Annotated in this window: 52 protein-coding genes (1 of these 52 only partly in view); 29 read left to right on the top strand and 23 right to left on the bottom strand. The window is 50.9% G+C overall.

Annotated elements, in window-relative coordinates; genetic code table 11:
• Window positions 1-426 carry the 3' portion of a GNAT family N-acetyltransferase gene (locus tag AC1RVX_RS07965; RefSeq protein WP_493216032.1) on the top strand. Its footprint begins 243 nt before the window's first position, so only the last 426 of its 669 coding nucleotides appear in the window; its start codon lies beyond the left edge, outside the window; it ends in the stop codon at window positions 424-426.
• Between the two features lie 11 nt (window positions 427-437).
• Here AC1RVX_RS07965 and AC1RVX_RS07960 read toward each other — a convergent pair whose 3' ends face one another.
• A complete protein-coding gene (locus tag AC1RVX_RS07960) occupies window positions 438-1,397 on the bottom strand; it encodes an AraC family transcriptional regulator (protein WP_493216031.1) in 960 nt (319 codons plus the stop codon).
• Between the two features lie 202 nt (window positions 1,398-1,599).
• Here AC1RVX_RS07960 and AC1RVX_RS07955 point away from each other — a divergent pair, with 202 nt between their 5' ends.
• Window positions 1,600-2,442: an oxidoreductase gene (locus AC1RVX_RS07955; RefSeq protein WP_493216030.1), complete on the top strand. Its 843-nt coding sequence runs from the start codon at window positions 1,600-1,602 to the stop codon at window positions 2,440-2,442.
• A gap of 54 nt (window positions 2,443-2,496) precedes the next feature.
• Here AC1RVX_RS07955 and AC1RVX_RS07950 read toward each other — a convergent pair whose 3' ends face one another.
• On the bottom strand, window positions 2,497-3,447 hold the full coding sequence (locus AC1RVX_RS07950) for a LysR substrate-binding domain-containing protein (protein WP_493216029.1): 951 nt from the start codon (window positions 3,445-3,447) through the stop codon (window positions 2,497-2,499).
• Window positions 3,448-3,556: 109 nt separating this feature from the next.
• Here AC1RVX_RS07950 and AC1RVX_RS07945 point away from each other — a divergent pair, with 109 nt between their 5' ends.
• From AC1RVX_RS07945 to AC1RVX_RS07925, 5 genes are all read left to right on the top strand, one after another.
• Entirely contained in the window at window positions 3,557-4,531 is a 975-nt protein-coding gene (locus AC1RVX_RS07945) for an NAD-dependent epimerase/dehydratase family protein (protein WP_493216028.1), read from the top strand.
• Entirely contained in the window at window positions 4,524-5,153 is a 630-nt protein-coding gene (locus AC1RVX_RS07940; protein ID WP_493216027.1) for a LysE family translocator, read from the top strand. The genes AC1RVX_RS07945 and AC1RVX_RS07940 overlap by 8 nt, the downstream gene beginning before the upstream one ends.
• A gap of 520 nt (window positions 5,154-5,673) precedes the next feature.
• Window positions 5,674-6,834 carry an Acg family FMN-binding oxidoreductase gene (locus tag AC1RVX_RS07935; RefSeq protein ID WP_493216026.1) on the top strand — a complete coding sequence of 387 codons (1,161 nt, stop codon included), beginning with the start codon at window positions 5,674-5,676 and terminating at the stop codon, window positions 6,832-6,834.
• A gap of 162 nt (window positions 6,835-6,996) precedes the next feature.
• Window positions 6,997-8,814, top strand: a complete 1,818-nt coding sequence (locus tag AC1RVX_RS07930) for an eCIS core domain-containing protein (RefSeq protein WP_493216025.1) — start codon at window positions 6,997-6,999, stop codon at window positions 8,812-8,814.
• Window positions 8,815-8,912: 98 nt separating this feature from the next.
• Window positions 8,913-10,085 (top strand): hypothetical protein, encoded by a 1,173-nt coding sequence (locus tag AC1RVX_RS07925; protein ID WP_493216024.1) that lies wholly within the window; start codon window positions 8,913-8,915, stop codon window positions 10,083-10,085.
• A 128-nt stretch (window positions 10,086-10,213) separates the two neighbouring features.
• On the opposite strand, the gene AC1RVX_RS07920 is transcribed toward AC1RVX_RS07925, so the two are convergent.
• Window positions 10,214-11,008 carry a zinc metalloprotease gene (locus AC1RVX_RS07920; protein WP_493216023.1) on the bottom strand — a complete coding sequence of 265 codons (795 nt, stop codon included), beginning with the start codon at window positions 11,006-11,008 and terminating at the stop codon, window positions 10,214-10,216.
• A gap of 370 nt (window positions 11,009-11,378) precedes the next feature.
• Between AC1RVX_RS07920 and AC1RVX_RS07915 the strand changes: the two genes are divergently transcribed.
• From AC1RVX_RS07915 to AC1RVX_RS07905, 3 genes are all read left to right on the top strand, one after another.
• On the top strand, window positions 11,379-12,527 hold the full coding sequence (locus AC1RVX_RS07915; RefSeq protein WP_493216022.1) for a CHRD domain-containing protein: 1,149 nt from the start codon (window positions 11,379-11,381) through the stop codon (window positions 12,525-12,527).
• 144 nt (window positions 12,528-12,671) lie between these two features.
• Window positions 12,672-13,391, top strand: a complete 720-nt coding sequence (locus tag AC1RVX_RS07910) for a hypothetical protein (protein WP_493216021.1) — start codon at window positions 12,672-12,674, stop codon at window positions 13,389-13,391.
• 136 nt (window positions 13,392-13,527) lie between these two features.
• Window positions 13,528-15,081 (top strand): eCIS core domain-containing protein, encoded by a 1,554-nt coding sequence (locus AC1RVX_RS07905; RefSeq protein ID WP_493216020.1) that lies wholly within the window; start codon window positions 13,528-13,530, stop codon window positions 15,079-15,081.
• Window positions 15,082-15,150: 69 nt separating this feature from the next.
• Here the strand turns inward: AC1RVX_RS07905 and AC1RVX_RS07900 are convergent, their stop codons facing one another.
• The 3 genes from AC1RVX_RS07900 to AC1RVX_RS07890 all read right to left on the bottom strand — a co-directional run bounded on the left by AC1RVX_RS07900 (window position 15,151) and on the right by AC1RVX_RS07890 (window position 17,601).
• Window positions 15,151-16,170, bottom strand: coding sequence for an alpha/beta hydrolase (locus AC1RVX_RS07900; protein ID WP_493216019.1), 1,020 nt, complete (start codon window positions 16,168-16,170; stop codon window positions 15,151-15,153).
• A 47-nt stretch (window positions 16,171-16,217) separates the two neighbouring features.
• Complete coding sequence (locus tag AC1RVX_RS07895) at window positions 16,218-16,643, bottom strand: organic hydroperoxide resistance protein (RefSeq protein WP_493216018.1); 426 nt, start codon at window positions 16,641-16,643, stop codon at window positions 16,218-16,220.
• A 502-nt stretch (window positions 16,644-17,145) separates the two neighbouring features.
• Window positions 17,146-17,601: a MarR family winged helix-turn-helix transcriptional regulator gene (locus AC1RVX_RS07890; RefSeq protein ID WP_493216017.1), complete on the bottom strand. Its 456-nt coding sequence runs from the start codon at window positions 17,599-17,601 to the stop codon at window positions 17,146-17,148.
• Between the two features lie 370 nt (window positions 17,602-17,971).
• Here AC1RVX_RS07890 and AC1RVX_RS07885 point away from each other — a divergent pair, with 370 nt between their 5' ends.
• A complete protein-coding gene (locus tag AC1RVX_RS07885; RefSeq protein ID WP_493216016.1) occupies window positions 17,972-19,624 on the top strand; it encodes a methyl-accepting chemotaxis protein in 1,653 nt (550 codons plus the stop codon).
• Window positions 19,625-19,660: 36 nt separating this feature from the next.
• On the opposite strand, the gene AC1RVX_RS07880 is transcribed toward AC1RVX_RS07885, so the two are convergent.
• Window positions 19,661-22,267: a glycosyl hydrolase 115 family protein gene (locus tag AC1RVX_RS07880; RefSeq protein WP_493216015.1), complete on the bottom strand. Its 2,607-nt coding sequence runs from the start codon at window positions 22,265-22,267 to the stop codon at window positions 19,661-19,663.
• Between the two features lie 481 nt (window positions 22,268-22,748).
• Here AC1RVX_RS07880 and AC1RVX_RS07875 point away from each other — a divergent pair, with 481 nt between their 5' ends.
• The 6 genes from AC1RVX_RS07875 (at window position 22,749) to AC1RVX_RS07850 (ending at window position 30,872) form a co-directional block, all read left to right on the top strand.
• Window positions 22,749-24,950 carry a TonB-dependent receptor gene (locus AC1RVX_RS07875; protein WP_493216014.1) on the top strand — a complete coding sequence of 734 codons (2,202 nt, stop codon included), beginning with the start codon at window positions 22,749-22,751 and terminating at the stop codon, window positions 24,948-24,950.
• 156 nt (window positions 24,951-25,106) lie between these two features.
• On the top strand, window positions 25,107-26,843 hold the full coding sequence (locus AC1RVX_RS07870) for an alkaline phosphatase family protein (RefSeq protein ID WP_493216013.1): 1,737 nt from the start codon (window positions 25,107-25,109) through the stop codon (window positions 26,841-26,843).
• Between the two features lie 84 nt (window positions 26,844-26,927).
• Window positions 26,928-27,995, top strand: a complete 1,068-nt coding sequence (locus AC1RVX_RS07865) for an extracellular solute-binding protein (protein WP_493216012.1) — start codon at window positions 26,928-26,930, stop codon at window positions 27,993-27,995.
• Window positions 27,996-28,032: 37 nt separating this feature from the next.
• The gene (locus tag AC1RVX_RS07860; RefSeq protein WP_493216011.1) at window positions 28,033-29,139 is read left to right on the top strand and encodes an ABC transporter ATP-binding protein; all 1,107 of its coding nucleotides are present in this window, start codon (window positions 28,033-28,035) and stop codon (window positions 29,137-29,139) included.
• Window positions 29,136-30,005 (top strand): ABC transporter permease, encoded by an 870-nt coding sequence (locus AC1RVX_RS07855; RefSeq protein WP_493216010.1) that lies wholly within the window; start codon window positions 29,136-29,138, stop codon window positions 30,003-30,005. Before AC1RVX_RS07860 ends, AC1RVX_RS07855 begins: the two co-directional genes overlap by 4 nt.
• 9 nt (window positions 30,006-30,014) lie before the next feature.
• Window positions 30,015-30,872 carry an ABC transporter permease gene (locus AC1RVX_RS07850; RefSeq protein WP_493216009.1) on the top strand — a complete coding sequence of 286 codons (858 nt, stop codon included), beginning with the start codon at window positions 30,015-30,017 and terminating at the stop codon, window positions 30,870-30,872.
• Window positions 30,873-30,969: 97 nt separating this feature from the next.
• On the opposite strand, the gene AC1RVX_RS07845 is transcribed toward AC1RVX_RS07850, so the two are convergent.
• The 10 genes from AC1RVX_RS07845 to AC1RVX_RS07800 all read right to left on the bottom strand — a co-directional run bounded on the left by AC1RVX_RS07845 (window position 30,970) and on the right by AC1RVX_RS07800 (window position 39,550).
• Window positions 30,970-32,283, bottom strand: a complete 1,314-nt coding sequence (locus AC1RVX_RS07845; RefSeq protein ID WP_493216008.1) for a M20/M25/M40 family metallo-hydrolase — start codon at window positions 32,281-32,283, stop codon at window positions 30,970-30,972.
• A 235-nt stretch (window positions 32,284-32,518) separates the two neighbouring features.
• Window positions 32,519-34,072 carry an ankyrin repeat domain-containing protein gene (locus AC1RVX_RS07840; protein WP_493216007.1) on the bottom strand — a complete coding sequence of 518 codons (1,554 nt, stop codon included), beginning with the start codon at window positions 34,070-34,072 and terminating at the stop codon, window positions 32,519-32,521.
• Window positions 34,073-34,162: 90 nt separating this feature from the next.
• A complete protein-coding gene (locus AC1RVX_RS07835; RefSeq protein WP_493216235.1) occupies window positions 34,163-35,089 on the bottom strand; it encodes a DMT family transporter in 927 nt (308 codons plus the stop codon).
• 82 nt (window positions 35,090-35,171) lie between these two features.
• Window positions 35,172-35,591 carry a DUF1801 domain-containing protein gene (locus AC1RVX_RS07830; protein ID WP_493216006.1) on the bottom strand — a complete coding sequence of 140 codons (420 nt, stop codon included), beginning with the start codon at window positions 35,589-35,591 and terminating at the stop codon, window positions 35,172-35,174.
• A 43-nt stretch (window positions 35,592-35,634) separates the two neighbouring features.
• A complete protein-coding gene (locus tag AC1RVX_RS07825) occupies window positions 35,635-36,189 on the bottom strand; it encodes a cytochrome b (protein ID WP_493216005.1) in 555 nt (184 codons plus the stop codon).
• Window positions 36,186-36,617 carry an SRPBCC family protein gene (locus AC1RVX_RS07820; RefSeq protein ID WP_493216004.1) on the bottom strand — a complete coding sequence of 144 codons (432 nt, stop codon included), beginning with the start codon at window positions 36,615-36,617 and terminating at the stop codon, window positions 36,186-36,188. Before AC1RVX_RS07820 ends, AC1RVX_RS07825 begins: the two co-directional genes overlap by 4 nt.
• Window positions 36,617-36,940: an ArsR/SmtB family transcription factor gene (locus AC1RVX_RS07815; RefSeq protein WP_493216003.1), complete on the bottom strand. Its 324-nt coding sequence runs from the start codon at window positions 36,938-36,940 to the stop codon at window positions 36,617-36,619. Before AC1RVX_RS07815 ends, AC1RVX_RS07820 begins: the two co-directional genes overlap by 1 nt.
• A gap of 215 nt (window positions 36,941-37,155) precedes the next feature.
• A complete protein-coding gene (locus AC1RVX_RS07810) occupies window positions 37,156-37,977 on the bottom strand; it encodes an AraC family transcriptional regulator (protein ID WP_493216002.1) in 822 nt (273 codons plus the stop codon).
• 82 nt (window positions 37,978-38,059) lie between these two features.
• Window positions 38,060-38,818 carry a hypothetical protein gene (locus AC1RVX_RS07805; protein ID WP_493216001.1) on the bottom strand — a complete coding sequence of 253 codons (759 nt, stop codon included), beginning with the start codon at window positions 38,816-38,818 and terminating at the stop codon, window positions 38,060-38,062.
• Between the two features lie 270 nt (window positions 38,819-39,088).
• Entirely contained in the window at window positions 39,089-39,550 is a 462-nt protein-coding gene (locus AC1RVX_RS07800) for a cache domain-containing protein (protein ID WP_493216000.1), read from the bottom strand.
• A gap of 371 nt (window positions 39,551-39,921) precedes the next feature.
• On the opposite strand from AC1RVX_RS07800, the gene AC1RVX_RS07795 reads away from it, so the two are divergent.
• A complete protein-coding gene (locus AC1RVX_RS07795; protein WP_493215999.1) occupies window positions 39,922-41,046 on the top strand; it encodes a DegT/DnrJ/EryC1/StrS family aminotransferase in 1,125 nt (374 codons plus the stop codon).
• Between the two features lie 91 nt (window positions 41,047-41,137).
• Here AC1RVX_RS07795 and AC1RVX_RS07790 read toward each other — a convergent pair whose 3' ends face one another.
• Both AC1RVX_RS07790 and AC1RVX_RS07785 read right to left on the bottom strand, forming a co-directional pair.
• Window positions 41,138-41,656: a hypothetical protein gene (locus tag AC1RVX_RS07790; RefSeq protein ID WP_493215998.1), complete on the bottom strand. Its 519-nt coding sequence runs from the start codon at window positions 41,654-41,656 to the stop codon at window positions 41,138-41,140.
• 51 nt (window positions 41,657-41,707) lie between these two features.
• Window positions 41,708-42,283, bottom strand: a complete 576-nt coding sequence (locus tag AC1RVX_RS07785) for a hypothetical protein (RefSeq protein WP_493215997.1) — start codon at window positions 42,281-42,283, stop codon at window positions 41,708-41,710.
• 160 nt (window positions 42,284-42,443) lie between these two features.
• On the opposite strand from AC1RVX_RS07785, the gene AC1RVX_RS07780 reads away from it, so the two are divergent.
• Window positions 42,444-43,292 (top strand): helix-turn-helix domain-containing protein, encoded by an 849-nt coding sequence (locus AC1RVX_RS07780; protein ID WP_493215996.1) that lies wholly within the window; start codon window positions 42,444-42,446, stop codon window positions 43,290-43,292.
• A 70-nt stretch (window positions 43,293-43,362) separates the two neighbouring features.
• Here AC1RVX_RS07780 and AC1RVX_RS07775 read toward each other — a convergent pair whose 3' ends face one another.
• The gene (locus tag AC1RVX_RS07775) at window positions 43,363-43,617 is read right to left on the bottom strand and encodes a GlpM family protein (RefSeq protein ID WP_493215995.1); all 255 of its coding nucleotides are present in this window, start codon (window positions 43,615-43,617) and stop codon (window positions 43,363-43,365) included.
• Window positions 43,618-43,928: 311 nt separating this feature from the next.
• Between AC1RVX_RS07775 and AC1RVX_RS07770 the strand changes: the two genes are divergently transcribed.
• Window positions 43,929-44,321, top strand: a complete 393-nt coding sequence (locus tag AC1RVX_RS07770) for a DUF3224 domain-containing protein (protein WP_493215994.1) — start codon at window positions 43,929-43,931, stop codon at window positions 44,319-44,321.
• A gap of 10 nt (window positions 44,322-44,331) precedes the next feature.
• On the opposite strand, the gene AC1RVX_RS07765 is transcribed toward AC1RVX_RS07770, so the two are convergent.
• Window positions 44,332-45,174: a lipase family protein gene (locus AC1RVX_RS07765; protein WP_493215993.1), complete on the bottom strand. Its 843-nt coding sequence runs from the start codon at window positions 45,172-45,174 to the stop codon at window positions 44,332-44,334.
• Between the two features lie 274 nt (window positions 45,175-45,448).
• On the opposite strand from AC1RVX_RS07765, the gene AC1RVX_RS07760 reads away from it, so the two are divergent.
• On the top strand, window positions 45,449-45,892 hold the full coding sequence (locus AC1RVX_RS07760; protein ID WP_493215992.1) for a hypothetical protein: 444 nt from the start codon (window positions 45,449-45,451) through the stop codon (window positions 45,890-45,892).
• Between the two features lie 145 nt (window positions 45,893-46,037).
• Window positions 46,038-46,793: a hypothetical protein gene (locus AC1RVX_RS07755; protein WP_493215991.1), complete on the top strand. Its 756-nt coding sequence runs from the start codon at window positions 46,038-46,040 to the stop codon at window positions 46,791-46,793.
• A 28-nt stretch (window positions 46,794-46,821) separates the two neighbouring features.
• Here AC1RVX_RS07755 and AC1RVX_RS07750 read toward each other — a convergent pair whose 3' ends face one another.
• Window positions 46,822-47,766 (bottom strand): hypothetical protein, encoded by a 945-nt coding sequence (locus AC1RVX_RS07750; protein ID WP_493215990.1) that lies wholly within the window; start codon window positions 47,764-47,766, stop codon window positions 46,822-46,824.
• Between the two features lie 608 nt (window positions 47,767-48,374).
• Between AC1RVX_RS07750 and AC1RVX_RS07745 the strand changes: the two genes are divergently transcribed.
• The 7 genes from AC1RVX_RS07745 (at window position 48,375) to AC1RVX_RS07715 (ending at window position 56,960) form a co-directional block, all read left to right on the top strand.
• Window positions 48,375-48,500 (top strand): hypothetical protein, encoded by a 126-nt coding sequence (locus AC1RVX_RS07745; protein WP_493215989.1) that lies wholly within the window; start codon window positions 48,375-48,377, stop codon window positions 48,498-48,500.
• Between the two features lie 92 nt (window positions 48,501-48,592).
• Window positions 48,593-49,096, top strand: a complete 504-nt coding sequence (locus AC1RVX_RS07740) for a restriction endonuclease subunit S domain-containing protein (protein ID WP_493215988.1) — start codon at window positions 48,593-48,595, stop codon at window positions 49,094-49,096.
• 2 nt (window positions 49,097-49,098) lie between these two features.
• Window positions 49,099-50,625, top strand: coding sequence for a type I restriction-modification system subunit M (locus tag AC1RVX_RS07735; RefSeq protein ID WP_493215987.1), 1,527 nt, complete (start codon window positions 49,099-49,101; stop codon window positions 50,623-50,625).
• Window positions 50,615-51,829, top strand: coding sequence for a restriction endonuclease subunit S (locus AC1RVX_RS07730; RefSeq protein WP_493215986.1), 1,215 nt, complete (start codon window positions 50,615-50,617; stop codon window positions 51,827-51,829). Before AC1RVX_RS07735 ends, AC1RVX_RS07730 begins: the two co-directional genes overlap by 11 nt.
• A gap of 187 nt (window positions 51,830-52,016) precedes the next feature.
• Entirely contained in the window at window positions 52,017-52,928 is a 912-nt protein-coding gene (locus AC1RVX_RS07725) for an Abi family protein (RefSeq protein ID WP_493215985.1), read from the top strand.
• Complete coding sequence (locus AC1RVX_RS07720; protein ID WP_493215984.1) at window positions 52,925-56,206, top strand: type I restriction endonuclease subunit R; 3,282 nt, start codon at window positions 52,925-52,927, stop codon at window positions 56,204-56,206. Before AC1RVX_RS07725 ends, AC1RVX_RS07720 begins: the two co-directional genes overlap by 4 nt.
• A 13-nt stretch (window positions 56,207-56,219) precedes the next feature.
• Window positions 56,220-56,960, top strand: coding sequence for a M48 family metallopeptidase (locus AC1RVX_RS07715; protein ID WP_493215983.1), 741 nt, complete (start codon window positions 56,220-56,222; stop codon window positions 56,958-56,960).
• 301 nt (window positions 56,961-57,261) lie between these two features.
• Here AC1RVX_RS07715 and AC1RVX_RS07710 read toward each other — a convergent pair whose 3' ends face one another.
• A complete protein-coding gene (locus AC1RVX_RS07710) occupies window positions 57,262-57,543 on the bottom strand; it encodes a DUF4148 domain-containing protein (protein WP_493215982.1) in 282 nt (93 codons plus the stop codon).
• Window positions 57,544-57,671 lie beyond the last annotated feature (128 nt).

The following is a 57,671-nucleotide window of genomic DNA, read 5'->3' as shown; positions in this document are numbered from 1 at the left end:
GAGCAGTTGCTGGCGCTGGTGCCGCCACACTGGCGACTCCAGCGCGTTGGTTATTTGATGACCCATACTGGCATACACGACACGGTGCCAGTACTGCCTGCCGGATATCAGCTTGACATCAGCGTCGCCCATCCGCACCCAGCCACAGTGGTCCGCATTGTTGCCGGGGATGGCAGTCTTGCCGCCAGCGGCTACGCAATGGAATACGGCGGATTCTTTATCTTTGACCGTATCGCTGTCGATGCTGCCCACCAGCGGCGTGGCCTGGGCAGGGCCATCATGACCGCATTGGGTTCAACCCAGCAGTCAAATGCCGCCCGTCGGGTGCTTGTGGCGACTGACGCCGGGTGCGCCTTGTATTCAACGCTGGGCTGGACTGTTAGTTCGCTTTATTCGACGGTGGAGATTGTTGCGGGTAAGGGGTAACAAGCAATCAATCACCCAGCCGCTGGCTGCATGCGTAATACCGAGCGCATTTGCTGTACTTCTTCCAGCGGGCTGCGGCCAAACAGGCGTTTGAATTCGCGACTGAATTGCGAGCTGCTTTCATAGCCGACGCTGGTGGAGGCGGTATAAGCGCTCATGCCAGAACGTATCATCAGCAGCCTGGCCTTGTGCAGGCGCATGGCCTTGATGTATTGAATGGGCGTGGTTGCCGTTACCTGTTTGAAATGGTTGTGAAAGGCAGGCACGCTCATGCCGGATTCTTTAGCCAGGGTATCGACATCCAGTTTCTGGTTAAAGCCTTCATGTATTTTGCGCAATGCTCGCGTAATTTTCTGGAAATGGCTGCCCTGGCTTAAGGCGGCGCGCATCGCCATACCCTGTTCCCCCATCAGTATGCGGAAATAGATTTCTTTCACGATAGCCGGTGCCAGGATTTTTGCTTCCAGCGGTGATGACAATGCCGTTAGCAGGCGCATGACGGCATCAGCAAGATTGCCTTCGACCCGGGTCGAATACATGAAGCCCGGCTGCGTCGATGGCTTGATAGCGGCAAAGTCTTCACCTTCCACTGCCAGTGCCAGCTCTGCCGCCAAAGTTTGCTGTATGCCGACATGGATGCCCAGCAATGGATGGTCTGGCGAGGCTTCCGTATCTGCTTCAAACGGCATGGGGGCTGACACCACCAGATATTGCTGCGCATCGTAGGTAAACATCGCGTCACCCAGATAAGCGCGCTTGCGGCCCTGCACGATGATGCAGATGCAAGGTTCGTACATAACAGGCGTGCGGCTGAAAGCGTGGTTACTGCGCATGAAATGCACATAATCCAGCGCTGAGGCGGTAAAGCCTTCTTCGGGCGCCATGCGCGCCACAGCAACTGCCATATTGCTGTCTTGGGCGATGTTGGCGGCAGGGGGCAGGGCCTGCTCAATAATAGAGAAATTAGTCATGGAATAGATGTCTGGGGCACTTGATTTGATTGTACACCCTGATATGAAAAGGCAAGCATCATAGCTATGTTTAGCTTATCCGGTGCTTGGATTATAGGATTAGGCAAATCTTGTACAGTTTCCGGCATTCTGGTTTTGGCGTACTGCTTTTAAGATGACATCCTGCTCGCAATTTGTGGGCCATTATTTTAAAAGGTGCATCATGACGCAAAAAACATGGTTAATTACAGGCGCAACCCGTGGCATAGGTGCAGCTATTGCCACTGCCGTGCTTGATAGCGGTGACAAGGTGGTTGTTACCGGACGTGCTGTCGATCAGTTGCAGGCCCGCTTTGGCGGCTATGGCGAGCGGGTACTGGTGCAGGCGCTGGATGTGAACAATGACGTGCAGATACAGGCCGTGGTCAAGGCTGCCTGTATGCATTTTGGTGGTATCGATGTGCTGGTCAATAATGCTGGTTATGGCCAGCTGGGTTTGTTTGAAGAGATTGATGCAGCCGACATTCGTCAGCAATTTGAAACCAATGTCTTTGGCAGCATGAACATGGCGCGTGCTGTCTTGCCTGTCATGCGTGAGCAAAGGCGCGGACATATCTTCAACCTGTCTTCGATAGGTGGAGTGGTCGGGTTTGATGGGGCGTCGGTGTATTGCGCCAGCAAATTTGCGATTGAAGGTTTTTCTGAAGCACTGGCGCTGGAAGTGGCATACTTTGGCATTCACGTCACGATAGTGGAACCGGGCTTTTTCCGTACCGACTTTCTGGATCAGAGTTCGGTACGTTACGGCCAGCAAAGCATTGCTGATTATGCCGATAAGAACGCCAGCGCACGTGCAACCTATGACAGCTACAACCACCGTCAGGCTGGTGACCCCGACAAGCTGGGGGTAGCCCTGCTGGCGATCAGCAAACTGCCTGCGCCACCACTGCACTTTGCTGCCGGAACAGACGCCATCACCCTGTTGCGTGACAATGCAGAAAAACGCCGCCAGGAACTGGAGCAATGGAGTGTGCTATCCACGTCGACCGATGGACAGTTTGAGTAACTGGTAACTTGCCAGGTACCGCAGAGATGCAACACCTGGCGACGATCACCGGTTTTATTCAGATTGTTCCATTTTTTTCAGATAGGTCTGCATGGCAGCCATCTCGCTATGCAGCCAGGTGATGAAGTCGCTGACTTTGCCTGGAGCTGGTTTGCCTTTTGCCGTGACGATGCGATAGCAATAGCGGGATGCCGTTCGCAAGGTGGATGGCGAGGTCAGTGTATGCAGATGCCCTTGGCGCAGGTCTTCATACGCGATGGCGGCAGGCAGCATGGCGACGCCCTGGGCGGCTACGGCAGCCTGGACCAGCAAGCCGGCATGGCTATAGTTTTGTGCAAAATCGTGTTGCTGGTCCAGCAGGGCATGGCTGTGCAAGAGACGTATCCAGTTTTCTGATGTGTTTTCATACAGCAGCGGGTAGCGCAACAGGCGTTTCAGGTTGGGTGGCTGGCGTGCTTGCCTGTCCTTGTCATTTAACATGGCCGGGCTATAGGCAAGCAGCAATTGCTCGCGCCACAGCAGGCTGTCGGCATCGTCTTCGGTATAAAGTAGATGACGGATGGCGATATCGCATTGTCCCTGCGCAGGGTCGACGACGGCATCATTTGAATCCACGCGGATATCGATGTCAGGGTGCAGGCGGGTATATTGATGCAGGCGCGGCACCAGCCATTTCATGGCGAAAGAATGGGTGCAGGAAATGCGCAGGCTGTCATTGCTGCTGCCATTGTCGCTGTCTTGGCGCAGGGCGGTGATCTTAAGCTGTAAATCATGCAGCAACTGACGCACGGTGTCGGCCAGTTCTGCCCCTTTTTCGGTGATCGATAAATGGCGCGCATGGCGTTCAAACAGGGCAAAGCCCAGCTGGTTTTCCAACTGCTTGATATTCTGGCTGACGGCTGCCGGGGTCTTGTGCAATTCATGCGCGGCCAGTTTGAAACTGCACCAGCGTGCGGCACATTCAAAATCCAGCAATACTGACAGGTTGCGTAGTTGTCCGTTCATTTATGCATAAGTGTAACTTACTCATGAGCTTAGTAATGCTCGTTTGCTGATTCGTTTGTCATGGGAGATTATTCTACTCATTCAATTCAGATGAGAAGGATGAAAAGCCATGCATAAGAATATCTTGATTATAGGCGGTACGCGCTTTTTTGGGAAACAACTGGTCAAACGCCTGCTGGCAGAGGGCCACAAGGTCACTATCGCCACCCGTGGCCGCAACCCGGATGACTTTGGCGATGCCGTGCAGCGCCTGCGTGTGGACAGGCGTGATGCACAAGCCATGCAGGCCGCATTTGAGCATGCCAGTTATGACCTGGTGTTTGACCAGATGTGCTACAGCCCGCTGGATGCAGCAATTGCGCTGGATGTGTTTGGCGGCAAGGTAGGGCGCTACATGATGTCGTCCACCATGGAAACCTACAATCATTTACTGGGCACGGTCACCAGGCCAATGCGTGAGGATGATCTGGACCTGGCCCAGGTCGCTATCGACTGGCAATATCCCTGGCATGACCCAGCGCTGGCAGGTGCCAGTTATGCTGCCGGCAAATTGCAGGCAGAAGCCGTACTGATGCAAGATGGCCGCCTGCCTGTTGCCACATTGCGTATAGCCCATGTGTTGTCAGCGCAGGACGATTTTACCGGCAGGCTGGCCACCTATATCCAGCAGGTAATGCAAGAACAGCCGATGTTGCATCTGGCGGGGGCGGGCAGCACTTCATTCCTGAATGTGGCGGCAGTTGTCGATGCCATGTTGTGGGCTGGCATGGCAGATTTTTTGGGGCCGGTGAATCTTGCCTGCCAGGGCAGTCTGTCAGCTCCGCAACTGGTTCAGCGCATTGCCCGCCTGCTGGGTAAGCCTGCCCTGTTGCAAGCCGCAGCAGATGGTACGGACAGTACAGTCAGCGCAGTAGCGTACAGCCCTTTTGATTATGCGCATGATTATGCACTGGATACCACACGTGCAGGCAGCCTGGGTCACCAGTTTTCCAAAGTGGATGACTGGTTGGATAAGCTGATACGCGATCTGCATCAACAGATATTGCTGAAGGAGCAGAGGGCGCAAGGTGAGCAGCATGCCTGAACTATCCACACTCTTGAGTTTTATGCTGGCGGCAAGCCTGGTCATCATCATACCCGGCCCGGCTACCTTGCTGGTGGCCGGGCAGGCAAAACAGTCAGGGCGGCGCGCCGCTGTGGCGGTGGCTGGCATTGTCGCTGGTGATATGGTGCTGATCACGCTGTCGGCGGCGGGTTTTGCGGTGCTGATGCAAAGCCTGCCCTGGTTATTGCCAGCGATGCGCCTGCTGGGGGCGGCTTACCTGCTGTACCTGGGTGTGGCATTGTTGCGTAGTCATGCAGCGCAGGCGCAGCAGGCCAGGCCAGCACATGCAGGCTTTGCGCGTGGCTTGCTGATGACGATCAGTAACCCCAAGCCGGTCTTGTTTTTCAGCACCTTCTTTCCCTTGTTTATCCCTGCTGCACAAACCAGCGCTCTGTACGGGTTTGCCATGTTGGGGCTGGTGTTTGAAGGCATTAATGTGCTGTATTTTGTGTTGTTGTGCAGTTTGCTCACCTGGGTCAATAAGCGGCTGGCGCAGCAGGCTTCATCAGGCTGGTTGCACAGATTGCGAGCTGGTGGTGTGCAAAAAATATGTGGTTGCGGGCTGGTGCTGTGTGCTGTGGTGTTGGGGCTGAATTTATAATTGATGCTGTTGAACAGCCTGTTTGCCGGAAGGCGGGCAGTAATGGCCCGCATGGTCCGTGCGTCAACGCACAGAGTCAGCGGTCAGCAGCGCGCACTATCGTTGGAGGCAGGACTTACGCAAAACCGCCTCAGCTGCGTTGCAGCTCCTCTCCTAGGAGCCGCGTACTAAAGCACTGTCTTCGTCGCTGACGGTGTAGTTGGGGTTTCAGACAACATGTTGTCTGCCAACGTAACGAACCTCCCCTGCAAGGGAGGTTTCCTAAAGCGATAGGTGTAGTTGGGGTTTCAGACAACATGTTGTCTGCCAACGAAACGAACCTCCCCTGCAAGGGAGGTTTCCTAAAGCGATAGGTGTAGTTGGGGTTTCAGACAACATGTTGTCTGCCAACGTAACGAACCTCCCCTGCAAGGGAGGTTTCCTAAAGCGATAGCCTTGCTGGGACAATTTTTCGTAAGTCCTGGAGGGAATGAAGCAAAAGTATCATCGCTGAAGCACATGCACCGCAGAGGAGTAGGAAATGGATCGTCGTAAGTTCATTCGTGTCACCGGTGGCGGCTTTATCGTTTCTGCCGTCATGACATCTTCCGGATGCATGCAACACATGCCTGCCGCTGCCGTCGCGCCATGGAATGGTCCCGGCCAGGAAGCCGATGTCAGGCGCTGGATACTTGGCTACGCGATCCTGGCACCACACTCGCACAATCTGCAATCGTGGCTGGTGGATTTGCGCACGCCAAACGAAATACTGCTGCGCTGTGATCTCACGCGTTTGCTGCCAGAAACCGACCCGCTTTCGCGGCAGATCATGATGAGTCACGGCACCTTTCTGGAATTGCTGGACCTGGCTGCGCGTGAGCGCGGCCTGAGGGCCGATATTGCATTGTTTCCAGAGGGTGCGTTTGGTCCATCTGCGCTTGATCAACGGCCTGTAGCGCGTATCCGCCTGACGCCTGATTCCACGGTAAACAGGGACCCACTGTTCGCCCAGATACTGAAGCGCCGTACCAACCGCAGTGCTTATGACCTGACCCGCCCGGTGCCGCCAGAGGCATGGCAGGCGATGTCGGATAGTGTAAAGCAAAATTCCTTGCGTTTTGGATTTGTCGGACTGGATCAGCCTGACGTACTCCGGCGCCACCGCGCCATTGCTGCCGATGCATGGCGCATAGAACTCAGCACGCCGCGCGTGGTCATGGAAACCTACAAAGTGCTGCGAGTGGGAGAGACAGAAATAGCGCAACACCGCGATGGCCTGTTCGTGCTGGATAGAATGCCGGTATTGTTGAGCCAGCTCGGGCTGTTCGACCGCAGCAAGCCACCTGCGCCAGATGACTATGCCACCACCAGCCAGATCAAGAATTTCAATGCCAGGCTCGCCTCAACGCCGGGCTTTCTATGGATGATCACCGATAACAATGATCGCCTGAGCCAGGTCAATGCAGGCCGCGCCTATGCCCGTGTGCAGCTTGCCGCCACCGCTGCCGGTATCGCGCTGCAGCCACTTTCACAGGCCCTGCAAGAATACCCCGAACAGGCCAAGCCCTATGCGGATATCCGCAGCCAGTTGAACGTGTCGCAGCCGGGCAGCAACGTACAGATGTGGGCGCGCGTTGGATTTGCGCCACCTGTCGGCCCGGCACCACGCCGGGGCGTGGACGCGCTATTGACAGGGGCATGAACGGATCATGGAACCGGCAAACCACGGTTGATATGATTTTCTGGAATATTCTTCGGCTTCTCCAGTCATGGTGCATATTTTTTCAGATAGAATGGTTGAAAAATCATCTTTTCTGATTTGCAAGTTATCTGAATCGGATGAATCTACTGAAAATGGGATGCCATGCCTGAGCATATTCATCAAACACGCAAACATACCGGTAGCGCTGTGCGCAACACGTTCAATGCCCATGAAGCCCAAGAGTCGAATATGGCTGATCAGGAGCAACGAAACACAGCACAATTATCGCGGGAAGTTGCTGTCGGCATCGCCTCCAGACTGATCGATCATCGCCCGCAGAACGTCGCGCAAAGACAACTTCAAGACATTAGAAATAATAGCCAGCAAGCCCGGCAGCTTCAAGCCTATAGCCACATGATGCAAAACAGCCCGCGAGCAACGCAGCTCAAGGCGATGCAGGCGATGATGGATAAACCGACGCTACAAAAAGTAGAAGACGGAGAGCCGCTGCAAAAAATATCTGCGGGCCGGGGTACTACCCAATTAGTCGCACAACCTGCACCCCAACCGAATAATACTGGCTTGCCGAATCAACTCAAGACCGGCATAGAGTCCCTGTCCGGCATGAGCATGGATCATGTCAAGGTCAACTACAACTCCGACAAGCCAGCACAGCTGAATGCCCATGCTTATGCGCAGGGCAGCGAGATTCACGTGGCACCAGGGCAGGAACAGCATTTGCCACATGAAGCCTGGCATGTCGTGCAGCAGGCACAGGGGCGGGTCAGGCCAACCATGCAGATGAAGCAGGGCTTGGCCGTGAATGACGATGTGGGGCTGGAGGCAGAGGCCGATGTGATGGGGGCGAAAGCCCTGTGTGCTGGAGCCAGCTTGTCTGCCGGACAGGGTGAGCCGGGCGGACAGTATTCCGACAAAGGCATGGATACAGTTGATTCCACCAGCGCAGCCGGTGCTTCACGCCAGTTGGTGACGATCAATGCGGCGCAGGCTAGTTCTGCGCCAGTGCAAATGTATGGGGAAACGCTGCAACGACTGGCCTTGTATTTCGGTGTGGAAGCGAACTTTGCCAGCGTTGCCGCTGCCCTGGGTATGGCACCAACCACGCTGTATTTTGCGCTGACTGCCATTGCAACGGTAGCTGCGATCTGGAGTGTTTCTAAAATCATCAGATACTTGATGGGCGCGAGCCCTTTGACTACGGGCAAGTTGAATGTTGTCGGTGAAAACCATGATGAATCAAATCCGCAGAGACTTGCTGAAATCAATTACACCAAGCGTATTCTGGGTGGAGAAGCCGGGTATTGGGAAGAACATCAATTTGCGCTGGACACTGATGACGATTGGGGCGATGACAAATATTTGAGAATGGCAGACCTTGTATACCGGCTCAAGAATTATTATGAGAACTTGTCAATATCGGCCTTGGATTTTGCTTTGATGGAGAATCTGACGACTACAAAGAAAAGTGAAATTGTAGCCACGCTGATCGCAGCTATGAAGGTAGGTGAAAATCGTTTCGTGAATGGAATGAAATCAGAAATTTCTTCAATTACCGCTCTGTTCAAGAAGAAAAAATCCCCCTTTTCTGGCAAACTCAATAAGACGGAATACGTCGTATGGGCAAAATTGCTGCCTCCGTTGATAAGGAGACATAATGCAGCTCTACTGGGGCTGGAGGCGCACGATGCAGTAAGTAGATATGACGATGTTGTATATGATGTTATGGCGGTAGCGGACGATATTAGAAAATTTGGAAACCAATCGATAACGTCCCACTTCCTCGACGAAACAGATATTACTCAGCAGAGGTCAGAACATATGCATGAAGCTGCAAACGCTGCCACTGGCGTAGGGGTATGGAAAGTCGGTGAAAGACATGTCGATGATATGGACAAGATAAAAGAAAACAAGAAATATCGTCTTGTTCATCAGGATAGTTTCATTAAAGCCTTATCGTGAAACCTGTGTGGCACCTTGGTGACTCCATCATCCAGCTATGAAATGAGTTGTGCCCACAATGTTATTATCTCTCTGATGAGATGATCAAAGGGACTACCATGCACTTCTTTAAACACGCCTTCACCACCTTACTACTGAGCGCTGCATACAGTACCACCAGCCTGGCGGCTGATGCCGACAATGCCCAGACCTGGCAGCGCGTACATCTGACGGGCTATGATTTCCCCGTGTATGCCAATCATGACCTGGCTACCGACGGCAGCAAAGATAACAGTAAAATTCGCGAAGTGATTTTTGTCCAGCATGGCATACAGCGTAATGGTGATGACTATTATGCCGCCGCCATGAAACTGCTGAAAGCATCAGGCAGGTCAGGGCAGGATGTGTTGATTATTGCCCCCAATTTTCCTGGCACGCCAGATGCAGACAAAGGCTTTACCGGCATGCCGGTATGGACCGTGCAGGGCTGGACCGGTGGTGACGCGGCCCAGCCAGCAGCAGGTGTACCGGCCGATTTAAGTTCCTTACGCGTGCTGGATGACCTGGCCCTGATGGTGGCTGACAAAAAACGTTTTCCACTGGTCAGCAAGATTATCTTTGCTGGCCATTCTGGCGGTGCGCAATTGATACACCGTTATGCCGTTCTCAACCATGTCGATGACCGCCTGCGCAGCCAGGGGCTGGATGTGCAGTATGTGGTGGCCAATCCTTCTTCCTATCTGTATTTCACGCCAGATCGCCCCAGTGCCAATGGCTTTGCGCCATATGACACAGCCCTGTGCGCCAACTATGATGATTACCGCTACGGCATGCAGCACATGGTGGCCTATGCCAACAAGATGAGTGGTGATGACTTGTACCGTCGCTACCAGAAACGCCAGGTCACTTACCTGGCTGGCACCAGCGACAATGACCCCAATCACCGGGTGCTGGATAAATCCTGCGGTGCCGAGGCAGAAGGCCCCAACCGCCTGGAACGTGCACGCGGATACTGGCGTTATGAAGCCATGCTCGATACGCAAATAGCCTCACAGGTGAGCAATAAAGTGCAGGCAAAAGTAGAATCTAAAGGTGGAGCAGCGACGAATCCGGCTTTGTCATTACCGGTGGGTATGCCGCCAGTGATGTCCATGCACCAGTATCTGGAAGTGATCGGCGTTGGCCATGACCAGGAACACATGTTTGGTTCCCAGTGTGGCATGCAGGCGGTGTTTGGTGTGGTGGTTGGCGATGTGGGTAAAGGGGCGACGTGTAAGGTCGTCAATCCTTGAAAGCCGTTTCGCCATGACGGGTTTTCGATGAGGATATTGGGTGATCGCTGCGCGCAGCGCACCCTACGAAAAACGTAAAATTGCTACGGTGTAGGGTGCGCCACGCGCACCGATTTGCATAACTCTAATCAATGGCATGCACTGACCGGATCAAGCACTCCACCAAAACGTTGCAATGCCATCACCCGCATGATCAAGGCTTGTTCAGGTGTGATGTCGAGAGCGTTTTTCGGTGATGTGCCTTGCGTCATCAATAATGCCTTGTCCTCTGTATGTGCCAGGCCAAGCACATGGCCCAGCTCATGCCCGAGTGGCTTGCCCATCGAGAAATAGCGGTTGGCGTGCCTGTCTGGACGGTTCATCAGCACGTCATTGAATACCGCTTTACCTGCTGGCAAATTGCCAAAGGCATCGACAATTTTGCCCCCGGGATTAGGCGTGGCTGCTGCAAAAATAACCGAGATCTGGTTGATGTTGTCAGTCCATGCCGGTATCTCATTCGCAGGCTTGAACCTGAAATGGAAGACGATACGCGCCTGTTGATAATAACGGTTGACCAGTTCCATATACGGCAGCAATTGCGCAGGCTGGTTCCAGATAGCAGAGTCTTTGAAATACACATCCACATTCACGCCTATCAGCTTGTTGCCTTCTGCTGCGGCACATATCGTGGCATTCGCCTCGCAGCCTGGCTGCTGATTCGGGAAAATGCGTAATTCACGCGGCAGGCTGGCAGCATGCAATGGCGACCAGTCCAGCGCTTGCCATTGGTATTGAGCCAGGATGAGTTTGCTGCACTCTGTTGCCGGGGCTGCTGTGTCGCTTGCAAGGGCGTAAGCGGCAGTGCCGGTGAGCAGGGTGGACAGGGCGACAAACTGCAAGACACGGGCGCATGGTGCCAATCGGTGGTGAGACATAGACATGAATTTCATATTGGTGTCATCACTATGAGGTGGAATTAGCGACCAGTTTACCTCTTCAGTACGTTCAAAAGTAAATTGTTGGCGGCTATCTGCAATCATGCGTCAATTAATACCCTTGCAGGGCCTGTACATTAAAAAAACCTTGTTTCAGATGCCTATAGGCAAAAAGCGACGCTTTCACTCCATCAAAAAAAATTTGCCGGGTATTGAACCTTTTGGCATCCATTCCGTATTAACGCTGGTAACACTTGCCCTTTCGCTATTTTCGTTCCTTGCCACAGGGCGGGTTGCACTGTGCTTGCTATCTGCGCGTAACTGATTGCGCCTTTCGCCAGCGCCTTTCAAGAACACATAACCTGAAGGAGACATCATGATACGAAAACTATTCAAGCAGTCGCACTGCGCCAGCATCCTGGTACTGAGCGGAGTGCTGAGCGCCTGTGGTGGCAGCAATCCCGTCGCACCCATCAGCAAAGTAGCGACTTTATCGGCAACACAAGAGGTCAGTGATGTCGGTTCCCTGGCGAAAGGCAGTGGCACGGTCAGTGTCAACACGGTAACCGGCGAGATCAGTGGGGCAATCACCGTGGTTGATATGGTCGCCACGGCGGCACACATCCACGCTGGCGCCGCAGGGGAAAATGGCCCGGTGATTGTACCGATGACGCAAGACGCGACTACCCCGACTAAATGGAACATCCCTGCCGGTGCGACGCTGACGCAGGACCAGATCGCAAGTTTTCAAGCGGGTGCCCTGTATTTCAACGCCCACTCTGCCAAATTCCCTGCGGGCGAAATTCGTGGCCAGATCGGCCGTGAAGTGGCGCTTGCCCACCTTTCTGGTGTGCAACAAAGTCCGCAAAACACTTCCGCCGGTACTGGCCTTGGCGTGATCTCGCTGGACCCGGCAACCAAGACGGCTGATATTACACTGACTTACGCCAACATTGTGCCAGTGGCCGCTCATGTACATACCGGGGCGCTGACTGTCAGCGGCCCGGTCACTTTCCAGATCGGGGCACCTACGGCCAATAAATACGCAGTCAGTGCCGTGCCATTTACCGATGCGCAGATAGCCGATTTCCGTAACAAGGCCATGTATTTCAATATTCACACGGCAGACCTGCCAGCGGGTGAAATTCGTGGGCAGATTGGGTACCAGGTCCGTATTGCTTCAATGAGCGGCGCACAGGAAAATCCGCCAATTACGCGTCCATCAAGCGGCGTCGGGTTTGCTGCCTATGATCCGGATACCAAGATGGTGTTCGGCATGCTGACGGTCGCTGGCTTCACGCCAACTAATGCCCACATACACCGTGGCGCTGCGGGTACCAATGGCGGGGTCCTGATTCCTTTCACCGTATCGACGACATCCCCATTGACATGGGCATCGAGCGGCCTGGTGCCACTGGCTGATGCCGATGCGGTCTTGTTGTTTGAACAGGGCCTGTACATGAATGCCCACAGCGCGCTTTCACCTGCCGGTGAAATACGGGGGCAGTTGGTAAGCAATAAATAAGCTGACTGTATCAACACGGGGCTGGAGGATGCAATGTCCGCCGCACCGTGTTGATGATGACTTGTGCAAAACCAGGCAGGCTAAGCAATCGCACTTAGTCATGTTAAAGTGTGGCCTTCGCCGCTACACCCTGTTGGTGCAATTTTGCGCAAGCCCTGTCTGATATTTCTACTGCTTATCGCTTTGGTCGGTTGTCAAAAACCTGCTGCACCTGAAGCCGGTGTAAGCACCGCCCACGCATCTGCCGTGCCTGTCTCATTACCTGCGGTATCACCTGAAAACCAAATACCAGCATCGCAGACGGCAGCCAAGCTCTCTTACAGCGGCCCTTTGGGCCTCGCCATGGGGATCACCGAAGCTGAATTGACTAACAAACTGGCTTATAGCGCATCAGATAAAGTGAGGCATCTGTACACCGGCACGCCACCACAGCCTGTGGCCGACTTTTCTGATTATTTTGCCCTGGCCACGCCCTTGAGCGGGGTGTGCAAGATAGGTGGGTATGCCCGCTTTGATACGGTCAATGGTAATGGTGAGCAAATCAGGGCGGCGGTAGACCGAATCGCTGCCAGCCTGGAAGAAAAATACGGTCAACCCAGCAAGAAAAAAGAAGCCATCAGCGCCGATGTGTATCGCAGAAGGCCGCAATACTGGATGGTGGGCCTGAAAGAAGGCTCTGTCAGCTATGGCTATCGGTGGGCCGCCGGTAAAACGGTGAAAGACTTGCCCGACGATATCATGAATATCATCATCTATGCCCAGGCTGAAACCATGCATCAGGGTGGAGTAGGTGTGATCTATGAATTTTCCAATTATGCGGATTGCCAGAAAGAATTGAAGAAAGAAAAGCTCAAAAAGCAGTAATGTGGCAATGACCTGCTTCCTGGCTTTTATCATTCATTTCTCATCTCTCCCGAGCTAATTAGCGCTTGTTGCCTTATTGATCATGCTGTAATCTTCTGTTTAATCGCGGCCATTTGGCCTATTTCCCAGAGCCACCATGAAAGCACCTCTTTTTGCCAAAGCTGAGCTCCGTCAACCAAGAGCAATGGCAAGTGTTGACATGCAGCAAAGGCAAGCCGGGGTCGCCAGCATGAATGATCAGCGACCCGCTGCCGTTGCCCAGAGGAAGTTGCAGCAGATGGCCAACCAGAGCCCGCAAGCGCTACGGTTGCAAGCCTGTGCCCAGTTGATGGAGCAGGTCAAGCCCAAACAAACAACATCTGCTGCTGTTGGCGTTAGCGCCAGTGGCTTGCCCGTCCAGTTAAAAGCAGGCATAGAAGCCTTGTCCGGCATGCGTATGGACCATGTACGCGTCCATTACAATTCACCCAAACCAGCCCAGTTAAAGGCGCATGCCTTTGCACAGGGTAATGCCATCCATCTGGCGCCGGGGCAAGAACAGCATTTGCCACATGAAGCATGGCATGTGGTGCAGCAGGCACAGGGCAGGGTTCGCCCCACGTTGAATATCAGGCAGGGTGTTGCCGTCAATGACGATGCCGGGCTGGAGCACGAAGCCGATGTCATGGGTGCCAGGGCCTTGGGCCAGGGCGGGGCGATGCAGCAAAAGCGAATGACACAAAGTCAGGTCAGCGCGCAGCCAGCTTCATCCCCCGAAGCCTGCCAGCTACATGAGCACCTGCCCGTGCAGCGTATTGTCTACAAAGGGAAAACCGTCAATTCACAGCCTTATCGGCGGGTGACTGATCTGGATGGCGTCGATAAAGGTGACATGCGCAAAAAAATGCGGGACCCAGACAAGCATTATGTCTACGACGAGGACAATAAGACCTTGAAGGAAGTTCCAGCGCCAAGCGATAAAAAGAAAAAAGCAAAATCCGCCTTTGTTCTTGAACATGAACGGAAATCCCGGTTGGTCAAAAATCAAGGCCTTCAGGTCAATTCAAAAAAACGCAAACGTGTCGAAGAGATTTTCAAAGTGTCTGAAAAGATTTTAAAAAAGGCAAAAACCCAAAAAGGCAACAAGGTCAATGATCTGCACCTGAAAATAAAAAACATATTTGATCACGTGATTGACAGAAACAGCAATGCTTTGTTCACCACTCATTTTAATATAGGAAAAGTACATTTTTCCATCAAGGTAAGTAACCCCAGCAATCTGCGTACGTACAAGGATTTGCTGGCGGTCACCCATGTTTCCCTGGCAGGAACGAAGGGCAAAAGCAGCTATGCCAGCCTGACCGAAAATAAACTCTATCCCACCGTAGGTGGTGGAAGTGAACACTTCAAATACCTGTACGCTTTGGAAGCACTGCGCAACCATGAATTTATTCCATCACTGGTGTTGAAGAGTGAACAAGTGGAAAGTATGAATATCGTGCCGGAAGACGCCATCAATCCTGAGAAATTTGGGGTACATGAATTAAGCGGTGCCGCTGGCAAAGACAGCGATCTGTTTAAAGAACAGCGTATCAACAATACCGACAGATTGCTTGATGAAATCGACGATAGTGATGAGTTGAAAAAGAAAATACTGACAGACCCGGATGGCTATGAAGAGTCATGTGAAGACATGTGCGCCATTCAATGATGCGACTTGGGATTCGCAAAAAACCACCCAGGCTGTATTGTAGCCGGGGAGGCTTTTTGGAAGTTTTTCTTATTTCAAGCGCAATTGCAACTCCGTCCCTGCCTGCAGCATGGCAGAACGTACTGCTGGCACCGTGCTCAACACATTCAATAAGCCAAAGTCATGAATCATGCCTTTGTAGCGGACGGTAGTCACTGTGACACCCGCACCCGCCAGTTTCTGACCATAAGCTTCACCTTCATCACGCAGGACATCAAATTCTGCTGTCTGTATCAGCGTTGGTGGCAGGCCCTTTAACTGCTCGGTTGTGGCTTGCAACGGTGATGCGTGGATTTCCTTACGTTTCGCCAGGTCAGTGGTGTAGCTGTCCCAGAACCATTTCATCATATTGCGGGTCAGGAAATGGCCGTCGGCAAATTGCTGGTAAGAGGCATTGTCGAAATTGGCATCGGTCACGGGCCACAGCAAGACTTGTGAACGCAGTTTTGGTTCGCCTTTTTCTTTCGCCATCAGGCTGACCACGGCTGCCATATTGCCGCCAACACTATTGCCTGCCACTGCCAGACGGCTGCCATCAATCTGGATTTCCTTGCCATGTTCAGCCACCCATTTGGTCGCTGCATACGCTTGCTGGATGGCGACGCCATAGCCTGCTTCTGGTGATGGCGTGTAATTCACAAACACCGCCACTGCGCCAGACTGCGCCACCAGGTCACGTACCAGGCGTTCATGGGTGGGGTAATCACCCAGCACCCAGCCACCACCGTGGAAGAACATGAAAGCAGGCAAGGTTTTCTTGACACCGGCCGGGCGCACGATCGTCAGCTTGACATCGCTGCCATCGAGCTTGACGATTTTTTCAGAGACATCGGCTTTGGGCAAAGTCAGCTTGACGCCTGCCTGCGCGCCGACCAGCACGGCACGCGCATCGGCTACCGGCAATTGTTCCAGCGGCTTGCCACCACCAGCCTGCAAGGCTTCCAGGAATGCCTGGGTAGTTGGTTCCACGCCCGGGCTGCCAGCGGCAAAGGCGTTGGTGATGGATACGCTGATGGCAGTCGCTGCCAGGATGGTTTTCAAGTGTTTCATGGTATGTCCTGTGATGATGGATGGGTTTGCTATGTGATATGTCAGGCTTACACCAGGGTCAATGTGACATCGATGTTGTTGCGCGTTGCATTGGAATACGGGCAGACGATATGGGCGCGGGCGATCAGGTCTTCGGCCACGGTTTTGTCCATGCCGGGCAGGCTGATCTTGAGTTCAACTTCTATCCCGAAGCCCTGTGGTATCGCACCGATGCCGACACTGCCATTGACTTCAACATCTGCCGGGATGACGATCTTGTCACGCTGGCCGACAAATTTCATCGCACCTAAAAAGCAGGCGGAATAGCCGGCGGCAAACAATTGCTCGGGATTGGTCGCCTCACCCCCAGCACCGCCTAATTCTTTTGGCGTAGACAGCTTGATATCCAGAACGCCGTCTGATGAAACGGCGCGACCATCACGGCCACCGGTGGCTTTGGCATAGGCACGATAGAGAACTTGAGCGATAGACATATAACTTCCTTTCAGGTTGTGCAGCCGGTATGGCTGCGGAAAATAAAACACAATAGGTTTATGACGATGTTGCACTTGCTGTTACTTTTGTTGCCGGGCTTGCTTTGGCGTTTGCTTCTGCGGTTACCACCTGTTCAGGCAGTAAATTAAATAGCCTTCAAATAAATAGTGCACTATATAAATAAGATGAAGCAGATAGAAATGACTGATGTTGTACTTGTCTGTCGTTACAGCCACTATTTTGCAGGCTCCTTTAATTATTGCTTGCTATTAAATAGCGAGATATTTAATAGTTATTTCAGAAAAATTGTCCTAGCTGTGTTTCACACTTATGCTGCTACAAGGTGCGATTAGTGAAACGTAATCGCACGCATGTCGTGCCTGAAAATCACGAAGATATTTCAAATCAGCTGTTAAAGATTGCAAGCCGTGACTCACATTCGTACGACTCGTACGATTACGCTCCGCTAATCGTATCTACAGCATCTATATCTGCTACCCGTCATGCATTCTTCAATATCGCTTTCCGCAGGGCCAGGATTTCTTCTTTCAAGCCTTTAATCTGGTCTGACGAACATTCCGTTGCACACATCACCGACACCGGCAGGGCAGATGCCGTCTTGCGCATGTCATTGCCAGCTTTGGTCAGCGAAATGATGACCTGTCTTTCATCACTGGCAGCCCGGACCCTGGTAATCAGTTCCTGTGCTTCCATGCGTTTCAGCAAAGGTGTCAGGGTGGCTGAATCGAGTATCAGGCGGGCACCAATGTCGTTCACGGTTTGTTCATCCTGCTCCCACAACACCATCAGCACCAGGTACTGCGAATAGGTGATACCCATGCCTTTCAACAGCTTGCGATACAGTTTGTTCATTGCCAGTGAGGTTGAATACAAGGCAAAGCACAACTGATCACCGAGCTGCGGTACTGGCAGGGATTTGGTGTTGGTCGTTTTCATGCTTCACATAATATATAGTGCACTATCTAATAGCAAGTTATTTTTAAAAATATTTTTAAATGACAAAATCCAAACTATCAGGCTTTCCAGCCATGCCAGCAAGGCAATTTTCGTCCATCCTGCAAATGTTAAATCGCACTGTAATTCGTCAAGAATTGATAAATCAAGTATTTCCTATGGGGAATTGTGGCTTTAGTGGGATAGTATGAATTGCCTAAAAAATGCAAAGTAGATTTTTTGTTTTACGTCAAACCCGTCGTCTCACATATTCCTGGACTATGAATAGAACGACTAAGTTTGTACTCAAATAAATAAATGCCGCAAGCGTATCCGCGAAGCGTCATGACCTGCTCTGCCTAAAGGAGGCAAAATGAAAACCACATTAAAAGCAAGATTGCTGGCAATTATCGGTTTGATGATCACCCTGATTATTTGTGTCGGCATCATTGGCTTGTATGGAATGAATTCCTCCAACAACAGCCTGAAGACGGTCTATGAAGATCGTACTGTCGCACTAGAGCAAGTATCAGATATAGACCGCCAGTTATTGAACAACCGTTTCCTGATGTTACTGGCAATCGTCAATGCCACTCCAGAGAGCATGAAAAAAAATGCGGACGATATGGTCGCTGATAATGCTGTGATCGACAAAATCTGGGCCGAATACATTGCCACCTATCTGACACCGGAAGAAAAAATCCTGGCTGACCAATTTGTCAAGAACCGTGTTGCTTACGACAAAAATTTTATTGAACCTGTCATCAAAGCCCTGCGTGACGGTAATGCCGACCAAGCGAAAGAACTGGCTCTGGTAGCAGATAAAAACAAAGGTGAAATCGACAAGTCAATTTCTGCCTTGCGCAAATTGCAGGTAGATGTCGCCAAGTCTGAATATGAAGGTGCCAGTGTCAGCTATGCTGTCGTCAGAAATGCTGTGATCTTGTCTATCTTGCTGGGTGCAGGCATTGCCTTGACCACAGGCATGCTGGTGATTCGTAATATTTATCGTCAACTGGGTGGTGAGCCAGCCTATGCCGCTGATGTGGTGCGTCAGATTGCCGCAGGTAATCTGGCATTGGAAGTGAGGCTCAATGCCAACGATGACAGCAGCTTGTTGTCCGCCATGAATGGCATGAAGGATACGCTGGCGCATACCGTATCTAACATACGAGAATCTACTGATGCCATTGCTACGGCATCGGGCCAGATTGCAGCGGGTAACCTGGACTTGTCTTCGCGTACCGAGCAGCAAGCAAGTTCGCTGGAAGAGACGGCATCGTCGATGGAAGAATTGACTTCCACCGTCCAGCATAACGGTGACAATGCACGCCAGGCCAGTCAACTGGCTGTGACAGCATCTGCTGTGGCGGTGCAGGGCGGGCAAGTGGTGACGCAAGTGGTGCAGACGATGGCACAAATTCATGAATCGTCGAAAAAGATAGTTGATATCATCAGCGTGATTGATGGCATCGCTTTCCAGACCAATATCCTGGCATTGAATGCTGCGGTTGAGGCAGCCCGTGCCGGTGAACAGGGACGTGGTTTTGCGGTTGTGGCATCCGAAGTACGTAACCTGGCACAAAGAGCAGGCAGTGCTGCTAATGAAATCAAGACCCTGATCAATGACACGGTAGAAAAAGTGGGTAACGGCAGTATCCTGGTCAACCAGGCCGGTAGCACCATGGGTGAAGTTGTCTCCAGTATCAAGCGTGTGACTGACCTGATGGCAGAAATTACTGCCGCTGGCACAGAGCAGGTAAGTGGTATCCAGCAAATCAATCAGGCTGTGTCTGAAATGGATAATGTGACACAACAAAATGCGGCACTGGTGGAAGAAGCGGCTGCCGCTGCCAGTTCAATGGAAGAGCAGGCCAAGCACCTGGTGGAACTGGTGAGTGTCTTCAAACTAGGCGAACAACATAGCGCGCCAGTTGTAGCGATCAAAGCGGTTGCAGCCAAACGGGCAGGGCGTAATGATCATACGCTGCGCCTTGGCACGCACAACGGCAGGCTTGCGAGCTGATTAATCTGGCTGCGCTGATTACGCTAATTATGCTGGCTATGGCGTCCTGACCGTCACCGCATCTGGTCCCAGATAGGTGCGTGACGGTTTGTCATTACCATTGCCATGGTCCAGCACGATCTTGTCCAGCACAACACTGGGGCGTATGCCATATACATGCAGTTGATGCTTGCCTGCCGCCAGCTTGCCCACAGGTGCACTGACGATGCGGGTGGCATTCAATACCCCTTGTGCCCAATCTGCACTTCCATCTTTGACATCCAGTTGCACCAACTGCGGCGCGCCGTCATCGATGGCGATGGCCAGTTCCAGCACCGTGCCGCTCAAGGCATGGGTGGGGATGAGGTAGGCGGAAAACTGGTAGCTGTCTGCTCTATTTGCACTATCAGTCTTATTCAGCGTAAATTCATAATCCAGGCGCGGTGCCGTGCTTGCTGCCTGCGCCAAAGGTATGGCATCGGCAGTGGTGGGGAATAAGGCCATCGATCCGATACCAGTGCGGCCCAGGCCGGGTATCAGTTCCCAGCGCATGGCAGCACCGGCACGCTGATATTGGAATTGTTCAGCCTCAATGGCAATAGCAGCCGATGTCGGAGGTGTTGTTGACACGATTGCGGCTGCAACCGCATCGGTGGCAGGCGGCTGCCATTTGGCAATTCGCATGGATTTCCACTGATCATCCGCCGGTTCTGCCGCCATGATGCCGCGCCATTTACCGCCTGCCAGTTGGCCGTTCCAGTGGGCGTTGATGGCTTGCAATTGCTGGTCGGCGCTGATGGCGGCAGTGCGGTTACCGCGTTCGGTTTCGAAATAACGCTGATTTGCCAGGGCCGATGCCTGTACGGGGTAGGTCACCAGTTCAAAGTAGGCATCTTGCTGATCTGGCCGCAACTGCTGACGCACTTTGTCGCTACGGCTTTGCAATTGGGCGAATGCGGCCAGTCTTTGGCTGATTTCAGCAGGGCTTAGCGCACTGGGGCGCGGGGTTTCTTTGGGTAGCCACCATTGCAGGTGTTCTGGCTTGCGCTGGTAATTCAACTGGTAATACTCGGCCATGATGGCGGCAATCTCTGCTGACTGCGCTGCACCAAATTCACGCCTGGCCCATTGTTGCAAGTAGCTGGGCAGTTGCGCCAGTGGCCAGCGCTGCATGTCCCAGGCCATCTGCAAAAAGAATTCCGTGCCTATCTCTGCCGGTTTCAGGTCACCGACATTGGCTATCCATATGTTGCGGGCACCGGCATCATAAGACTTGCTCATTTCTTCCCAGATCAGGGCAGGGGGTGTGGTACCCAGCCACAGGTAAGACAAGGGTGCACCCAGGTAAGACAGGTGGTAATACACGCCAAAACCACCGGCACGCTTGCTTTCTTCTGCGGTGGCAAAGCTGCGCACATAACCAAAATTGTCGTCCGGCCAGATGATGGTGACATCATCCGGCACCTGCAAGCCCTGGCGGTACAGGGGCAGCACTTCTTTATACGCACAAAATACCTGTGGCACTTGCGTGATGTCGGTGTTCACGTATTTGTTCAGCAAACGGCGCTGGTCGCTGAAGATGGTTTCCAGCACCTGCCTGCGTTCTGCATCGGTCTTTGGCCCCTGCATTTTTGAATCATGAATGCCGCGCATACCCAGGGTATAAATGTTTTCATAGCCGCCATTGCTACGCAGGCGTTCTTCCCAATAGGCACGCACGCCGTCGGCATTGCTGACGTAGTTATAGCTTTCTGGTGCGGCCTTCCATTCGCCCACATTATTGCGCAGCATGGGTTCAGCATGTGATGAACCCATGACGATGCTGTAATCATTGGCCAGCGCCGCATTGTCGGCAAATTGGTTAAATGGCGGGCTGACTGCATGCATGGCGGGCCACAGGGTATTCGCCTTCAAGCGCAACAACAGTTCAAATACCTTCGCATAAGTCTTGGGGCCTATGCCCTTGTGTTCTGGCTCAAAGTTGTTTGCCGCCCATACATGCAGGCCCCAGTCTTCGTCATTGATGAAAATACCGCGATACTTGACCGAAGGCGGACCAAAGCGTCGTGTGCCTGCTGCCATGTACAAGGCCGCTTTTTTATCCGGCACCACGTCAGCCCACCAGTGCCAGGGCGACACACCGATGGCTTGCGACAATTCATAAATGCCAAAGGCCGTGCCACGCGCATCACTGCCCACGATGACGATCGCATTATCCACACCCGGCATGGGTGCGGTGACGCTGGCGATAATAAAACTTTCCCATGCACCATGCAGCTTGCCAATATCCAGTTTTCCTGCCGCTACCAGCTTGTCCAGCATAGGGGATTTACCCAGCGTGCCGACCAATATCAGCGAAGCGGGTTTGCTGGCAGGGGAGGTGGTAACCATTGCGGGCCGCCCGGTGACACTCCCCAGATCAACTGCCAGGTCACGCGCTGCCAGTTGCACGACTTTGGCATCGCCATCAGCAAGCACGATCTGGGTGGGTTTGCTGGCGTCAGAAATGGTGACTGAACCTGGTTGGGCGATAGTGCCTATCCAGGCATCAAGGGGATAGGTTTGTGCCTGTGCCAGCTCAGAACCACAGACCAGCAAAGGCAAGACCACAATTGTGGACAATGCGGTGGCAAATAAGTGACGCAATTTGGCTGCTGCATGCATGGAGGGTTGTCCTGTAGACGGTCATATCTAAAGCATTGTAGGAGAACAGTGCCAGGCGGGGCTGCAGGTAATCCCTTTATACCAAAAAAATCGAAAAAATGATTAGAACTCACAGGCATGTATCGTATCCATCTGCATCATCAGCGTGACGTGCGTATGACTTATGCAAAAATCCAACACCAGTGCTTGTCATAGAGTCGTAACCTCGTCTCGTTATTCTCCTTGGGCAACGCGTTCCTACCCAGTTTTAATTTGAGCTCCGTTTGAAAAAGTCATGTGCGATTGCATGACCATTTTTACCGCGTTCTCATAAAAAATAATTCTGCAGCTTGAGTAAATTCATTACGCGCCACGCAAACGCGAGGACGTGGTGTGAGTTTTTATATCAATCATGGTAGGCGCTGATTCTGGAAACAGAAAACCTTTGATTTCAATTTACGATTTCAACTTACGATTTCAACTTAAAATTAAGAGAAAGTTTATGTCACGCCATTTTCCATTAAAGCCAGCTTGCGTCCTGATTTTGCAGGCATTCGCGCTGATTGCAAATGCAGCAGAAAGCACTCCAGAAGTAGAAACAGTCACTGTTCTCGGTACTGGACAAAGTCGTCAAGTGCAAAATATCACACGTACCGATATGACAGAAGTCGCCCCAGGAACCAGTCCGCTGAAAACCCTGGACAAGTTGCCAGGTGTGAGTTTTCAGTCAGCCGACCCGTTTGGTGCTTATGAATGGTCAACCCGTTTCAGCATACGCGGTTTTAGTCAAAATCAACTTGGCTTCACACTGGACAATGTACCTTTAGGTGACATGAGCTATGGTAACAACAATGGCTTGCATATCAGCCGTGCCATCTCTTCAGAAAATATTGGCCGCGTAACCTTGTCGCAAGGTGCAGGCTCGCTGTCCACCGCATCGACCAGCAATCTGGGCGGTACAGTGCAGTTCTTTTCCAGCGACCCGACAGCCAATTTTGGTTTCACTGGTGAACAAACCATAGGCAGCGACAATACTTCCCGTACTTTTGCACGCATTGATTCTGGTGTCTTATCAACTGGCACCAAATTCTACATTAGTGCGACACGTCAGCGCACTGACAAGACCAAGGGTATTGGTGGCCAGGATCAGGATCAGTTCAACTCTAAACTGGTGCATGAATTTGGTGAAAATCGCATCAGCGCATTTTTCAACTATTCTGATCGTAAAGAAGTTGATTATCAGGACATGTCGCTGGATATGACACGTCGCCTGGGTTATAACTGGGATAATTATGCTCCCGACTGGCAGCGTGCAGTGAATGCCGCCAAGGGTGTCTTCACGGGTGGTGTCAATAATCTGGATGACGCCTATTATCTGGGTCGTGGTTTGCGCAAAGACAGCCTGGCTGGTGCAACTTTGCTGATGAAATTGAGTAACTCTGCAGATTTGAAAACCACGGTCTACCATCATAGCAATGAAGGCCAGGGTCATTGGTATACACCATACAATGCCAGCTCTGCTACCGTGCCAATCTCTATCCGTACAACAGAATACGCTATTTCGCGCGACGGCCTGATCAGTGACCTGAACTGGGATATTGGTCAGCATGAAGTCAATGCTGGCTTTTGGACAGAACGCAGCAACCATACGCTGACGCGTAACTTTTACGCTGTAACCGGGCCTGACGACACCAATTTCTTCTTGAGCAATCCGGCCAGCACAGTATTCAAGCAACAATTTTACACAGCGACGACACAAATGTATTTGCAAGATACAGTGTCCATGATGAATGGTGCCATGAAACTGAATTTCGGTTTCAAGACACCAAAAGTGACCATTGATGCAACCAGCCTGGTAGGTAGCCGCGCTGCTGGTTCGCTGACTGCCAAGAAAAGTATTTTGCCGCAGATTGGCCTGAACTATAGCCTTAGCAAAGAGGATGAGTTGTTCGCCTCTTTGTCGCAAAACATGCGTGCATACCAACCTGGTGTCAACGGCCCTTTTTCACAAAGTCAAGCCTCGTTCAATATTAGTGCCGCAACGATCAAACCTGAAACTTCGGTCACGCTGGATCTTGGTTACCGCTTCAAGCGCGGTGCCATACAAGGCTCTGTCGCGGTTTACCATGCTGACTTCGATGATCGCTTGCTCAACGTCGCCAGTTGCCCAGGTATTGTGGGTTGCCCAAGCACCTTCGCCAACGTAGGTAAGGTTGCCACCAATGGTCTGGAAGCTGTTGCTATCTGGAGCATCACACCTGAAGTGTCATGGTTCAATTCCTTCACTTACAACGATTCCAAATACAAATCGAATTACCTCGATGGTGGCGTTGTTGCCGTGGATGGCAAGCAAGTGGTCGATACACCAAAAGTCATGTTCAATACTGAACTTTCCTATGAAACTGAAAGCTGGTTTACCCGTGTTGGTGGCAAGTTCACTGACAAGCGCTATTACACTTATCTGAATGACGCGCAAGTGCCATCGTACTGGATAGGTAATTTGTCCATGGGGTATAAACAGAAGTCTTTAGGTGCACTGAAAGACGTAAAAATTCAGCTCAACGTGACAAATCTGTTAAACAAACAGTATTACAGCACCATAGGTTCAAATGGCTTTACCGCCTCTGACCCTACTGGTACTTTCGCGACTTTGCTGACTGGCGCGCCACGTCAAATGTTCTTGAGTTTCAGCGGCAAGCTGTAAGACTCAACGATAAAAAAACAGCCGGGGTAAAGCCCGGCTGTTTCCGTATCAAACAACATTAGGACTTACGAAAATTGCCCCAGCTGCGTTGCAGCTCCTTGCTGGGGCAATTTTCGTAAGTCTTGAACATCAATACCTGAATAGTTTTTTACACTGATGAACACCAACAAATACCTCCCCATAATCAGCCTGTTACTGTGTCTGCCGTGCAAGATCGTACACGCACAAGTTGCCACTACCACTCCTATTGAACACGTGATTGTCGTGGTTGGAGAAAACCGTACTTTTGATAATTTGTTTGGTGTCTATCAGCCAAAAAAAGGTCAGACTATCGCCAATCTTTTGTCCAAAGGTATCGTCAAAAAAGATGGTAGCCCAGGCCCCAATTTTTCTGCCGCCAAACAAAGCCTGGCGAATAATTTTGGTGCCTATACGCCGACACCTGAAGTTAAAGGTATTTACAATCACCTGCCGCAACCATACGCGGCGGGTGCGTTTGGGCAACGCCGCGATATTCCTGACAATCGCTTCCCTGTCGATTTGGCAAATGGACCATTTCAAATCACCAGTCATGTCAGCTATGGCGCACACACAGGTGACCCTATCCACCGCTTTTTCCAGATGTGGCAGCAAGTCAATGGCGGCCAGCAAGACTTATTTGTCTGGACTGCTGAAATGACGGGACCAGGCCCTAGCAACCAACCCGCCCCATTGGCAGCTGGCCGCACCTATCAGGGTGCGATTTCCATGGGTTTTTATAATATGCTGGCTGGTGACGCGGCTATTTTCAAGCAACTCGCTGATCACTTTGCCATTGCGGATAATTACCATCAGCCCATTATGGGCGGTACCACAGTCAATTATTTTGCCCTGGCGACGGGTGATGTGGCGCATTACAACGAAAACGGCAAGCCGGTGATGCCACCCGCCAAGCAGATCGAAAACCCCGATTCGCAACCAAATACAAATAACTGGTACACAGAAGATGGCTACCGTGGCGGCACCTATGTGAAATGTGCAGACAATTCCCAACCTGGTGTTGCAGGCATCAAACAATTTATACAAAGCTTGCCCTACAAAAGCTTCAACGATGGCAATTGCGCGCCGGACACGTATTACATGGTCAACAATATGGACCCTGGTTATTCTGCCAATGGCACGCCGCTGCCCTTGGGTGAAGATAAATTCATCATGCCTCCGCAGACCATGCCGCATATCGGCGATGCCATGACAGCCGGTGGTGTACCCTGGAAATGGTATAGCGGTGGCCGCAATGACGGCAAAAACGTCGATAAAGAATATTGTGGCATGTGTGATACGCCTACCTTCTTCACCTCTACCATGACAGGGCCGGATAAAGCGAAGCTGCAAGATTTAGGTCAGTTTTATCTTGACGTAAAAGATGCCAAAAGCTTCCCTGCAGTCGCCTTCATCGCGCCTTATGACAGTATTTCCGGCCACCCTGGTTACGCGATAGAACCCAGTTTTGATGAACTGGTCAGCGACATCGTGACACGTGTACGCAACAATCCAGACCTTTGGAAGAATACGGCCATTTTGGTCACTTTTGACGAAGGCGGTGGTTACTATGATTCTGGTTACATCCAGTTCATAGATTTTTTTGGTGATGGTACCCGCATTCCATTATTAGCGATTTCGCCGTATGCAAAGACTGGCTATGTCGATCACACTTATTACGACCATGTCTCTATCCTGAAGTTTATAGAGCGCAACTGGAACTTGCCTCCCTTGTCCAAGCGCAGTCGTGACAATTTGCCAAACCCTGTGTCCGACAAAGCCAACCCTTACATACCTTTAAATCGTCCTGCACTGGGCGACTTGATGGATATGTTCGATTTTGGAAAAAAAGCACCGGGAGCCTTGAAAAAATAAAGATATCCTTGGTTTTACGTAAGTCATCGTACAGTCACATTCTTATGAAAGACTGCGCCTTCATTTGAGCAATGGATAAATAATATGCGACATTTTCCACGTCTTGTTACCGTTCTGTCCGGAGCATTATTGCTATACGCAGGGGCAGCCGCTGCAACTGAAAAGCTGCGCCTGTTGACCTGGGCAGATTACGCACCCAAGGATGTCGTCGCCCAATTTACCAAAGAAACAGGTATTGTCGTTGAAGTCACCCTGTCCAACAATGAAGAAATGATTTCAAAATTGCGTGCGACCGGTGGGGCCGGTTTTGATCTGGCACAGCCCAGTCAGGACAGAATCACAGGGCCGGCCAAAGAATTTGGTATCTACAAGCCATTGGACTATAGCAAAATCCAGACTGCCAACTTCAAGCCAGAAATGTTGGAAGCCACACGCAAAGTCACGAGTATCAATGGCAAGCCGTATGGTGTAGCCTATTTTTGGGGAACCGATGGCCTGGTGGTCGGCAGCACCAAGTTGCAGATACTTGATTACACAGATTTATGTAAACCTGAGTTACCAGCAAAAGTGTCTGTTCGCCTCAAGCGGCCAACACTGATAGGCATGGCCTTCGCTTTGGGTAAAGACCCGTTTAAAGCTTACGACAATCCCGGTCAGTACGAACAAATCATGCAAGAGGCCGGTAATAAACTGATCGCCTGCAAAAATAACCTGAAGTATTTTTGGGAAGGAAAAGATCAGCTATTGAACGACTTGCGCAATGGCGATTTGGTTGCCGCCCAGATGTGGGATAGCGGCGGTTGGAAACTCAATGCAGAAAACCCCAGCATCAAATTCATCGCCCCCAGATCGGGTGCGCTTGGATGGATAGACAGCTTTGCCATTCCGTCCAAGGGAAAGAATGATGCCGCTGCCTACGCCTGGATCAACTTTGTTGCACGCCCGGAAATTGCAGCGAAGCTGGCAAAATCCGCAGGCAATTTTACTGCCATCAAAGGTGCGGAAGAATTCATGGATGCAAAGATGAAGGCACAATTGAATGAATCCTTCCCGCCAGTCGCCATGAAAAATATTAAATGGTATCCAGCCATACCACCAGGTTTGGAAGAAATCGAAGGCAAGATACTGGATCGTATCAAAGCCTCTCACTGATTTAATCAGCAAATCAGGAAATCACCAGCGGAGTCGCATGCAATACGATCTCGAAGTCAAAGCTGTTTCCAAACGTTACGTCTTGCATGGTCAAACCCACACGGCGGTTGAGCAACTCAGCCTGAATGTCCCCAAGGGCGCATTTTTTTCCATACTTGGCCCGTCTGGTTGTGGCAAAACCACGTTGCTGCGCATGATCGCAGGTTTTGTTGAACCCGACGAGGGGGAGATCTGGATAGGTGGCGAGAACATGAAACAGGTAGCACCCAATCGCCGTCCGGCCAATATGGTGTTTCAGCACCTGGCATTGTTCCCGATGATGAACGTCGGTGAAAATGTGGCCTATGGTCTGGCCAGGCGCGGCATGGCAAAAGCGGAAATTCAACGTAAGGTGGGCGAGATGCTGGAACGTGTTGGTCTGCCTGGCATTGCAGCCAAACAAGTGCATCAGCTATCTGGTGGCCAAAAGCAAAGGGTGGCCATTGCCCGCTCACTGGTATTGGAACCTACCTTATTGCTGCTCGACGAACCTCTTGGTGCACTCGACCTGAAGTTGCGTGAGCACATGAAGCTGGAGCTGAAGCAATTACAAGCGCAGATAGGCACAACCTTTGTGTATATCACACACGACCAGTCAGAAGCACTGGTGATGTCCGATACGATGGCAGTCATGAACCGTGGTCGCTTCGAGCAATGTGGCACACCACAGGATTTATATTACAGGCCGAAAACAACTTTCGTCGCTGACTTCGTTGGACAAAATAATCGCCTGCAAGGGGTGTGCCAAATCGATGCCAGCGGTCGCAAGCTGGCTGTTCTTGACAATGGATTCAGCCTGAGCTTGCCACCAGCATTGTCGTTCAACGCAGGCGACAATCTGGATATGTTTATCCGTCCAGAATCGATAATCTGGTCAACTCAAGCACTCATGCGTGATGAGCAAGAGAATCAGTTCCTTGCCTGCGTTGAAGATATGGTGTTTGACGGAGCAAACTCAACCGCGTTATTAAAATTAGACGGCAGCCAAATCCTGATACGTGCAAGCTTACGGCCAGAGATAATGGTTCAGGACTTACGCAAGGGTAAGCAAGTCAGTGTCAGCTTGCCTACCCAGCATTTGCAGGTATTTGCGCGCCAGCCATGACTAAGCAACAGCAAAACAAGATACTGCTTGGTCTGCTGCTGACACCTGCGCTGCTATGGTTAGGTTTGCTGATTGTGCTGCCGCATCTGGATATGTTGCTGCTGTCTTTTAGCAAGCGCGTTGCTACCGGTGAGTACAAGCCTTCTATCGCACAATATGCGACATTCTTTGAAGAACCGCTGTATTGGCATACCTTTATGCGAACGGCCAGCATGTCGGCACTGGCTACCGCGATAACCTTGGTATTGGCGTTCCCAGTCAGTTGGTATATCGCCAAAATCGCGCGTGCCCGTAGCAAAGCCATCACCCTGGCTGCGATATTGTTGCCGTTCTGGTCGGGTGAGATGGTGAGGACGCTGGGTTGGGTTATTCTGCTCAGAAGTCATGGTGTTATCCCACAATTTCTGTTCAGCATCGGCCTGATATCCGAGCCCGTCGAATTACTCTACAACGATGCCAGCATTATGCTGGGCCTGGTGTATGCATCATTATTGTTTATGGTCATTCCACTGACCAATGCGCTGGAAACTTTAGATGATAGCTTGATCGAAGCAGCCTATGATCTGGGTGGCAAGCCAGCAAATATTCTGCTTCATATCGTTTTACCGCATGCAGCCCCCGGCGTTGCCGCCGGAGCCATCATGGTTTTTATGCTGAGTCTGGGAAATTATCTGACTCCGGTACTCTTGGGTGGAAAAAATTCAATGTGGTTTACCGAACAGATTTACACGCAATTTATTACCCGCTTCAATTGGGAGCAGGGTGCCGCCTTTGCCTTCCTGTTACTGTTGCTGTCCAGTCTGATGGTCTGGGCGGGCCTGAAACTGAGCGGCCAAAGTTTTGCCAACACCATGAGACGCGTATAAAGTCAGCCTATGATAGCGAGTATCCCTTCATCAAGATCGAGTCAGTTCATACGTAAGGCTTATTTGCTGCTGTTCTTTCTGTTCCTGTTTTTACCACTGAGCATGGTGGTCGTGTTTGCATTCAATGATGCGCCATATCCGATGCCACCGTGGAAGGGTGTTACCCTGGACTGGCTGTTTGCCAACGGTGAACATGGGCGCACAGGTCTGTGGTTCGATACGGAATTACGCGACAGCTTGTGGAATAGCCTCATCATTGCCAGCACAGTCAGCACTTTTGCCGTCCTGGCAGGTACGGCTAACGCCTTCTTGCTGGAACGCTGTGACTTTCGCGGCAAGGGCATGTTATCTTCATTGATGCTGGTCCCGCTGGTCATTCCGGGTGTCATTCTTGGCATTTCCATACTTGCCTTCATGAGCCGCATAGCCCAGTTTGCTGATAATAATTTCGGCATGGAACTGGAGTTTTTACGACCTGGCCTGCCCCTGGTCATCTTTGGTCAATTTGCGTATATAGTGAGCATCACGACTTTGACAATTTCTGCCAGGTTAAAGCGGTTTGATGTCAGCCTGGAAGAAGCCGCACAAAATCTCGGCGCCAGCCGCAGCGCCATCTTCATGACCATTACCCTGCCTTATTTGCGACCAGCTTTGCTGGGTGCTGCGGCAATTGCCTTTTTACTTTCCTTCGAAAATTTCAATACAACGTATATGCTAACCGGCAGCGATGCACCGCTGACCATCTTGATGTATGGCCGCATGAAAGAAGGGGCAACACCTGTTATCAATGCAATCAGCCTGGCGCTGATGGTATTGTCTTTGCTGTTTGTCAGCGTTAGCCTGTTGCGGAAACCTGAGCAAGATTAATTGTAAAAACTGTCGGGTTCAATTGAAACTGGAACTCATCCCTATTGATGAAATGAGTTCCAGGGACTTCTTGATATCAGGTCAATAGTGAGCAAAGTTATCGTGTCAGCCTATACAAATAAATCGCTGTCCTGATGGTTGCGCGCTGTATGGAACTGATGTCCAGGTCTTCGTCTGGTGAATGGGCACCGTTGCCGGTGGCACCCAGGCCGTCCAGGCTATCGACGAATGGGGCGACGAACTGGATGTCACCTGCGCCGCGCGAGCCGGGTGGGAAGGGGCCTATGGCACCCAGCCCTGCATCTTTGCTGGCTTTGGAATAAATTTCCAGCAAGGCCATGTTGCCTATGGTTGGTGACATGGGTGGGTAGTTTTCATAGAAGCTGATGCTGGCGGTGGTGCCGGGCAGATTCTTGGCGACGATTTCGCGCATGCGTTCTGCGGCACGCTTGCCTTGTTCTGCGGTGAGATAGCGCAGGTCGCCATGTACCTGTGCACTTGGGGCGATGACATTGGTTTTGCCGAAGGCCGTGCCTTTGCTGCCCTGGTTGTCATAGCTGATTTCTGTACCGCCTACGATATTGCCTGGGTTGAAGGTAAGGTCGGGTTCGATCAATTGTTCACGGAAGCTGTTGAGGATGCGTGCAGCTTCATAGATCGCGCCATAGCCGCTGGTCTTGCCAAATACCCCGGCAGAATGGCCTTGTTTGGCTTTCACATCCAGCACAAAACCGCCAGACGCGCGGCGGCCTATGGTGCCGGTGGCATTGCCCTGGCTATCAAGGGACGTGCCTTCAAAGGCCAGTGCCAGGTCGCTGCGTTTGGCGGCATTGATCAAATCTGCACGTGAGGTGGAGATGGGGTGACCTGCGGCTTCTTCATCGCCACTAAAAATCACCTGGATGCGGGTATTGTCCAGCGCGCCGACGGCATGCAAGGCACGCAGGGCTTCGATGATGATGACATCGCCGCCTTTCATGTCATTGACGCCTTGCCCGCGTACCTTGTTGCCGCTTCTGTCCCACAATTGTACCGGGCTGTCTTTTTCAAATACGGTATCCAGATGGCCTATCAATAGTAGTCGCTTGCCCTGTGTGCCTTCGCGTTCTGCCAGCAAATGCCCGGCCCGGTTCATGGCAGCAGGCATGTCTGACCAGCTGGTTTTAAAACCCAGGCCATCCAGTTCGGCCCGGTACAGCTTGCCTACGGCGCGTACACCTTCATGGTTCAATGTGCCGCTATTGATGTTGACACTGCGTTCCAGCAATTGCAGGGCGGCGTCTGATCTGGCCTGCACGGCAGCGACGATTTTTTGCTCGGTTGGCGACAAATCATCTGCCTTTGCTGCGGTGTGCAGGCCCAGGGCGGCCAGCAGGGTCATGGTGAGGAGGGTTTGGCGGGGCAGGGACATGGATAGCCTTTTAGCTAGAGTTGTATATCTTGCTAATAATAAACGTATTTTTATGAACGTGAAGTATCGGCGTGTATGAAATTATTTCGTGTGCCTACATCTGCAGGCTATTGGGTTAAGGGTATCTCAACGATGATGTGCCACGCGCACCTTCTCAAAACACGTCACACCTATTTTACGGAAGGCGTTGCGCATGGCGCACCCTACGATTTTGCGACTGGCCAGGGCTGCTTGCTTATTCAAACTTCAGCTTGAAGCAGGCTGGATGATAATAATCAGCGCCTGCACCGATATTGGGCACCAGCCCCAATACGATGGCGAGCATGTTGCTCTTTAATTGCTGAATGGGTTGCGCTTCACTGTCTGACAGTGTTTCGTTGACGTGAAACACATATTCCGGGCCGTTCTTGCCAACGACCAGCTGGGTGCCAGTTTTAGCATCTGCGTTTTTTGTATACCCTAGTTCTTGCGCTGAACCGTCAAATTTCCATTCGCCGTCTTCCATGACAGGCATGCCCAGAAACAGCGCTTTGTTGTCGTCGCTGGCAGCGCCTATGTTATCGCTATGGATGGCTTTCGCCCGGAACGAAGCATGATGGGCTTGCATCAGCAGTGCCTGATCTTCAGAGGCAAGCAGCCTGAAGGCATTGACGGCATCAAATTGCATGACGATGTTGAATGGTGCTTTTTTCAGGGTGATCACGGCTTTGTCAGTCACTTTCTGTCGTTTTCCGTCTTGTTCTATCCATGCGGTCCACTTGTATTTACCCGTTTTTTCCAAAGCCAGATTGATCTTCCCTTGCAGCCAGTCATTGTAGGCAGTGTTTTTTGTCGTCGCAAAATACAGCAAGGACTTTGGGCTTGATTGATAAGACTCTGTCGCCATCCAGGGTTGTAAGGGGTCAGCACCTGCATTGAGCAATAGTTCAGTCGTTTTCCGGTCTGCAATTTTCGCTGCAGCCATGAGCGGGTTTAAATGACTTCTGTCGCCATTTGGATAGGCACCAAATTTCAATAATTGCTGAACAAATTGTTTGTTTTCGCCTGAAACAGCGAGGGTGAGAGGGCAATCCATAGCGCAGTGGCTGGGGTTTGCGCCATTTTTCAGCAAACTGGACAGCATATTGGCGTCATAGAGGGAAATTGCTCTCGTGAGCAATGTATCCCCTTTCGGAAGCCGTGTTTCCATATTGTCTTTGCGTAGTGTTTTGCTGGATAACGCAGTGTCAAGACTGGTGACATCGCTTATCTTATCGAGATCAAATTGGGTACGGATAGCTGGGTCATTTTTTAGTTCCTGCAAGCCAGGCAGCGCTGATGCAGCGTATTCTTTAAGCCAATCGCCAGGGGTGACGCCTTCTGGAAATGAAGAGCCAGAAATTTCATTCATGACGACAACTGCCCATTGATTATTCTTTGGGTCCCGTATGGGTTCACTGACGGCAAACTCGCCCAGGTCAAGAATGCTGGTTTTTAAAAAAAACGGCACGCTGGCGAGTGCTTGTTTGAATTGTTGGCGGTTGCTCTGAAAGTCTTTTTCACATTGCCATTTGTTTTTCGAGCACGCTTCTGCACTGTCACGATGTTCAAAATGGTACAAGTCATAATTGTAAGTACGCGCATTGAGATACGTCTTTGCCGTATTCCAAAGAAGCTGTTCGTCCTCTGGCGTCAGCTCGGCTTTTGTTTGTGCGACACTGCCTGTGCTGGCCGCTAGCGCGGTGATCAGGGAGACGATTAAGGCGGTGAAATGTCGGAACATGTGGGCGTTTGCCAAGTGTGAAAGCATGATGATAACCTAAAGACATGATTTTTCTGGCAATGGTGTCTGGCTTTCTTGCTTGCGCCTTATACCGTGGCAGATTTAGAAGACGACGCTTCATTTTCTCATCCCGGTCAGGCTCATGCCACTTATGGCGATCAGCACGCAGGCGATGCCGATCAACTGGTTGATGCTGACTGGCTCGCCCAGTACCGCCATGGCCAGCAGGACGGCAGATACCGGGGCCAGCGCGGTGAAGAGGGCTGCTTCGCTGCCGCTGACGCGGGCCGCACCGGCATACCACAACAGGAAGCCAGCGACGGTGGGTACCACGGCATAATACGCGGTGGCCAACACGGCATCGCTGCCTATGTGGGTGTTCCATGGCGCTTCAAACAATGCAGGGATGATGGCCAGACCCAAGCCTATGCCCGTCATGATGGTAGACAGGGCCAGTGGCGGGATGGCGGTTTTAAGACGTTTGTTAAGCAGGATAAACAAGCCTTCACACATGACGGCGCACAATATGAGGCCATTGCCGAGGATGGAGTGCTGGGCACCCGCATTGACTCCAGCATTGACTCCAACATTGACCCCGGCATTAGCACCAGCGTCAGTATGAAAAGCAATCGACAGTACACCTGCACCCGCCAAAACTACTGCCAGCAACAGAAAACGATGTGGCCTTTCACCCAATAGCACAATGGCGATAGCGGCAGAGACAATGGGCAAGGTACCGATGACGACACCGGCATCTGTTGCCGATGTCAGGTGCAGGCCGGTGATGAGCAGGGTGGTGTAACCCAGGCTACCGGCACCCGCCTGCAGCAGCAAGATGATCATGTCATGCTTGCCCATCCGCGGTAAGCGTGTGCCCGTGACCCGCATCATCAGCAAAAAACACGGGAAAGCAATCGCGAAACGCAAGGCCGTTGCGGTGAACACGGGTAAGCCCGAGGCAATCACCTTGCTGGCCACCACGGTACTGCCGACCAATATCATCGCCAGCGCCAAATACACATATCCCAACAGTTTGTCTGACATCATTTGCCTCACCAAGAATGGAAAGGCATCAGCTTGGCAGTCTTTGGCCTGTGGGTCTTGAATAAAATTGCAACTGAGGTGTTCAGGTCTTGGCTTTTTTCGCCGGTTTTTTCTTGGTAGCGCTGTTAAGGGCAACTGCCTCGCGGATCAGCGCCTTGAAAGCAGCTTCGTCTATTTCTTCACCTGCATGGATGTCGATGGCGCGGCGCACGTTGCCATCCAGGCTGGAATTGAACAGGCGGGCCGGATCTGGCAACGATGCACCCTTGGCGAAGGTCAGCTTCACCACGCTCTTGTAGGATTCGCCAGTGCAGATGATGCCGTCGTGCGACCACACTGGCGTACCCATCCACTTCAATTCTTCGATAGCATCGGGGGCTGCATTCAGCACCAGCTTGCGCATTTTGCTAAGAGTCTCTCCGCGCCAATCACCTAAGCTGGCGAACTTTTCCGAGATAAGGTCTGATGCTGACTGAGTTTGAATCGTGTCCGTTTTTTTCATGTTGTCATCCTCGATGTGTCAAATAGGTCAACGCAGCAGCGCGCTATTTTTCTGCGGAAATGATCGTGCGTTTGCCGAACCACATACGGTGGAAGAGGCCATCTTTCAACACAAGCTGATGATAAAACGCACCTGCGACATGAACTGCAATCAGGATCACCAGCAGGATCGCCAGTGCCGCATGGACCCGGAACGAAGGCAGCACGGCAAACGTGCTGGGCAGTGGCGTACCATTGGGCAGGAAGGCGCTGCTAATCAGCCAGCCAGTGTAATATCCGCTGGCGATCATCAGGAAAATGATCGCATATAAGCTGTAATGCGCAATCGTAGCCAGCCGGTCGAGCGGGGCTGAACCGGTCGTCGCTGTTGCCGGGCGGGCGCTCCAGCGCCGGATGATGACACGCACTAGCATCAGTACAAACACCAGCATGCCGCCACTCATGTGTAACACCAGTATTTGTAGCTTTTTTGGATCGCTGTTTGACATATTCTCCAGCACGAAAAATCCCACGCACAAAAGACCGATGATCATCAGCGCCAGCAACCAATGCAAGGCGACGAGCACGGGCTGGTAACGCGTAGCAATAGTGCGGCTCATGACAGACCACCCACCACGTTGTCGAGATTGGTGAGGAATTTTTGCCAGCCGTATTTGGCACCCTGATAGGCTTGTTGCTGATCTGGGCGGAAGCCTGATTGTTCCATGCGCAGATGTGTGCCTGTGCTGGTGGGGCTGAGTGTCCAGGTAACGACGCTCTTGAGACCCATGGCTTCCCATGCATACGACAGTGCCTTGTTTGGTTCCACCACCAGCACCTGGCAGTCCACCACGCCCCAGTCTGCGCTGAGCGTAAAGCGGTGACCGACGACGGCCTGGAAATCGTTCTTCATCAGCCATTCTTCCATCAGGTAACCCTGTGTGAGTGCCCGCCAGATTTTTTCCTGGGCATGTGGCATTTCTCGCTCTATCACCAGTGTCTGGGTGTTATCTGAATTATTGGTGCTATCGATGTTATCGGTTTGCATTATTGATCCATCCTTTTCAGTAGGTCTTCCAAACGGTCAAATTTGTGATGCCAGAAGGTTGAATAAAAACTGATCCAGTTCATGAGTGGTGCCAGCGCTTTCGGTTCGGCGACGTAATACGTTTCGCGTCCCTCACGCCGGCCTTGCACCAGGCCCACCTGTTTAAGTGCGTTGAGATGTTTTGAGATGGCAGGTTGCGATACCCCGGACGGGTCCGTCAGGGCATGCACTGTCATTTCACCGCCTTTGCTCAAACGTTCAAAAATGGCACGCCGGGTCGGGTCCGACAAAACTTTCAAAACGGCTGTTGGCTCGGTGTGCATTGAAAATCCTTGCATCAGTAGTTGGCATAAATAAATCATATCCAACTGGTTATGGATTGTCAAGGTGGTTTTTAAGTGGGTAGCGGACATCGTTTAACCGCTGTTGTGCTGGAAGCTGCTAGGCAGCAACATTGCTCATGACAAAGTCGCCAGCGCCAATGCGTGTGCGCCGACAAATTGCGGTAGGCAGGTCTTGAATGAAACGACGACAGGGTTCAGGTGAGTGCGCTGGCGTAGTTGCCGGGGGATAATCCAAAATTGCGGATGAACAGGCGTGTCATATGGCTCTGGTCGGCAAAGCCGCTGTCTGTGGCGGCCTGTACCAGCGGCACGCCACCAGCGATCAGGCGGCGTGCATGATGCAGGCGGCGTTGCAACAGATAAGCATGCGGCGTCATGCCCGTGGCCCTGGCAAAGGCGCGCACCAGCTGGAAGCGGCTTAAACCGCTTTCTTGTGCCAGATCGTGCAGGGTAATCACGGCAGTGGGGTCATCATCGATCATATTGCGTGCATGTGCAATCGCCTGTGGAACAGGCTGAAGCAGCTGCCCGGCGACAGGCGCATGCATGACCCTGGCAAACAGCAAGAGCATGGCTTCTTCTGCAGACATATGTGTCATTGCATTACCAGGCGCGGTGATGCGGGCAAACAATTGCCGTACCTGTTGGTTGACGCAGGCATCACGTATGACTGGCAGGGTAAATTCAAGCTGATCAGATTTGCCTTCGCTGATGTCCTTGCATAGCGTGGCGACCAGCGCAGGTTCAAGGTAGAGCATTTTCCAGCTGCGGCCGGCGTCGCCGATGGGGGTGCCATCATGGATTTCGCCAGGGTTGACGGTAATCGTATCACCCGCCACGGCTTCCACCATGCCACGCCCGCTCAATGATTTTTGTCCACCCTGCAACACAAAGCCTATACCAAACTGTTCATGCATATGCCGCCCAAAGCTGTGCCGCGATTGCGCCTGCACAGCTTCCACACCAGATATCTGGCAGGGCAGCATTGCAAATTGTCGTTTGGCAGTGGTAGTCATGCAGGGGCTGATGCTAGTTGATCATTGGGGATGACGGCAGTTTAGCATTATCCCGATGCGCCAGGTCAGTACGCTCTTACTGCTACTGCCGTGGAAAGTCTTTGAGGTTATCTGCGCGCAAGCCGTCCAGTACCGTGGCATGCTTGCCTCTGAAACGGTTGAGTTGTGCGTTCAGGGCAGGGACGATATCGGCATTGCTTTTGTGCAGGTAATGAAATACAAGTGTGTTGTACATTTCACGTGACTGGAAGTCGCCCTCATCAAATTTGTTGGCCAGAATGGCGTCCCTGATAGTTTCATAAGGCCCCAGTACTGCGCTGATACGACCAATTTTCAGCATCCTGATGGCAGCGCCATAGTCATTGGTGACTACCAGATGTGGCCAGCCACGGGTTTCCAATTCGATCCGTCTGGCACCGCGTACTATGCCTACTGGAAGATGTGATGCTGTTTCCAGGTTGATAGGCAACTCGCCACTGCTCTTTAGGGTAAAGACACTGCCGGAATAACGGAACATGGGCGTATCAACCCGTACCAGATTGGGGTAGCTGGCTTCTATCGTGGTATCGCGTACTACGTCACCATCCAGTTGTCCGCTTTCAGCTTCAAACAATGCCCGTAGGGCGGGGCGGGTGACAAAACTGACTTTGATGCCGATGTTGGCATACGCTAACTCAAGGGCAAAGCGCGTTTGCCGCATTTGCAGTCCATCGGCAAACACCGGTAAGGTAATGTTGCGTTTGAAGGTGTTTTGTGATGCTTGTGGTTCACCGGGCATGGTAAAGCCTGTCAGCAAGAAGCTGGCCAGCAAACACTGACTCAGGACACCGTTGAAGCGCATGCTTGATGATCTCGTTCAATAAGCGGGGCACAGCCAGAACTGGACGGCAAGCCCATGCATGAAAGCATATAAATTTTTTAAAGTGAAGACACGGTTGCCAGTCTGAAAGAATAGAGCACAGACGACATGCTGACTGCGGACCCGGTGTGACTCCGGCAACATATGGATTTACCTGCATACTTGCGGGTAAATCCATAACAGTCATGAACCTGGATGACGTTTAAAAAGTGGGCGCGCCGGGCACAGCTTGATCGCGCGAATTAATTTCTTTTACTTGTAAATTCCCACACCCAGAAAATAATTATCCACTTTCTCTATGTAGGTAGACTTTTGCTCCAGGGCCTTGGTGATAGGGTTCGGCCATCTGTATTCTACCCAGCCAGAACCCTTGGTCTTGGCGACTTGCAGCATTTCTTTGGTCAGCAGTTTGCCATCACCATCCTTGAAATCCATCATTGGCTTACCTACCAGCTTGGGGTTGGCCGACGCCAGCATGGTGCCCTCCATGTCAAAGGCAATGACATACAGGTCGCGGTCATGGAATTGTTTGTTGGAGGCATCATTAAAATCCGACAGCGCCTTGTCCTTGCCATTGGATTTAAAATAGGCAATCGCTTTTTTAACCATTGCAGTTGCCTGATCTGCTGTGCCACGATCCTCTGCCGCTGCCGACATATTGCAGACGAACAAGGTCATGAAGAAAGCCAATACCAGCGAGCCAAGTTTTTTCATTGTAGTCTCCGTGTTGTTAATTGTTTTGTGTTTCCATGATGCAAAACTATGCAGCACAACAAGTACTCAAGACCGGTAGACACAGTACGGTGTCTTGTAAAAAAATCAGCCCTGATTGCAGATTAGTATAGAAGGTCTGTAAATTCAATTTGCCAAATATTGTGTAATGCATATGCGCCAGATCAAATGTATTGCTGTTCGTGGATGCGTCTCGTGTTTTGTAGGGTGCGCTGCGCGCACCGAATGCTGCCATGCGTTTGAAAATTCGGTGTGCGCGGCGCATTACCCTACGGGAGGTGTATTGCCGCTGTCATCGCAATGACCAACTCTTCAGCTACAATTGGTATTCAATTTTATTTTTAATATTTTTCATGACATCACCCGTATTTCGTAAATTCTCCCAGCCGCAATTGTCAGAAGCAAGCATACAGGCTGTGGCTGACGTGTTGCGTTCAAACTGGATTGCCACTGGCCCCAAGGTGACCGAGCTGGAACAGGCGCTTTCTCGCAGCTTTGGCAATCGCCCGACCAGATTGCTGACCTCGGCCACGGGGGCAATGGAAATTGCGCTGGCATTGTGCAATATTGCTGAGGGGGACGAAGTCATCACGTCGGCACAAAGCTTTTTCTCTGCCATGAACATGATTGTCAAATGCGGTGCCAAGCCGGTGTTTGTCGATTGTGATCTGGTCACGCGTGCGATTGATCTGGCGCTGGTGGAGGCGGCTATTACGCCCAGAACCAAAGCCATCATGCCTACGCATTTTCCCGGAGCACTGGGTGATATGGATGCGCTGTATGCACTGGCCAAAAAACACCAGTTGCGCGTGATTGAAGATGCTGCCCTGGTGCAGGGTTCCAAATGGCAAGGAAAAGCTGTGGGCGCATTTGGTGACATCGCCATCTTCAGCTTCCACCCCAACAAAAACATGACGACCATAGAAGGCGGGGCCATCGTCGTCAATGATGAAGCAGAAGCGCAGAGGGTGGATATCTTGCGTTTTCATGGCATCAGCAAATTGCCAGACCAGACCCGTGATGTGGTTGTTGCCAGTGGTAAGTTCAATATGTCAGATGTGTCCGCCGTGATAGGCTTGCATCAGCTTGCGCAGTTTGATGAATTCATGGCGCAGCGCCAGGTGCTGGCCGAGCGTTATTTTGAACGCTTCCCCAAAATTCCGGGCATTGTATTGCCACCGCAAGGGCAGAAAGACCAGACCTGGAATATGTTCTGCGTGCTTATCCCCTATGAAAATTTTGGCCATACCCGCAGCAGTTTCCGTGCTGCCCTGAACGACGCAGGCATAGGTACAGGCATCTCTTACGAAGCCTGCCACCTGACCACCGTTGCCAAGCACTTCGGTTATAGTGAAGGCATGTTCCCCAACGCCGAACGCATCGCCCGCGAAACCGTCACCCTGCCTTTGCATGTGGGCTTGACGCTGGGTGATGTGGATGAGATTTGTGAGGTGGTCGCCAGGGTGTTGGCTGGATGAGTCTGAGGGACTGAAAACTGTAGGTTGTTTTACCCGCTGGTGTTGCGCCAAAAGGGCGCAACACCATATTCATGCCAAGTTTGAACAGACCTTATGCAGCAGCGATAAGACTTGCTATTTTCACGCCGATATTAAACACGTCTTTGCTGAATTCCAGCGCAAAACGGCTGAATGCCAGCGCTTCGTCATGCGTCAAGCCCTGGCGTTCTATTACATGCCATTGCAATTGCCCATCGCTATGCAGGGAGATGACCCACCAGGAGTGGTTAATGCTTGGTGCATCACCTTGCGAACCGGCATCCACCTCACCGGATTCACGTGATTCCTTATCGCGGAACAGGATGTAATCCCAGCCACTGCGGCCACGTATTTCTGCATACACAACCGATTTCCGGCCATCAATTTCAACTTCGATCTTGAGCGAGTTTTTGCCCAGATAGCTCCAGGGTACGGCCAGGTTTTCCGGAGTCTTTGTTTCCTTGGCGTTGGCGGTAATTTCTTTTACTTCTTTTCCGTCAAGCTTGGGAATGCGCCCATCATCATCGATGGTCAGTGTTAGTTTCCCGGTAGGGTGGTAGTTGTGAATTTCCTTGATCCAGACAATTGCCATGTTCAAACCTCTTTTCGTAAATTGATTGCACAGCTACATGCTGTGAAGAAATTATTTGTCATCTTCTTTTTTCTTTTTTGATTTCATCCCTTTGATCACTGCGGCAGCCTTGATTGTTGAGTTGGCCAGGTCAATAGTGAAATTGATAAAGAAAAGTCCCAGCGAAAGTGCTTCGTCATGCAAAATACCCTGGCGTTCTATCGTATGAAACTCCACATCGCCATCGCTATGCAGCGACAGCACCCACCACGAATGGTTGACGCCTGGTGCGTCGCCTTGGGAGCCAGCATCGATATGTTCCAGTTCACGCATTTCTTCATCACGGATGACCATGTAGTCCCAGCCAGATTCACCACGAATTTCGACCGTGGCGCTGCCTTTTAAACCATCTACATTGGTATTGATGCGCAATTTATTGGCCAGATTGAAGCTCCATGGCACTGCCAGATTCTCTGGTTTTACCGAGGTGTAATCTTTATCGGCCGGCTTTGCACCGACCACGATAGCCTCGTCGCGGCCATATTCTTTGTCTCCTACTTTGGGATGACGGCCACCATCGTCGCAGATAATTTCCAGGGTCCCGGTTGGGTGGTAGTTACGTATTTCTTTGATCCATGCGATAGCCATAGTGTTTTTCTTTCATAGAGGTGGTGGGTGAAGCAATTGGATGGGAAATCGTGAAAAAGAAATGACAAAGAGTAAAATCTTTGCTCGTTGGCATTTATTGGCGAAATGATATATCAAATAAATAAGCCTTTTTTTACACATTGTGCGCGAGAAAATTTCTATGCATCCCCAGCTTTTACCGATTATTTCAACGATAGAAACGACGATTTATACCCAGGCTTTTGATGGCGAAGGCCTGATCAGCGTGCAAGATCTGGCCGAACAGGCGGGCCTGAGCCGTTTTCAATTACTAAGGCTGTTTAAAAGTGAAACAGGTAAGAGCCTGGATCAATTTATTCAGCGCATCAAATTGGAAACAGCCGCATCGTTTGTCAGTCTGACGAGGCAGCCTTTACTGGACATCGCTTTCAATTTGGGCTATAGCGGCCAGCAATCCTTTACACGTGCGTTTAGCAAACACTGGGGCATATCTCCATTGAAAATGCGTGCCAGCGCGTTGAAGCGCAATCAGCACTTGTTTGATGACAAGGCAGCATTCGCCATCCCCGCATGGCGACACAAACGCGAGCAAACCTTGCGCTTGTGGGTACGTCGGTATGTGGGTAGCTATGTGCAGGTGGTGCAGCACTGGGGAATGTTTGCCGGGGAAAAGGCAAGTACCCTGGCGACCTATAAAGGGCAATATTACGGTGTGATTTATGACGACCCGGATATTACTCCCGGCGATCAGATACGCTATGGCTGCGCGATAGAAGCACCAGACATGACTACGCCTGCGCCAGAGGGCTGGATAGATTTTATTAGCCCGCCCGCTCGTTTCATCGCGTTTTCTTTACATGGAAGTTATCTGGAAGGACTGGAAAAACTGCGGCCCAGGGTGTTGACCTGGTTTCAAAACCATCGGGAAACTTTTGGAACCGCCGGTGTTTTTGAAATCTACCCACATATCCCCAAAGGCGATGAACATCAAAGGCGGGATATGGCTTTGCACATTTCTCTGGCCAATTGATCCAGTGCGATTTGAGCAGGCTAGTTGAAGTTGGGAACTTGCCGACACTATTTGTCTGCTGCGCTTGTGATCAACCCGTCGCCGGATAACACCTGAACCACACGGCCAGCATGATCGCGGCTGCACATATCCATAAGCCTGTGGCAGCCCCCAGTGTGATGGCGATCGATGTCCTGGTACTGAACCAGTACACGGCACACAGGTACACTGCGTAAGGAAACAGCGACCACAGTCCGAACAGAGCGGTGGTCTGCAAAGCGGCTGCGGGGCGCGTGGTGCCGACCACAAAATGGGCTATCAGCGCGAAAGTGGGGAACAGCGGCACCAGTCAGGCCAGCACAAAATAGCGGGATTTGGACGCCAGCGCAATCAGCAAGACGGCTACTGCGCCCATCAGGCATTTGAGTAGGAGGGCGATCATGAAATGGATAGAGGTGATGGACTATTGCCCTAGTCTAACAGAGGCTCGGAGCTGCTTCGCATGGTGGATGTATTTTGTCATTCGGCATGCAGCAGAAACGCATTGATATGCTACATTGCTGACAGTTTGCGGGCTCTTGCCAGAGCAGGTCATCAGCTAGCCTGGATGTCTTGCTGGTTACAGCACGATAGTTTGCCAAATTCAAGGAGATTCACATGCCCAAAGCCACCGGAACCTTTACCGTCAAAATGACCCCGCAAGCTGCTGCCAGCGAGATTGCGGATGCGGCCCTGGGCCGTCAGACACTGGACAAACATTTTACCGGTGAGTTGGAAGCGCATAGCCTGGGTGAGATGCTGGCAGTGGGTACGGCGACCAAAGGCTCTGCCGCTTATGTGGCGATAGAGCGTGTGACTGGCACATTGCAAGGCAAGCAGGGCAGCTTTGTATTGATGCATGCCGGCATCATGAATCGCGGTGCACCGTCATTGACGGTGCAGGTGGTGCCGGATTCTGGTACGGATGAACTGACCGGCATCAGTGGCAAGCTGGCGATAGACATCAGCAATGGGCAGCATCATTACAGCTTTGATTACGAGCTGTCTTGATTCAGCGTGGCTATACTTCTCCCAGCAGGGCCCGCACATAGTTGACAGGTGCATGGTCAGCCATGTGGCGGAACTTGACGTTGTCAGCGTTGATGCCCTGTTCCAGCGCATAGTTGACGGTGGCCACTTCCTGATCGGTCAGCATGTCGACGAAATCCATGCCCGGTGGCATGACGCCGTGCCTGTCTATGTAATGCATGTCGGCCAGATGCTGGTAAAAAGGGGATTCTGGCGGCAGCTTGGTCACAAAGTCGGCACAGTTGACGTAGCGTGCGACCTCGCGCCCTGTAAAACCCGTCGCAAATTGTCCATTGCCGACGCAGGGTGAGCCAAAGTTGACCAGCCGTGTGCCATGGTATTTGGCGGCGGCCAGTGTTGCCAGCGCTGCCCCCAGGCTGTGGCCACATATCCACACCGTATTGGCCTTGCAGTGTCTGAACCATTCATCCAGCTCTTTTTCTATACTTTGAAACGAGGCCAGAAAGCCGGAATGCACCATGCCATGCCCATTCCACTGAATAGGAAAAAAGCGGATGTCGGTGATGAGGTCTTTGATATCGTCGGTCTGGGTACCCCTGAAAGCCAGGTAACTGGTATTGCCGTCTGCACTGTTGACGGCAAACGCCTGAGTGCCACTGTCTGCATTCTTGAACAGCTGCAGGTCTGTCATCTGTGCATTGCTCAGGACATTTTCCAGTGCCGCCAATGCCTGGCCACCCTGTTCAAAGCGCCAGTACGCCAGCCGTGACAATTCGGCACAGGTCGCGTGACTGGTCCATTTCTTGTCGTTGCTGAGCAGCGCCGGTTGAAGTTCCGGGTGATACAGCGCGGTCTTGCTTGGGTCGTATTGCATACATCATCCTTGTATGATTTTTTGCTGACGATGCCAATGGTGTCGGACTGCCCCTGATGCAAGACAGATGCACAGGATTTCAAGATAGCGCATCTCTGGGCAAACGACAAGCTTGGGGTGAGAAACCCATGATCGTATTTGCTTTTTCTTACAAGGTGATTAAAATGGGTTTCTATCTTATAAGAAATTTTGTTAATAGAGTAACTCAGCCATCTTAAAACATACGGACCTACGCAAAAAATGACGTGGGGCGGTAGCCAATCAAAACAGGGCTGTGGCCGCCAAAGGCGGTGCTGACAGTGTGGACGAAGTGGGCAGCGGCATCGTCCTGAACTTGGACAAGCCAGCCTGCACCATTACCAAACTGGGGCTGGCTGCTATCCCGACTGAAAAAGAACTGGGGCAAACCCGGGAATCATTCGTGTCGGCTGAAAAAAACAGACAGCAGATGCAGGCATCCCAGCAGGATATTGCAAAGAAACGCTATGTGCTGTCTATGTTTAAAGATAGCCTGCCACCTGAGGTCAGCGCCAGATTGGCGCAGTTGCCGAATAAGGACGGTATCGAGCTGGCATTGATACAGCCAGGTGATGTGCATGACGCCAGAGCGTATATGGTGGGCCATGCCCGCTCCATGCAAAGCGCCATTGAGACTCAGTATGGCAAAGAACACGGCAAGAATATCGAGCGCCAGTTGAAGGCTGAATTCAAGCTGTAATCCGTTCAAAGGTCCATCAATTTACCTGGAGCAGCATTTCCTGCAACTTTTTTGCATGTATGCTGCTACCTTTCATCTTCAGCTGGACAGTCGCAGCCAGCTTGCTCATGCTGCGCCAAGTTGCCCCTATACCTGGAAGATCATCATGCCACATCAATTGCAGCAAGCCCAGCAAACCCCATACAAACTGAGTGCGACCAGCGTCAAGCGATGCCTGCTGCTGATACCGCTGTGTTTGTTTTGCCTGCAAGTATACGCCGGTGTGCGTATCGAATTTGAACAGCGCAGCCAGAGCCGCCAGCCTGGCAAGCCAGTACGCAATGGCGAGGGCAGCTTTGCGACTGAAATTGATGGCATGCACTTTCGCCTGCTGAATTTATCCAAAGGGCAGATCAGCGAAGTGTCGGATGATGATGGTGCCCATACCCGTTTCGAGCCTGTGCCAGCAGGCCCGCATGCGGATACCAATACGCCCCTGTTGCCAGAACATGGTGGCCTGTTCGATCCGCTGGTGGGCAGTATAGAAGATGAGCACATCACCATCAGCCCGCCAGTACCGGTGGCAAACTGGAATGGCTATGCCAGCCGGCGTTATCAGGTCGAATTGCGGTATACGATGGTAATGCGGGCTGTGCTGATTTTTACGCGCCGCTTTGTGCATACCGAACAATACGAGATTACCGTGGCCGATATTCCGGCATCGGCATCTGTCGTGCGCCTGGTATTGACACGTGGCTATGGCCGCACACTTGGCCTGCATCCGGATGCTTTTTTGGGCTTCCCCGTCAAAATCGAAGGGCAATTGCGGTCACATGATGCTGGCAGCAAGGATGCAGCGGGTGATTTTATGGTGGACATGACATTGCAGGCGCGGAGTATCCGCCCCTGGCAATTGCCCTGAATCGGGGCTTTTGTACTTCAGCATCTGCTTATGTCGGCATCTGCACCATGCTTTGCGGTGCTTTTGGTGTGTCCAGCATGCCGGATATAGTCTCCACGAAGGCATTTTTATCTGGTGCCGGGCCGATGCCAAAATTGGTGCGATAACCATTGCGCATGCCAGTCAGCATGGTGAACATTTTGCCGGTGTTGGGCATGATACTAAGTTCAAGGCTGTAGGTGTGGTAGCTGCCAGGTTCGTCATCTTCTACAATGGCGACAAAATAGGCCTCATTCCTGGAAACTGGCCTGGGCATTTTGATGGTCACAATTTCTTTGCCGGTTGCCGTTTTGTCGACATAGACTTCAATCTCTTTGCTGGAGATGATTTGTGTCGGGTCCACGACTTCTCTTTTTCCGTAGGCGTCCCATATGTTGGCAAAAATAACGCGCCCTTTGTTTTTCAGATTATTCACGAAAAACGCTCCTTTTTCGCCTTGCAACAAGCCTTGCAGCACCGTGCGCGTCATGGCGAAATGATGGTCGCGGGGATTGGGGGATGGGGCCGGGCTTTGGGCTTGTACATCGTCTTGCTCCTGTTTTGGTGCAGGATGCAATTTATCCCCCATGGCGAGAGCAACTGTATTCATGACAAAGACAATGCCAAACCAGATTATTTTCCATAATGGAATTGGGTCCAGATGCCTGTTGCGCGGGTTCAGGTACGACCACAGGGTCAGCAAACAAAGCACATTGATGGCTATGGCAAGCACACGTCTCAGTTTGGGGCAGCCGTAGCTGTTCGCCCACAGCCCCATGCCGGCTGCTACGCAGAAAATCAGCAGATGCATCATATCGGCGCTTTCGCTATTGGGCCATATGATCGTGCTCGAAAACCGCAATGCGCCGTGTAGCAGCAGGCTGATGCTGAGCAATTGCGCGACGGTTGCTATATTCGACGTTGACGAATTGCTGTTTTGTGCCGGTTTTTGCATGAGCGACTTTCCTTTGGGATGAGCAATGGAATAACGATGCCGAAAAACTGATTTTGGCCTTTTTTTGACTTGCTAATGACCTGCTATTGACCTGCGAAAGAGCTGTTACTGGCCGGCTGCAATAATCACAAGGGATATTACCCGATCAAAAAAGAATATGGCAAACCCGGCAGACAAACGGTTGAAGTGCGTTGACAAACGGAATCGCAAGGGAAGGTGAGACCAAAACAAAACGGAGAAGAAAGCGGCATTGCTGCCCGCTATCTTCCCCGATTTTTTGGGTACGACTGATTATTTACGGCTGGTCACGTGCTACAGCTTGCTTGCCTGCATCACCGCGACCATAAACCGGCTACCTTGGTTTTACTGCGCTTTCTGGGTTTTGCCAGTAGCTATTTTAGAATTAGCAGCCATTCTGAAGGCAACATTTGCGAGCGTGCTGGTTCGCCAGCACTGTCAGTAAAACTTGTGCTTTCGACCAAAGACTTTGCAAAGATGGACATTGGTTAGCGATGAAGAGACTAGCTTTTTTTGCAAGGCAAGCGATTGAGCGGGGTACGAATAATCATAACACTTTGATGTAACGCCACTCATACAATGAAGCGCCGATGAATCTGCAATTTCAAATCACTGAAGAAAACATCATCGGCAATGATGCAAAAAATATTTTGACATTTTCAAAATACGCCTTTATTATTTACTTCATCGCCAATGATGCAGTAAAAAATAAATGAGGCCAGTTGTTAAACTTATTAATGTTGCAAATATTTCTTCTGGACATCCTTATCGGGGAAGTATTCCTGAGCATGTTGGGGCAGGTGTGCGTGTGGTCCAAATGAAGGATGTCTCGCCACAGTCTGGCATTGATTGGAGTCGCGCGATTGAATCGCTGCCTATAGCAGCGGGTTCGCCTGGCTGGTTGGCAGATGGCGATATCCTGATTGCAGGACGCGGCAACCACAATTACGCAGTGCTGGTTCAGCAGCCGCCAGAAAAGGCGCTCGCCTCGCCCCATTTTTTTGTGATACGCCCTAACAAAACGCTGGTTTTGCCAGAATTTTTGGCCTGGCAATTGAATCAAGAACCTGCACAACGTTATTTTGCCGGTGAATCAGAAGGCACATTGACTAAAAGTATCAGGCGCAAGGCGGTAGATATATGTCAGATTGCCTTGCCAGATTTTAAAACGCAAGAATACATTATTGCCTTGCAATTGGCAGTGCGTCAAAAGCGTCAGATTTATGAAAAACTGATGCGCAATGAAGACGCCCTCATGTCTGGCATTGCCAGACAACTCTTGCAAGACGCTCATAGCAAAACAGGAAAATAAAAATGAACAATCAACTGATCAATCAAGACGACATCAACAAGGCGCTGTGGGCGGCTTGCGATACTTTCCGTGGGACCATTAGTGCGGACACCTATAAAGACTTTGTCCTCACCATGCTGTTTCTGAAATACATCTCTGATGTATGGCAAGACCATTATGACGAATACAAAAAATTGCACGGTGACGAACCAGAACTCATACAAGAACTCATGCGCAGCGAAAGGTTTGTATTACCAGAAGGTGCCAGCTTTTATTCACTCTATGAACGGCGTTATGAGCCAGGTAATGGCGAACGTATAGACCGTGCCCTGCATGCCCTTGAAGAAGCCAATGGCAACAAACTGCGCGATGCCAGCAAATCAGTGTTCCAGGACATCAGCTTCAATACCGACAAACTGGGGGAAGAAAAACAAAAGAACGACATCCTGCGCCATTTACTGGAAGATTTTGCAGGCGAGCAGCTAAATTTGCGCCCCTCGCGTGTCGGCAGCCTGGACGTGATCGGCAATGCCTATGAATACCTGATCAAACTGTTTGCTGCAGGTGGTGGTCAAAAGGCCGGTGAGTTTTATACCCCGCCTGAAGTATCGGACCTCATGGCAGAAATTCTGGACCCGCAAGAAGGCGATACCATCTGTGACCCGGCCTGTGGATCAGGCTCATTGTTAATGAAATGTGGCCGCAAGATACGTGAAAAATTTGGCTCCAAAAAATATGCCCTGTTTGGTCAGGAAGCCATAGGTTCAACCTGGTCGCTGGCCAAGATGAATATGTTTTTGCATGGTGAAGACAATCACCGCATTGAATGGGGCGATACCATACGTAACCCCAAGCTGCTCGATGACAAGAGTGACCTTATGCTGTTTAGCATCGTTACTGCCAACCCGCCATTCTCATTAGAAAAATGGGGCCATGACATCGCCGAGACTGACATTTATGGGCGCTTTCGCCGTGGTGTGCCACCAAAGACAAAAGGCGATTTTGCCTTTATCTCGCACATGATAGAAACCATGAAGCCAGACACGGGTCGCATGGGTGTCGTGGTGCCGCATGGCGTCTTGTTCAGGGGTGCCGCCGAAGGCAAAATCCGTGAAAAACTGCTGGCAGAAAACCTGCTGGATGCTGTCATCGGCTTGCCGGAAAAATTATTTTACGGCACAGGCATACCGGCAGCAATTTTGCTGTTCAAACGCAACAGGTCCGATGACAAGGTGCTGTTCATTGACGCCAGCCGTGATTTCAAATCAGGTAAAAATCAAAACCTGCTGACCAGAGACAACATACAAAAAATTGCCCACACCCTCAAGGCACGCGTCAATGTAGATAAATACGCTTACCTGGCAACGCAGGCAGAAATCCAGGGCAATGACTACAACCTCAACATCCCGCGATATGTGGACACCTTTGAAGAAGAGGCAGAAATAGATTTGCTGGCCGTACGCAAAGAACGTGAACAACTGCGGCAACAACTGGCTGATCTGGAAGTGGAGATGGCTAAGTATTTGGAGGAGTTGGGTTATGGTGCTTGAAATATGGGAAGAAAAAAAATTTGGTGAAATTGCCCAGATAATTGATTGCAAGCATAGAACACCAATTTATGTTGACGATGGCATTCCTGTTATTTCTCCTGGAATCATATCATGGGGCGCATTGAATACAGAAAACGCAATAAAGCAAGTGTCTAGGGCGGACTATGAATCATTGATGGATCATTGCACAGTAGATGTAGGAGATATCATATTAAGTCGAAATCAGTCTGTGGGAATAGCTTCTTTTGTTTCCACTGATGACCCGTTTGTTTTGGGGCAGGACACCATTTTAGTAAAGCCAAAACATAGTGACTCTAAATTTATTTTCTATGCCTTGCAATCAAGAGACACTCAAAAGCAGATCGAGAGATTGTCTGGAGGTTCGACGTTTTCGCGTATTAATTTGAAAGACATTCGGCAACTTAAATTCACTATGCCGAACCTTGATGAGCAAAAAGAAATTGCCAACATCCTCAGCACTTGGGACAAGGCAATTGAAACTGTAGAAAAACTCATCTCCAATAGCCAGAGACAGAAAAAAGCTTTGATGCAGAAATTGATGCCTGGAAAACTGCGTCTGAAGGGATTCAAACGCAAATGGAAAGAGTATTCCATTAAAAAGATGGGTCAAGTGGTTGCCGGTGGCACACCAGATACAACGGATTCAAAATATTGGGATGGAGATGTTCTTTGGACTACCCCCACCGATATCACTGCGTTGAAATCCAGATTTATCGACAACACCTCCAGAAAACTTACCTCCATTGGTGTGCGAGAAAGCTCCGCTACTCTGCTTCCAGTTGGTTCTTTGCTTGTTTGTACACGCGCTACCATTGGATATCTGGCTATCAGTAAAAAAGAGATTACAACTAATCAGGGATTCAAGAGTCTGATACCCAATGATAAACATTCGGTTGATTTTTTGTATTACCTGTTCAGCTACTTTCGCCATCAATTTGTGCGCCATGCTTGCGGCTCAACATTTCTTGAATTGTCAAAAAAAGATTTTGAGAAGCAAGTTTTTCTAGTGCCAGACGAATTAGAGGAGCAAATTTGCATCGCAAAGCTGCTGGGGTCACTGGATGCTGAGATTGAGGCGCAAAAAGAGCAAGTAACACGTCTCCAACAAGAAAAACAAGCCCTGATGCAACAGCTCCTCACTGGGAAGCGGCGTGTCAACATTGATAAGGAGCTGGCATCATGAAGCCTGCCGATTTCTCTTCTCTTCATCATACCAAGCCCAGACAGGGTTTTGGCGTGGGTGACGGTACTTGTCAACATATAGCTGTTTCTGCTATAATGTGCGCAACACAACCGCCACGCCTCTTTACAATGCGCAACCTTGGCGGTTTTTTTTATGCCTGCGCTCAGATAAATCATGGGGGCCAGGCATGACTATCCCCTATACCAAGCCTGCCATTACCTTCGCGCAGCAGACAGCAAAGCTAATGTCGCGCGGCCTGGTGATTGCCGACCCGCTTGCTGCTGCCAACAAACTGGCGGGTATCAGTTACTACCGCCTGTCTGCCTATTGCTTCCCCTTCCGATTGCGTGATGCCCAGGGCCAGCCTTTGGATGATCTTGTGCCTGGCACCAGTTGGGAGCAGGTGCTGGAACTGTACGAATTTGACCGCCATTTGCGTTTGCTGGTGCTGGATGCCATTGAACGTGTCGAGGTGGCCATACGTACCCAGCTCACCTATCATCTTGCCCACTTGCATGGGGCGTTCGCTCATACTGATGCAACTAACTTCCATCCCAATTTTGATCATGCCAAATGGTTGGCGCACATTCAGGAAGACACGGTGCGTTCGAATGATGAGTTTATTCAGCATTACAAGCGAAAATACGATGGTTACCCCGACCTGCCATTGTGGATGCTGACAGAAGTCATGAGCCTGGGTAATTTGTCGCGCTTGTACATGGGTTTGCAGGCGGATGTCAAAAAACCGATAGCACTACATTTCAAACTGCATCACAAACGCCTGGCCGACTGGTTGCACACGCTGACTTATGTGCGTAATGTCTGTGCCCATCACAGCCGCTTGTGGAACCGTGAACTGGCGATACGACCAGATAAGGTGAAACAGGCTGAATGGATGCCACCGTTGACCCCGCGCAACGACAGGGTTTTCTATGTGCTGCTGATGTTGCGTCACTTGCTGGCGGCTACGGGTAATGGCGGTGACTGGGCGCAGCAAGTTACGCGATTGCTTAGCCCTGTTGCTGTACACAGGCAGTGGCGGGCGGCTATGGGTGTGCCTGATCAATGGTTACAACACCCTGTATGGGTGCAAGCATGATAGGCAAACCAAAACTACAGGAAGAGTTTAGTGCGAAAATCCCGGCGCTGGCTTTGCTTGTGCATCTGGGCTGGCATTATCTTTCGCCACAGCAGGCAATGGTGGAGCGCGACGGAAAAATCAGTGAAGTGGTGTTGCGCGGGGTATTGCGGGGCTATCTTGAACAGCGACGCTTTGCTTACGGAGATGCCAGTTACCCCTTGTCATTGCAGAGTATAGACAACATCATTCATGAAATATGTTCGCCTGCCATGAATGATGGCCTGGCAGTGGCCAATGAAAAAATCTACAATCATTTGTTGTACGGTATTTCAGTGACTGAATTTGTAGATGGCAAAAAAACCAGCCAGACAGTTGCTTTGATAGACTGGCGCACGATCGAAAACAATAGTTTTCTGTTTACCGAAGAATTGAGCGTTTTGCGTACCAATGGTGTTGACCAGCGGCGACCTGACATTGCCTGTTTTGTAAACGGTATTCCGCTGGCTTTGCTGGAAGCGAAACGCCCGAATAGCGGGAGCAAGAAGGGGCCAAGCATAGAAGAAGGCATTTCCCAGCACATACGCAACCAGCGCAATAACGAAATCCCAAGATTGTTTGCTTATAGTCAGTTGCTGTTTGCCATTAATGGAGTTGATGGACGCTATGCCACGCAGGGCACGCAGTCAAAATTTTGGGCGGGGTGGCGCGAAGAAGATATCACTGATACGCAATTTCATGCCACAAAAAATACAGTCCTGACGACAGACCAGAAAGCGGCCTTGTTTAACCATAGACCGGTGGAGCACCGTGAATGGTATGAACAGTTATTGGCCGGGGGCGAACTGGCTGTGACTGCACAAGACCGCATGATCATGAGCTTGCTCAGCCCTGCGCGGCTGCTTGAAATGGTACGCTTTTATACCTTGTTTGACAAAAAGGCCGGCAAGATCATTGCGCGATATCAGCAGGTGTTTGGCATCAAACGCCTGATTACCTGCATAAATACACGGGATGTGAATGGTGCGCGTAAAGGCGGTGTGATCTGGCATACGACGGGGTCGGGCAAGTCGTTTACGATGGTGTTTTTATCCAAGGCTTTGATTTTGCATGAATCCCTGCGTCAGTGCCGCATGGTGATAGTGACAGACCGCATTGACCTTGAAAATCAGCTGAGTCGCACTTTTTCCAGCGGTGGTGAGTTGGGTGACAAGCGCGATAAAGATGCCGCGATGGCAACCTCTGGCAAGCGCCTGGCGCAGCAAATCGGGTCTGGTAATGAGCGAATTATTTTTACGCTTATCAACAAATTTGCCACTGCCGCCAAGCTGCCAGAATGCCACAATCCCAGTGCTGACATGATAGTCTTGGTAGATGAGGGGCATCGCTCGCAAGGTGGTGAAAATTATGTGCACATGCGCCGTTCATTGCCCAAGGCTGCGTTCGTGGCGTTTACGGGGACACCTTTGCTCAAGAACGATAAGACGACCAATAAATTTGGTTCTATCGTTCATGCTTATACCATGCAGCGTGCGGTGGAAGATCAAACCGTAACGCCCTTACTTTATGAAGAACGCATACCTGATCTTGATGTCAATGCACGGGCGATAGACGCCTGGTTTGAACGTATTACAGATGGGTTGACCGATAAGCAAAAAACGGATTTGAAGAAAAAGTTTGCCAAGAAAGGTGCAATTTATACTGCAGAAGACCGGATAAGATTGATTGCCTATGATATCGCCCATCATTTTGTTAAACACTTTGATAATGGCTTGAAAGGCCAAATTGCCTGTGACAGCAAGTTGTCGGCAATTAAATATAAGACCTTTCTCGATGAAACCGGATTGCTGGAATCAGCGGTGGTAATTTCTGCACCAGATACCAGAGAAGGCAATACGGACATTGATGAATCGACCATACCGGAAGTGAGCAAATGGTGGCAGGATAATGTTGGTACTCAAGATGAACAGATTTATACCAAAGCTGTCATCGATCGTTTTGAAAAAGATGATGATCTGAAATTGCTGATCGTCGTCAACAAATTACTGACTGGCTTTGACGAACCCAGAAATACAGTACTGTATATCGATAAGCCTTTAAAGGGGCATGAGCTGATGCAGGCTATCGCCAGGGTAAATCGTCTGCATCCCGACAAACTGTTTGGTCTGTTGATCGATTATCGGGGAATATTGGCTGAACTGGATACAACAATTGCCAAATATCAGGATTTGGCCAATCGTACCCAAGGTGGATTCGATGTAAAAGACCTGGAAGGTCTATATCATCAAATGAGCACGGAATACAAGCGGTTGCCAGGTTTGCACGCGGCACTGTGGGCAATTTTTAAAGAAGTGAAAAATAAGCATGATGTCGAGCAATTGCGACAAATACTGGTACCAAAACTGAAAGAAATCGAAGGTGATTTTGTCGATGTCAACGTGAAGACACGGGATGATTTTTACGATAGTCTGCGGGAATTTAGTGCATGCCTGAAAGTCGCCTTGCAATCAGCCTGTTTTTTTGATGACATCAGTTTTTCTGACGTAGATCGTCAAATGTATAAAGAAACCTTAAAGCAATTTTCTGCATTGCGGCAGATTGCCCGGCAAGATGCTGGCGAAGCTATTGATTATCAGGAATATGAAGCACCAGTCAAGAAATTACTTGATAAGCATGTGGTCGGTGTGGAAGTGCGTCAGCCTTTGGGTACTTATGACGTTAATAAGATGGGTAAACATGCGACACCTGAAGAGTGGAGCGAAGAAAAAACGCGCAATGAAACCGACATTATCAGGACCCGTGTCGCCAGAACCATAGAACAAAAATTGCGAGATGACCCCTATGCACAGGAGGTTTTCTCCCAATTATTGCGCCAGGCAATTGCAGAGGCAGAAGCGCTGTTTGAACACCCGATGAAGCAATATATGCTATTCAAAGCCTTTGAAGAGAAGTTGGAAAATCGGCAGCTTGACGATATCCCGCAAGAATTTTCAGGTAACCGCCATGCGCAGGCGTATTTTGGTGTTTTCAAAAAAGTATTGCCTGAAGCTTTTACGCAATTGCTGGATGAGGATTTACAAAAATGGATTGGCTTGTCTTTCCAGTTTGACGAACTGGTGACAACTGCCGTTGCTGAATACTCTATTAACCCGCAGAATATCGAATCTGAAATTCGCAAAAAACTTTTACCCACCATGTACGCAGAATGTAAGCGTATCGGTGCGGGCATGGATCAAGCCAAAGCAGTTGTTGAAATGGTGGTGCAAATCACACGCGTTGGCTTGAATCATGCTTGCTAAGTGCAGTTCTGGCATGAGTAAAAATTTTGAAAAATCTTTTCACCTTTTTTATGGTGAGCAAAAGATCGAATTCCGACGCGTTGCCAGGAAAGAGGTGGCAGATCGAATCCTGATTCGCGTCTATCCTGATGCTACAGTTGTCGTCAGCGTGCCACCAAACTCAAGTGATGAGGAAATGCTGGTGGCGATAAAAAAACGCATGAGGTGGATATGGCAGCAATTACAGAGCTTTTCCAAACAGCAAGAACACGTATTTCCTCGACTTTATCTTAGTGGAGAGAGTCATTTTTATCTTGGCAGACGTTACGTATTAAAAGTGGTTGTGGACGAGGCGAGCGAACAGAAAGTACGTTTGTGGCGAGGGAAAATAGAAGTCAGCGTGAAAAACAAGAATGCAGAGCAGGTTTCAGAGTTGTTGAGACTGTGGTATCGCAAGCAGGCACGTGATGTGTTTGCTCAACGCTTAGATAATTTGTTACCCCAGACTTTGTGGATTAAAAATCGCCCACCTATCCGCTTGTTGGCGATGACGACGCAGTGGGGGAGCTGTTCGCCAAATGGGCGACTAACAATGAACCCGCACTTAATCAAAGCATCTAAAGAATGTATAGACTATGTGCTTTTGCATGAACTATGTCATGTCGCCGAACATAACCATAGTAAGCGTTTTTACCGCTTGTTGAATAAGGTTATGCCTGAATGGGAGTCGATCAAGAATCGACTGGACAGTATGGCGCATACATTGCTATCTTGATTTTTGAGTGCATGCCGGATGCAGCAAGATAAAAGTCGGCACCATTATTTCGCTCAATGCTGTATGCAAAACGTGACAACAGGGAAGTGAGGATGTTGACCAAATTCGTATCTACGTAGGTTAATTGCCTAATGAGGTGGCAGTCTTGCATACGCCTCATATAAAACAAAGCGGGGAAGACAGAGGGCATTGCTGCCCGCCATCTTCCCCGTTTTTTGGGTACGACTGATTATTTACGGCTGGTCGCGTGCTACAGCTTGCTTGCCTGCATTACCGCGACTATTAACCGGCTACCTTAGTTTTACTGCGCTTTCTGGGTTTTGCCTGTGGCTACTTTGTCAGCAGCAGCTTTTTCAGCAGCCAGTCTGGTTTCTGCATTGGCTTTTGCCAGAGCAGCTTTTTGTGCTGGATACCAGGCAAAGCCTTCGCTGCCCAGTTCTTCGCCGTTGGCACGTGCTTCTACCAGTTCAGCCACGACTTCAGCACGGGTTTTTGGGGCTGGTGTTGCTGTATCAGCAGCAAATACTGCAGAGCTGGTCAAGAAAAAAGCGCTAGTGGCCAAAAAGATTTGTTTCGCATTCATGATAGGTTCCTGTCTTTCAAAAATTAAAGGGAAACCGCTTTCTATCTGACCCGAGGTCCGCTGCAAGATGAACCCGGCCCGACGGGATACTCACGCCAGTTTCATCTTGCAAGGGCCTCTACTTGTTT

Source organism: Undibacterium sp. GW821-FHT11B02, from assembly GCF_058808955.1.
Note: the sequence above shows the minus strand (reverse complement) of the source record. Positions and strands in the feature narration are given on the sequence as shown.

Excerpts from the sequence above, each read along its gene's own strand:
- AC1RVX_RS07930 (WP_493216025.1), top strand. The coding sequence starts at position 6,997 with ATGCCTGAGCATATTCATCAAACACGCAAACATACCGGTAGCGCTGTG.
- AC1RVX_RS07900 (WP_493216019.1), bottom strand. The coding sequence starts at position 16,170 with ATGAAACACTTGAAAACCATCCTGGCAGCGACTGCCATCAGCGTATCC.
- AC1RVX_RS07780 (WP_493215996.1), top strand. The coding sequence starts at position 42,444 with ATGCATCCCCAGCTTTTACCGATTATTTCAACGATAGAAACGACGATT.
- AC1RVX_RS07875 (WP_493216014.1), top strand. The coding sequence starts at position 22,749 with ATGTCACGCCATTTTCCATTAAAGCCAGCTTGCGTCCTGATTTTGCAG.
- AC1RVX_RS07855 (WP_493216010.1), top strand. The coding sequence starts at position 29,136 with ATGACTAAGCAACAGCAAAACAAGATACTGCTTGGTCTGCTGCTGACA.
- AC1RVX_RS07720 (WP_493215984.1), top strand. The coding sequence starts at position 52,925 with ATGATAGGCAAACCAAAACTACAGGAAGAGTTTAGTGCGAAAATCCCG.
- AC1RVX_RS07785 (WP_493215997.1), bottom strand. The coding sequence starts at position 42,283 with ATGGCTATCGCATGGATCAAAGAAATACGTAACTACCACCCAACCGGG.
- AC1RVX_RS07815 (WP_493216003.1), bottom strand. The coding sequence starts at position 36,940 with ATGCACACCGAGCCAACAGCCGTTTTGAAAGTTTTGTCGGACCCGACC.
- AC1RVX_RS07905 (WP_493216020.1), top strand. The coding sequence starts at position 13,528 with ATGAAAGCACCTCTTTTTGCCAAAGCTGAGCTCCGTCAACCAAGAGCA.
- AC1RVX_RS07885 (WP_493216016.1), top strand. The coding sequence starts at position 17,972 with ATGAAAACCACATTAAAAGCAAGATTGCTGGCAATTATCGGTTTGATG.
- AC1RVX_RS07940 (WP_493216027.1), top strand. The coding sequence starts at position 4,524 with ATGCCTGAACTATCCACACTCTTGAGTTTTATGCTGGCGGCAAGCCTG.
- AC1RVX_RS07750 (WP_493215990.1), bottom strand. The coding sequence starts at position 47,766 with ATGCAAAAACCGGCACAAAACAGCAATTCGTCAACGTCGAATATAGCA.
- AC1RVX_RS07895 (WP_493216018.1), bottom strand. The coding sequence starts at position 16,643 with ATGTCTATCGCTCAAGTTCTCTATCGTGCCTATGCCAAAGCCACCGGT.
- AC1RVX_RS07880 (WP_493216015.1), bottom strand. The coding sequence starts at position 22,267 with ATGCATGCAGCAGCCAAATTGCGTCACTTATTTGCCACCGCATTGTCC.
- AC1RVX_RS07920 (WP_493216023.1), bottom strand. The coding sequence starts at position 11,008 with ATGTCTATGTCTCACCACCGATTGGCACCATGCGCCCGTGTCTTGCAG.
- AC1RVX_RS07960 (WP_493216031.1), bottom strand. The coding sequence starts at position 1,397 with ATGACTAATTTCTCTATTATTGAGCAGGCCCTGCCCCCTGCCGCCAAC.
- AC1RVX_RS07825 (WP_493216005.1), bottom strand. The coding sequence starts at position 36,189 with ATGAGCCGCACTATTGCTACGCGTTACCAGCCCGTGCTCGTCGCCTTG.
- AC1RVX_RS07730 (WP_493215986.1), top strand. The coding sequence starts at position 50,615 with ATGGTGCTTGAAATATGGGAAGAAAAAAAATTTGGTGAAATTGCCCAG.
- AC1RVX_RS07715 (WP_493215983.1), top strand. The coding sequence starts at position 56,220 with ATGAGTAAAAATTTTGAAAAATCTTTTCACCTTTTTTATGGTGAGCAA.
- AC1RVX_RS07955 (WP_493216030.1), top strand. The coding sequence starts at position 1,600 with ATGACGCAAAAAACATGGTTAATTACAGGCGCAACCCGTGGCATAGGT.
- AC1RVX_RS07865 (WP_493216012.1), top strand. The coding sequence starts at position 26,928 with ATGCGACATTTTCCACGTCTTGTTACCGTTCTGTCCGGAGCATTATTG.
- AC1RVX_RS07945 (WP_493216028.1), top strand. The coding sequence starts at position 3,557 with ATGCATAAGAATATCTTGATTATAGGCGGTACGCGCTTTTTTGGGAAA.
- AC1RVX_RS07820 (WP_493216004.1), bottom strand. The coding sequence starts at position 36,617 with ATGCAAACCGATAACATCGATAGCACCAATAATTCAGATAACACCCAG.
- AC1RVX_RS07915 (WP_493216022.1), top strand. The coding sequence starts at position 11,379 with ATGATACGAAAACTATTCAAGCAGTCGCACTGCGCCAGCATCCTGGTA.
- AC1RVX_RS07835 (WP_493216235.1), bottom strand. The coding sequence starts at position 35,089 with ATGTCAGACAAACTGTTGGGATATGTGTATTTGGCGCTGGCGATGATA.
- AC1RVX_RS07800 (WP_493216000.1), bottom strand. The coding sequence starts at position 39,550 with ATGAAAAAACTTGGCTCGCTGGTATTGGCTTTCTTCATGACCTTGTTC.
- AC1RVX_RS07805 (WP_493216001.1), bottom strand. The coding sequence starts at position 38,818 with ATGCGCTTCAACGGTGTCCTGAGTCAGTGTTTGCTGGCCAGCTTCTTG.
- AC1RVX_RS07710 (WP_493215982.1), bottom strand. The coding sequence starts at position 57,543 with ATGAATGCGAAACAAATCTTTTTGGCCACTAGCGCTTTTTTCTTGACC.
- AC1RVX_RS07860 (WP_493216011.1), top strand. The coding sequence starts at position 28,033 with ATGCAATACGATCTCGAAGTCAAAGCTGTTTCCAAACGTTACGTCTTG.
- AC1RVX_RS07755 (WP_493215991.1), top strand. The coding sequence starts at position 46,038 with ATGCCACATCAATTGCAGCAAGCCCAGCAAACCCCATACAAACTGAGT.
- AC1RVX_RS07795 (WP_493215999.1), top strand. The coding sequence starts at position 39,922 with ATGACATCACCCGTATTTCGTAAATTCTCCCAGCCGCAATTGTCAGAA.
- AC1RVX_RS07845 (WP_493216008.1), bottom strand. The coding sequence starts at position 32,283 with ATGTCCCTGCCCCGCCAAACCCTCCTCACCATGACCCTGCTGGCCGCC.
- AC1RVX_RS07830 (WP_493216006.1), bottom strand. The coding sequence starts at position 35,591 with ATGAAAAAAACGGACACGATTCAAACTCAGTCAGCATCAGACCTTATC.
- AC1RVX_RS07890 (WP_493216017.1), bottom strand. The coding sequence starts at position 17,601 with ATGAAAACGACCAACACCAAATCCCTGCCAGTACCGCAGCTCGGTGAT.
- AC1RVX_RS07850 (WP_493216009.1), top strand. The coding sequence starts at position 30,015 with ATGATAGCGAGTATCCCTTCATCAAGATCGAGTCAGTTCATACGTAAG.
- AC1RVX_RS07950 (WP_493216029.1), bottom strand. The coding sequence starts at position 3,447 with ATGAACGGACAACTACGCAACCTGTCAGTATTGCTGGATTTTGAATGT.
- AC1RVX_RS07935 (WP_493216026.1), top strand. The coding sequence starts at position 5,674 with ATGGATCGTCGTAAGTTCATTCGTGTCACCGGTGGCGGCTTTATCGTT.
- AC1RVX_RS07725 (WP_493215985.1), top strand. The coding sequence starts at position 52,017 with ATGACTATCCCCTATACCAAGCCTGCCATTACCTTCGCGCAGCAGACA.
- AC1RVX_RS07735 (WP_493215987.1), top strand. The coding sequence starts at position 49,099 with ATGAACAATCAACTGATCAATCAAGACGACATCAACAAGGCGCTGTGG.
- AC1RVX_RS07790 (WP_493215998.1), bottom strand. The coding sequence starts at position 41,656 with ATGGCAATTGTCTGGATCAAGGAAATTCACAACTACCACCCTACCGGG.
- AC1RVX_RS07810 (WP_493216002.1), bottom strand. The coding sequence starts at position 37,977 with ATGACTACCACTGCCAAACGACAATTTGCAATGCTGCCCTGCCAGATA.
- AC1RVX_RS07870 (WP_493216013.1), top strand. The coding sequence starts at position 25,107 with ATGAACACCAACAAATACCTCCCCATAATCAGCCTGTTACTGTGTCTG.
- AC1RVX_RS07925 (WP_493216024.1), top strand. The coding sequence starts at position 8,913 with ATGCACTTCTTTAAACACGCCTTCACCACCTTACTACTGAGCGCTGCA.
- AC1RVX_RS07770 (WP_493215994.1), top strand. The coding sequence starts at position 43,929 with ATGCCCAAAGCCACCGGAACCTTTACCGTCAAAATGACCCCGCAAGCT.
- AC1RVX_RS07765 (WP_493215993.1), bottom strand. The coding sequence starts at position 45,174 with ATGCAATACGACCCAAGCAAGACCGCGCTGTATCACCCGGAACTTCAA.
- AC1RVX_RS07745 (WP_493215989.1), top strand. The coding sequence starts at position 48,375 with ATGAATCTGCAATTTCAAATCACTGAAGAAAACATCATCGGCAATGAT.
- AC1RVX_RS07840 (WP_493216007.1), bottom strand. The coding sequence starts at position 34,072 with ATGCTTTCACACTTGGCAAACGCCCACATGTTCCGACATTTCACCGCC.